Below are 57,671 nucleotides of genomic sequence, written 5' to 3' on the forward strand. Positions count from 1 at the left end.
TCGCTTTTTTCCCCGGAGCCGGGCAGTCCACCCCCCAGCAGGGAGCCCAAGCCGCTACAGCGATTTCATCTCTTTCCTCGCCACCCCAAAAGCCCCGATCAAGTCTGCCTTTAAAAAAGCACATACGACACCCAAGTGTTCACCTCATCCGGTCATGTCCGCTCATGCAAGCCACCCAGACACCCGGGAATATTTCGATAATTGCGTTTTTTTAATGCCAATCAATTGAACAATCTCCTAAACTCTGCTATTCTTATAAAACAAGTATTGATTAATGTAGGTGAACAAATGCAGCCAGTAACTAGCGATTTGCAAGTAGTCGTAGTTGGCGGTGGCTCCGTCGGTTTGCTGTATGCAGCAAGGCTTGCGCTCGCCGGACAGTCCGTGGCTGTCGTCACGCGCAGTTCAATTCAGGCGAATCAGCTCATGGAACAGGGACTCTGGCTGCAGAGCCTCGACGGCAAAAAAACGAAAGTGACAGTACCCGCCCAACCGATTGAAGCTGGTCTGCCGACAGGAAACTTGTACCTGCTGACCGTCAAGCAGCCCGATTTGCCCGCGCTGCTTCCGGCGTTGGCCGGATTGAACCGCTCCGCGCGCGTCATCGCGCTGCAAAACGGGATGGGGCACCAGGAACTGCTTGCAGAAGTGCTGGCGGACACACAATGCTTTTTCGCCATCCATACCGAAGGAGCAAGAAGGCATTCGGCTACAGAAGTGGAGCATACCGGAACTGGTACCTTGCGTGTCGGGCCATGGCAGGAAAGCAACAGCAAAGATCCCGTGATCGCTGCCTTTGTCGATTGGGCATCGGCTGCGGGTATTGCGGCGATCTACGAAAAAGCGATGGAACCGCATGCGTGGAAAAAGCTGCTCGCCAATGCCTTGATTAACCCGCTCACGGCATTGTTTGAAATCCCCAACGGGGCGTTACTCGACAACCCGTATACACAAGGGCTGATGCGAGACTTGTTTGAGGAAGCCGCGCAGGTCGCCGCTTTCGCCGGACAAAAAATCGGGGAAGCAGACTGGCAGGAAATTGTCGCCATTTGCCGAAGTACTTCCCGTAATCTTTCCTCCATGCTGCAGGATGTGAAGCGGCACAGACCGACGGAAGTACAATCCATTAACGGCTATCTCGTCAAACTGGGAAAACAGGCCGGGATTCCTACTCCGCTGCACGAAACCTTGCTTCGCGTCATTCTTCTCAAGTCTGGCATGGGAATAGGGAAGGAGGGGAGGCGACAGTAGATGGCCATGTGGACAACATTCTGGTCTTATTTTTGGGGTACACTGACCGTAGTGCCGTTCTTGGGTTTTCCGCTCGTCTATTGGATCGTATACATGGTGAAGCGGAACAAGAGAATGGCTGGTCGCTGGGCGTTGAATATCACGAATTTTTTGGTGATTCGCTCCGCTGTTTCCACCTACGAACTCATCTGGCCGGAAGCGGTGTCAGCCTGGTGGTGGGTAGGCTGTTTTTTCCTGCTGGCGATTGTGCTTTTGGGCTGGCTCCAGTTGAAGCTGAAAAGACAGCTCTCCCTGAAAAAGATCGGATTTTCCGCTTGGCGGTTGTCGTTTCTCTGGTTTGGACTTGTCTATATAGTGCTGTTTACGACCGGCATAATCAAGACGATGGATGTCGTGTAACGCACTGGTGATACATATCGTATTTATTCCGATAAGAAAGAAGGTTGGAACTATGCGGCTTCCCATCGAGAGCATCGGACACAAGATTCGGATGATTCGAAAAGAACGTGGATTTACTTTGGAGGTCATGGCAGGCAAAACCGGGCTGAGCAAAGGGCTGCTCAGTCAGGTAGAGCGAGGAATTTCCCAACCATCGCTGGATTCGCTGTGGAAAATTACGAAGGCGCTGGAGTCCCCGATCATTCATTTCTTTGAAGACATCGACCAAAAGCAAGTACACGTCACCCGTCTGCAAAAACGCAGACAACTGGTGTTTCCCGAATCGACAGGCACGTATTCGCTGCTCTCCATGGGAGGAAGTGCCAAGCTGGGCATGCTGGAGGTCCGTCTGATGCCGGGAGAAATGGTCACGGACAAATTCGTTCAGGCCGATGGCGAGGAGTGCTTCACGGTGATTGCCGGAAGCGTGACAGCGAGGTTCAACGATGAAGAGCACGTACTGGAAACAGGCGACAGCATCTCGTTTGACAGCAGCAAGTCGCACACGATTGAAAATAGCGGCGAGGTGGAGGCCGTTCTGATCTGGTCTGTCACACCGCCCCAATTTTAAAGTTAAAAGGAACGCAGTGCTACACTTTGACAACCCATTTCGGCGGGTTGTCTTGTTTTTTGTGGCTGGCTGGCGTGGTATAATTTGCAGAGACCATCGCCCTAAGAAAGGTGAGCTAGCATGAATGTTGAACGCGTTGCGCTTCCCTTGGCAAATCGGTTGGCACGAGAGTACCAGATGCAAACCGAATCTGCCTTGTCCCTGTTTGCGCATCATCCTTATGAAGAACAGTCCTACCGGGAACGGTTGAAGTGGCTCTCCACGCAAACCTACGACCGGAACAAACTGGCAGAAGGCTTACATAATTTTAACGAGGCAATCGGAACTCACCCCGAAGCGCTGAAAAACATCGAGCTACTGAAGCAGCCGGATACATACGTAGTCATCGGCGGACAGCAGGCAGGAGTCCTCACGGGTCCGCTGTATACGATCAACAAAGCGGTTCACTTGATTCAGGCGGCGCGGAAGCTGTCGGCCGAGCTGCAAACAAACATCGTCCCTGTATTTTGGATCGCGGGGGAAGACCATGACATCGACGAAATCGATCATGTGTACTGGACGACAGATGGCGATACGCGGCTGCGCAAGGAACGGCTGAGGCTGCAAAAAAAAGGGCGCGTGTCGGCAAGCAAGCTGGCTTTGGAGGAAGAACGGTGTATGCAGTTCCTGGATGCTTTTTTCCAGGAACAACCCGAGACAGCAGAAACGAAAAACGTGCGGGAATTGCTGACGCAAACAGCCAAAAGCTCGAAGACGGTGGCAGAGTGGTTTGCCCGTCTGATGGCCCGTTTGTTCGGAAAGCACGGGCTGATTCTCGTCGAGTCATCGCTGCCGTTTGTCCGTGAGCTGGAACGTCCCGTGTTTGCGCAGGTCATCGAGAAAAACGAGCAGATGGCCCAACTGCTGATGAAGGCAAAAGATCGCATCGCAGCAGCCGGGTATCCGTTGCAGCTTGAAGTAGACGAGCAGCAGGCCAACCTGTTCCTCTACGAAGGAGAAGATCGTCTGCTCCTGTCAAGACATCTGGACCGCTTTGTCAACAGACGGCAGTCTTACAGCCGCGAACAATTGCTGCGCCTGGTGGAGGAGCAGCCTGAACGCTTCAGCCCCAATGTCGTCACACGCGGTCTGATGCAAGAGCATCTTTTTCCGACGCTGGCCTTTATTGGGGGGCCGGGCGAGATCGCTTACTGGGCCTATTACCGCGAAGTGTTTGAACTGTTCGGGATGCAGATGCCGATCGTATTGCCGCGCATGTCGATCACGCTGGTGGAAGGGGCTCATCTGCGCTTGCTGGAGAGTCTGGAGCTTTCCGTTGAGCAGGTCTTGACCGACTTCGCGGGCTGGAAGGCGGAGTGGGAGAAAAAAGCAGGACCCCATCCGCTGCATGAGCAATTTGCCAGTGTGCGTGAATCGATCCAGGCTTTGTACCGCCCGCTCGTGGAAGAAGTGCTTCGTCTGGACCCGGGAATGCGCGGTCTGGCGGAAAAAAACAGTGCGCTCTTGCTTGAGCAGGTGTCCTTTTTGGAGGGGCGCTTGATTCGCTCTCTGCAGCAAAAAGAAGATGTCGCCTACAACCGGATCAAGCGGATCGAGACGATGCTCTTGCCCGAAGGCGGCCTGCAGGAACGCAAACACGGTTTTTTCCCTTTTGCGAACAAGTACGGGCTGGAATTGATCGATCGGCTGGTCGCAGCTCCGTTTGCACAAGACGGCACTCATCAACTCTTTTTCGTGTAAAGGTGTAAAGGAAAAGTCGGCTGATCGTCCCGGACGGACAGCCGGCTTTTTCGCGCATGTTTGGAAAATGGAAACATTTTCTGCCTGGAATGCCGAAACTTTTCCGACAAATTTTGCGTACTACCTATAACGGAATTCCTGTGAGAAAGGTGGTACTCGGGATGCAGAACAAGTCGCGACTATTCGGGAAAAAAGCCACTGTATGGACGCTTGTCCTGTCGATGGTTTGGGCAGGGACAGCACTTGGCGAATGGAATCAGGCCCAGGCCAGGGGGGAAGTGGCAGTCGTCTCTACCAGCTCCTTCCTCGACACAAAAGGTCATTGGGCGGCCAAGGAGATTGAGCAGGCAGCAAAAAGCGGGTTGATTCAAGGCTTCCCGGACGGAACCTTTCAACCGGAGCAAACAGTGACACAGGAGCAGTTTCTTTCGTTGATCGAGCGCGTGCTGCCGTCCTACCAGGGACATGAGCCGGACGCTTTTGTCAAAGAGAAGTATGTAGCGAAAGCTTTGGGCCGCTGGTCCGAGCAAACGTATCGCCGCTTGGCGGTAGCAGGCATCATGACGACAGGCAAGCCGACGGATGGGATGACGCGGCTGGAGGCAGCCCGCCTCTTGCTGGCAGCGCTCGGCCATCAGTCGGAGGGGGAAAAATACCGGGGAACGACGGCACGCTTCTTTTCCGATCTGTCGCCCCAAAACGAACAGGAGGTCATGACCGTCTATCCGGCGTACAAAATCGGGCTGCTCTCCGGCTATCCGGACGGCACGTTCCGCCCGCAGGAAACGATCAGCAGAGCGCAGGCAGTCGTGATGCTGACGCGCCTGGACAGCAAGATGGAAGAGCTGTTTCCGGGCGAAGTGACCGAGAGCGAGAAAAAAGGAATGACGGATGCGGTAGCGCTGTTTGTGCGCGATGTGATGGATCAGAAAAAGATCAGACGTTACGACGATCTCGTCGCGTATGTGCAGCAAAACAAGCTGAATGTCAGCGAGGCCTTTTTGCGCGAGCACTTTTCGTTTATGAAATACGAGATTTACGATTACGTGCGTTTTCCACAGTTCAATGAGCTTTTGTACTTCGCCAAAATCGGGACGAGCAAGTACAGGCTGACCGTCCAATACTACGCGGGCGAGCCGGGTGGCAGCGTCGACAAGACTTTTTACCTCTCGTCTACAGACGGCAAGACGTTCCGGCTGATTGGCAAAGACGAATAGAAGGCAGGAGGCAATGAAAAAAGCCGGGTGGTTGCATCCGGCTTTTTTCACTGAGGTGGCACGGTTTGATCGCGCCCGGTTCCGCGCTTCGCTGGTGATGGCAAGGGCGAAAGGGCTTGCCAATGAAAAAAAGACAGGCGCGTTTCCTGAAAAGCAGAAACGACCTGTCTTGGCAAGTTACGCATTCATCCTATTTTTCATGCGATTTTGCCAGAGCAGCAAAAGGACGGCAACCACGAGCGGATACAACGCGGACCAGCCCAGGAATGGATAGAGCCCGACGGTGAAGAGAAGCGACGTCCAGGAAGCCAGTCGACCGAGGGGATGCTGGCGCAGCAGGCGGATTCCGGCGAGACAACCGCCGATGTAGGTGGCAAAAAAGGTTGCGTTCGGCAGCTCAATCAGTTGAGCCAGGTCAATCAGTCCCGCATACAAAACCGTCAGCACCGCGACAAAGCAGAGCGAGAGGAACAGGAGCCCGCCAATCGGCGTCCGGTATTTGGCGTGCAGCAGCCCGAACCAGCGGGGCGCGATCTTTTCCTGCGCCAGCGAATAGGCGATCCGTGACGCCGCTCCGACGTAGGCGTTTGCGGTGGCGATACAGATAAACAGAGCCGTCACGGCTACGATCCAGCCGCCGACTGGCCCGAGCGAAAGCTGGACCATAACGGAGAGCGCTGCCGCCGAGATGCCTGCGCCATAGCTGTGAGTCGCGACCGTCATGAACGCGACGGAAAAGTACAGGAAGGCGACGATTCCAGCGCTCCACAACACACCGCGAACGGCGTTTTTCGCCGGATCGACGAATTCCTCCGACAAGTGCGTGACCGCTTCCCAGCCGATAAAACACCAGAATAACAGCCCTGCCGCCTGGACGACGCTGAGCCAGCCGTTCGGGACAAACGGCGTGAAGTGGGTGACGGAGGCGTGGGGCAATGCTGCGACAACAGCCAGAATCAAAATGGAAAGGATGAGCGTGACCACAATTGTTTGCACGCGCGCGGCTACATGCATCCCGAGCACGTTCATGATGACCACGGCGGTCAGCAGGAGGGCCGCTGCTGCGTATATTTGCGTGTCGCCCCAGTCGAGCAGGACGGCGAGGTAATTGGCCCCGGTGACGCTGAGGATCGGCGCACCGATTGGCACCGACAAGAGAAAAAACCAGCCCACGATGTTTCCTGCGCGGTCGCCGTACGCGGTGCGGACGAAGGTGGAGACGCCGCCTGCGCTGGGGTATCGTGCGGAGAGCAGCCCCATCGTAAGCGCCATCGGCAAGACGAGAATCGACATGACCAGCCAGGCGAGGATGGAGGCAGGTCCGGCCTTTTCTGCCGCCAATCCGGGGAGAAGCAGCACGCCGGACCCGATGACAGCCCCGATGTACAGGGCGACGATTTGCGGCAACCGCAGCGTTTTGGCAAGACCGGCTGTTTGCACAGTTGCTTTTTCCATGAAAAGTTCCCTCTCTTTGTTTTTCGGTTGTTTGCAGAAGTAGTGTAGCATAGACATAATCATCGGAGTTATCTATAATATTAGATAATGAAAATCGGTTTTTTCGATAGATAGGGAGGGAGACTTTTTGGATACACGGTACCTGCTGACCTTTCGCGAGGTAGCCAAATGCCAGAGCTTTACCCGCGCCGCAGAGGTGCTGGGCTACGCGCAATCCAGCGTGACGACACAGATTCAAAACCTGGAGGCGGATTTCGGGGTCACGCTGTTTGAGCGCTGGGGGCGAAAGATCAGGCTGACTCACGCCGGAGAAGCGCTCCTCGCCTACAGCGAACAACTGCTGGCCGTTCTGGACGAAGCAAGAGCCAACCTGTCCGAGCAGGCACAGCTTGCGGGTACTCTGCGCATCGGTACGGTCGAGTCGCTCGCGGCCTTTTTCCTCCCGCCTTTTTTGCAAAAATTTCGCAAGGAGCACCCGCGTATCCGGATTTTGTTAAAGCCGGGAATATGTCACGAGCTGCGCCAAGGCGTCAAGGAGGGGCACTACGACTTCGCCTTTGTGCTCGATTGGATGCAGGATCATCCTGAACTGGTGAACATCAACCTGGGGGAAGAAAAGCTGGTGGTGATCGCCGCTCCCAACCATCCGCTCAGCCGGTTGAAAAAAATCGAAGCGCGCGATTTTGCCGGGACAAACTGGATTTTTACGGAAGCAGGATGCAGCTACCGCTCGATCATGGAGTCCGTGCTGCGCGACGCCGGAACGACGATTGAATCGTCGTCCGAGTTCGGCAGTCTGGAAGCGATCAAGCAGTGTGTGGCATATGATTTAGGGATTGCGCTTGTTCCTTACATCGCTGTTGCCGAAGAAGCGAAAAACGGCACGCTCGCCATCCTGCCTTTTTCCCATCCGGAAGTACGCGTCTACCGCCAACTGGTCTATCACAAGAAAAAATGGATGCCACAGGCGCTGCTCCGTTTTCTTGAGCTGTTGACGACGAATGCCGGACAGCAGGAAATGTGCCGGTAAACTGGCGAGAACAGGAAAAACAGATGATGGTTGTACTTGCGTATGATATGATAGACAGGGTTGTGTTATGAGATAAAAGGAGGTCTAACATACATGAACACCGTTTCTGAAAGCATTGTAAGAGACATGTCGCTTGCCCACAGCGGCCATTTGAAGATTGACTGGGTAAAAGAACACATGCCGGTTCTCAACCGCATTCGCGAGCGCTTTGAAAAAGAGAAGCCGTTTGCAGGCCTGAAAGTGGCCATCTCCTTGCACCTGGAAGCAAAAACCGCTTATTTGGCAAAAGTTGTGCAAGCAGGTGGCGCAGAAGTAACGATCACGGGCTCCAACCCGCTCTCCACCCAGGACGATATTTGCGCGGCACTGGTGGAAGACGGCATCCGCGTTTTTGCCAAATACAATCCAGATCCAGCCGAGTACAAGGAGCATCTGATTAAAACGCTGGAAACGCGCCCTGACCTGATTATCGACGACGGTGGCGACCTGGTGACCATTCTGCACAGCGAGCGCCGCGATCTCTTGTCGCAAGTGCGCGGCGGCGCGGAAGAAACCACAACCGGTATTCTCCGCCTGAAAGCGCTGGAAAAAGAAGGCAAGCTGGAGTTCCCGATGGTAGCGGTGAACGACGCTTTCTGCAAATATTTGTTTGACAACCGTTACGGTACCGGCCAATCTGTCTGGGATGGCATCAACCGCACAACCAACCTGGTCGTGGCAGGCAAAACTGTCGTGGTAGCTGGCTATGGCTGGTGCGGAAAAGGTGTGGCCATGCGCGCGAAAGGACTTGGCGCGAAAGTCATCGTAACCGAGATCGACGCGATCAAAGCGGTAGAAGCGTACATGGACGGCTTCGAAGTTATGCCGATGAGCGAAGCGGCGAAGCACGGCGACTACTTCGTGACTGTGACCGGAAACCGCGACGTGATCCGCAAAGAGCATTTTGAAGTGATGAAGGATGGCGCGATCCTGTCCAACGCTGGCCACTTTGATGTCGAAGTAAACAAAGTGGAGCTTGAGGCCCTGTCGACATCCAAGCGGGTTGTGCGCAAAGATATTGAAGAATTTGTCATGGCAGATGGTCGAAAACTGTACCTTCTGGCAGAAGGCCGCCTCGTAAACTTGGCAGCAGGCGACGGCCACCCGGCTGAAATCATGGACATGACCTTCGCCCTGCAAGCTGTTTCTCTGGCGTACGTCAACGAGCAGTACAAAAACATCGGCAAAAAAGTGCTGAACGTACCATACGAGCTCGACGCAATGGTTGCCCAGTACAAACTGGAAGCATTGAACATCGGCATCGACAAATTGAGCGACGAGCAAAAAGCATATCTCGATAGCTGGGTCGAATAGGTTCGCGAAAACCGTCCTTTCCCGGCAAAAAAATCAACGAAAAAATCCTGCTTACAAATGCAGGATTTTTTTTTATAATAGCAAGTAGGCAACAAGGTGGGGAAAAGTGGGGGAAAGTGGAGCCAAAGGACAGGAAAGTGGGGGACCAGGGCGTGTTCATGGGTGAATATCAGCACAGCATCGATGAAAAAGGCCGCCTGACGATTCCTGCCAAATTCCGAGAAGGTCTGGGAGCTTCCTTCGTCATTACCCGCGGACTTGACCAATGCTTGTTCGCTTATCCGATGGAAGAGTGGAAGCAGCTGGAGGAAAAACTGAAGACTCTGCCCTTTACAAAAGCGGATGCACGCGCGTTTACACGTTTTTTCTTTTCCGGCGCGACCGAATGCGAATGGGACAAGCAGGGAAGGGTAAACATACCGCCCAACCTGCGCGAACATGCCGGTATCCAAAAGGAATGTGTCATCATTGGCGTATCCAACCGCGTAGAGGTGTGGAGCAAAGAACGTTGGGAAGATTATTTCGCCCAGTCGGAAGGCTCTTTTGGAGAAATTGCTGAAAAACTGGTTGATTTTAATTTGTAGCAGCGAGAAGAACAGGAGTGACGACATTGTCGTTTCATCATGTAACCGTACTGAGGGACGAGGCTGTAGATGGCCTGAACATTCGGCCTGGAGGCATTTATGTGGACTGCACGCTCGGCGGAGCGGGACATAGCAGTCTGATCGCGTCCCGTCTGACCGAGGGCGGCCGCCTGATTGCCATCGATCAGGATGACTGGGCGCACGACAATGCCAGGGAAAGACTGGCTCCCTACATGGACAAGGTAACACTGGTCAAAAGCAATTTTCGCCATCTGAAAGAGATTGTCAAAGATTTGGGGCTTACTGGTGTAGATGGAGTTTTGTTTGATTTGGGAGTTTCATCCCCGCAGCTTGACGAAGGAGAGCGCGGGTTCAGCTACAATGCGGACGCTCCGCTCGACATGAGAATGGACCAGCAAGCGACGCTTTCGGCCTACGACATCGTCAACGAATGGGACGAAGAGGAGCTTGCCAGGATCATCTGGCTGTACGGAGAAGAGAAATTTTCCCGGCGAATTGCCCGGCAAATCGTGCAGCAACGCAAAAAGCAGCCGATTCGGACAACAGGCGAGCTGGTCGAGCTGATTAAGGAAGGAATTCCGGCAGCGGCGCGCCGCACAGGGGGACACCCTGCGAAGCGGACGTTTCAGGCGATTCGCATTGCCGTCAACGATGAGCTGGATGCGTTCAAAGAGGCTGTCACCGATGCCATTGATATTTTGAATCCGGGTGGCCGCGTGAGCGTCATCACGTTCCATTCGCTGGAAGACCGGATTTGCAAGCAGGTATATCAGGATTATTCCAAGGGCTGCACATGCCCGCCGTCGTTTCCGATTTGTACATGCGGAAACGAAGCGATTGTCAAAGTCATCACGCGCAAGCCGATTTTGCCGTCAGAAGAAGAGCTTGCGGCCAATCCGCGCGCGCGTTCTGCGAAGCTGCGGGTAGCCGAGAAGTTGTAGCGGGAGAATAGCGACGAGGAAAGAGGGGGGAGAAAGCGTTGAGTTACTACTACCAAGGCAATCTGGCAATGGAGCTGGAAAAGCAGTCCCGCTCCGTCACCAAGACAACAAAACGAACGATCCGAATCAAACCAACCATTCCGACAGGCGAAAAATTGCTCTATCTCTTGTTTATCTCGTTGACAGTGATCGGCCTGGGGATGGTCGGAGTCAGGTACTCGCAAATCTCCCAGATGAATTACGAAATCCAGAGCACGAAAAAAGAAAACCGGCTGCTTGCCGAGAAAAACGCTACGCTGAAACTGCAAATCGAGCAGCTCAGCAACCGTGACCGCATCCAGAAAGAAGCAGAGCGACAAGGCATGGTGTACAATGCGGATGCCGTACATACAGTCGGTCAGGGGAAAGTAAAAGCAAGTTCGATTCAACAACAACAGCCAAAGCAGCCTTAAAATCAAATGTTACTGCGTCAATTGTGCGGTAACATTTTTTCTTACGCTTGACTGTCCGGGCCGATTCAGGCGGCGATCATAGACGTGATGGAGTGAGTGGAAATGGAAGGGAAACGACTCGTGAATTGGCGCATCCTCGTTTGTGCTTTATGCCTGATCTTGATTTTTTCAGGCTTGGGCATTCGGATCTACTGGATTCAAACGGTAGATGCAGCCCGAATCATGGGACAGGCGCAGGAGCAATGGGACCGGAATCGGACTCTGCAGCCGGCACGCGGTGCCATCAAAGACCGAAACGGCGAAATTCTCGCCTTCCAGGGCAAGGCATACACCGTGAACGCCAGGCTGAAGGGGCGGGATGAAAAAGATAAGGACGTCGTCAAGGACCCTTACTACACGGCAAACGTGCTGGCGCCCATTCTCAACGCTCCGGTTCCTGAACTGGTGAAGATGCTGACCAAGCCGAACAAGGTGGTAGAGTTGGGCCGCTACGGAAGGAAAATCAGCGAAGAGCAGAAAAAGCGGATTTTGGAAGCGCAATATCCGAAGCTGCCAAACGGTAAGCAGGTGGAAGAAAATCAGCTTCCGGGGATTTTTCTGGATGAGACGACAAGGCGCGTCTATCCGAACAACAGCTTTGCCTCGCATGTGATCGGATATCTCGATCTGTACGATGCGCCGAAGATGGGGATCGAACTGCATCTCGACAAGGAACTGGCCGGAGAAAAGGGCCAGATGCAGTATAAAAGAGACGGGGCCGGTTATCAGCTGCCGGATGGAGAAGGAGAATACATCCCGGCAAAAGACGGCTACGACGTCTATTTGACCATCGACAGGCAAATCCAGGATTACGTCGAAGAGGCGCTGGATGTGGTGGATCGGCAGTACAAGCCAAAAGGGATGACGGTCATCGTATCCGACCCGCAGACGGGCGAGATTTTGGCGATGGGCAATCGTTCGCAATTTAATCCCAATACATACTATAACGGGATTTCGAACTATACGAACCACGCGATCACGTCCATGTTCGAGCCTGGCTCCACGTTCAAGATCATTACACTGGCGGCCGCAATTGAGGAAGGGCTGTTCAACCAGAATGAAATGTATGATTCCGGGAAGTACACGATCAAGGGACAGGTTCCAATCCGCGACCATAACAACGGGGTAGGCTGGGGCAGAATCTCGTTTTTGGAAGGGGTTCAGCGCTCCAGTAACGTGATGTTTGCCAAACTCGGCTACGAGCGCCTGAAGCTGGAGAAGCTCAGAGCGTACATCAAAAAGTTCGGGATGGGCTCGCTGACCGGAATCGAGCTGCCCTACGAAAAAGAAGGAAACCTGATTAACCTGGAAAAACCGCAGTCTCCCCGCGACTGGGCAGCGACGACCTTCGGACAAGGGGTGACGGTGACGGCGATCCAGCAGGTGATGGCAGTAGGGGCCATCGCCAACGGCGGCGAGTTGTTGAAGCCGCATATCGTCAAGGAACTGCGTGACCAGCATACAGGAGCGGTCGTGAAGCGCAGCGAGCGCGAAGTCGTCAGACGCGTCGTCTCGGAGGCGACCGCGAAGAAAACCCGGGACATTTTGGAAACAGTCGTGACAGGCGAGCACGGGACAGGGAAGCAGTACGCCATCGACGGCTACCACGTCGCCGGGAAAACCGGTACCGCGCAAAAATACGACCCGAACACGGGCAAAATCATGGACGGGCACTATATCGCTTCGTTTATCGGATTTGCGCCAAAAGACAATCCGCGCCTGCTTGTTTACGTCGTGATCGACGATCCTGCGACAGATGCATGGTACGCGTACTGGGGCAAAATGATGATCGCGCCGACGTTCAAGTCGATCATGGAGCGCAGCCTGCAATACTTGCAGCAGCAGCCTGATTTGCCCCGTACCAGCAGCGACAGCAGCAAAGACAAAACGAAAAAGGCGGCGCAGCAGCAGGCGGCGGCAGTTCCGGCAGCAGTGAGCCAGACGTTGCCGAAGTTCGTGGGCATGTCCACGACAGCGGCGCAACTGCGCGCCAAGCAGGACAATTTGACCGTGACGGTAATCGGAACCGGGACCAAGATCGTGGAGCAGTACCCGGCAGCCTACGATCAGGTCGTCCCTGGGAAGCAAATCATTTTGGTATCGGACCGTCTGACGGGCGCCAAGATGCCAGATTTCAAAGGAAAGTCGCTGAGAGAAGTCATGGAATTTGCTTCGCTGCTCGACATGGATGTGAAGGCTACGGGTGCGGGCTTTGTCGTACAGCAGAGCATAGCGCCAGGCACAGCATTGAACGGCAAGGAGAAGCTGCAGATCACGCTGCAGTCCGAATCGAAGCCGGCAACAGCGGCAACTCCTACTCAGGAAGGAACAGCGCCGTCCGGGACTGCTCCGCCAGCAGACAGCACTGCTCCCGCCGGAACAGGGGGGCAAACGAATCCGAATGAACAGCCTGCAGGACAATCGGTAGGCGAGCAGGATGGCACGGAAGCGAATCAAACAAGCACAACCCCATAGTTCTATCCCGTCCCCCCGACGAATAAGGTAAGGAAGAGACAACCTTTTTCGAGGGGGGACTCGCTTTGCGGGTATCCAATGCTACTGTACGCCGCCGCATTTTCATATCACTGGTCGTCGGCATTGTCCTGTATACGGCGCTCATTACCCGGCTCGGGTATGTGCAGTTGATCGAAGGTCCGAAGCTTGCGCAGATGGCTGACCAACTGTTGAATCGGCAAATCGACTTCAAGCCGAATCGCGGCCGGATTCTGGATCGGAACGGCAACGAGCTGGTGTCCAACATGACCGTGCCAACGATCGTGGCAGTCCCCGCGCAGATCAAGGACCCGAAAGAGACGGCCCGACAGCTCGCGATCATTTTGGAGCAAAAGGAAGAAGATGTTTACAAGGCGATCACCAAAAAGCAGATGAGCAACGACAAGATTCCGGGCGGAAAAAAGCTGCCGCTCGAAAAGGCGCGGAAAATTCAGGAGCTGAACCTGCCGGGGATTTACCTGGCCGGAGATACGAAGCGCTTTTATCCGAACGGGAGCATGGCTGCGCATATTCTCGGCTTTACCGGGATCGACAATCAGGGATTGACGGGTTTGGAAAAAATTTATGATCCGTTTCTCAAGGGAACAGAGGGACATATTTCTTTTCCTTCCGATGCAAAAGGGCGCGTCATGCCCGGCGGCTCGGAAGATTACGTCCCTCCGGTGAGCGGGATGGACATGTATTTGACGATCGACAGCGCCATCCAGTCGTTTATCGAACGAGAGCTGGATCAGGCCGTCGTCGCCTATCAGCCGGATGATGTCCTGGCGATTGCGATGAATCCGAAGACCGGAGAAATTTTGGGCATGGGCAGCCGTCCGACCTTCCAGCCGGATGAATACCAGAACTACCCGGCAGAAGTATACAACCGCAACTTGCCGATCTGGAAAACGTATGAGCCTGGTTCGACCTTCAAAATCGTCACGCTGGCTGCGGCCTTGAATGAAGGTGTCGTCTCTTTGGAGGAAAGCTTCTTCGATCCCGGCTACATTAACGTGGCAGGCAAGCGGCTGCGCTGCTGGAAGCGGCAAGGGCACGGACAGGAGACGATGCTGCAAGTCGTGGAAAACTCGTGCAACCCCGGCTTTGTAACGATGGGGCAGCGCTTGCAAAAAGAACGGCTGTTTGAATACATCAAAAAATTTGGTTTCGGACAAAAAACGGGCATCGACCTGATCGGGGAAGAAAACGGACTGTTGTTCAATCTTGATCGCGTCGGACCTGTCGAGCTTGGGACGACTTCGTTTGGTCAAGGAGTATCCGTCACCCCCATCCAGCAAATGGTCGCTGTCTCGGCAGCAATCAACGGCGGGAAGCTGATGAAGCCGTTTGTCGCCAAGGAATGGCGGGATAGCGTCACCCACGATATTGTTGCGCGGACGCTCCCGACAGAGGTGCGCCAGGTGATCTCGGCAGAAACCTCTGCCAAGGTGCGGTATGCGCTGGAGAGCGTCGTGGCGCGAGGAACAGGAAATAAGGCCTATATTGAAGGCTATCGGGTCGGCGGAAAAACCGGAACCGCGCAAAAGGTCAGAAACGGCCGCTACGTCGACGGGGAGTACATCGTTTCCTTTATCGGCTTCGCTCCTGCGGATGATCCGCAAATCATCGTCTACTTTGCGGTCGATAATCCGAAGGCGCTGGCTTTTGGCGGACTGATTGCAGCGCCGAGCGTCAAAAACATTATCGAATCTTCCCTGCAATATATGAATGTGCCCAAGCGCAGCGACGGCATCGCCAAGGAGATCAACAAGGCATTGGGCGAGCGCGAGCCGATCGAGGTTCCGAACATGGTCGGACAGACGATGAAGGACGTCGTGCAGACGTATGACACGCTTCCGCTGGTCGTTTCGGGAAAAGGGGCCTACGTCATTCAGCAGTCGCCTGCGCCGGGCGTGAAAATAGAAGCGGGCGGAAAAATTCGCATACATCTTGGTGACAAATTAAACAATTAGCTATAAAATGAGATTTCGAAGGCGGAGGGAAGTAGGCTTGTCTACAGTCGCTCTGCCTTTGTTCATCACAGAAATGGATCGGATTCCTTTCGTAAAAAAGGGCAAATTTCTGTCTATACTAGTTGGAGAATGGGGTGCCTGTTTCATGTTTCTACGGGATCTGCTCATGCCTTTGTTGCCAGTGAAGGTTTCAGGGGATGACAGTATGGAGATTACGGGTTTGACAGCAGACTCGCGCCAGGTGAAGCCCGGCTACTTGTTTGTGTGTCTGACGGGGTTTACCGTGGACGGCCATGCGTTCGCGGCCCAGGCGGTGAAAAATGGCGCCGTCGCCGTGCTATCCGAACAAGATCTGGACGTGCCAGCGACTGTTGTCAGAGTACCGGACACCCGGCGGGCAATGGCTATGCTGGCTGATCGCATTTTCGGATCTCCCACAAAAGAGTTAAAGGTGATTGGGGTTACAGGTACGAACGGGAAGACAACCACCACTCATCTCATCGACAAGATCCTGCGCGACCAGCACAAGCAAACAGGCTTGATCGGCACGATTCACATGCGGATCGGAGATGTCACAGAAGAAGTGAAAAACACGACGCCCGATGCCGTGGATCTGCAAAGAAGCTTCCGCCGCATGTGCAACGTAAACACAGACTACGCGATCATCGAGGTGTCCTCTCACGCGCTGGAACAAGGACGTGTGCGTGGCTGCGACATACATACCGCCGTTTTCACGAATTTGACGCAGGACCATCTCGACTACCATAAAACGATGGAAAACTATCGCTACGCCAAGTCTCTGCTGTTTTCCCAACTGGGCAACCAGTATGATCCGAATCGCCTGAAGACGGCTGTGCTGAACGCAGACGACGAAGCATCGAAGCTGTATGCGACGGTGACGTCTGCGCGCGTCATCACATACGGAATCGACCAGTCGGCAGACGTACGCGCCAAAGACATCGAGATTACGAGCAAGGGAACCTCGTTTACCGCAGAAACCTATGCGGGTACCATCCGCCTGAACTTGAAGCTGATGGGCAAATTCAATGTGTACAACGCATTGGCCGCCATTGCAGTGACACTTGCGGAAGGCGTCAGCCTCGAAGACATCAAGGCCAGTCTGGAAGCAGTCGCTGGCGTGAACGGGCGATTCGAGTCGGTCGATGCCGGACAGCCGTTCGCGGTCCTGGTTGACTACTCCCATACGCCGGACAGCCTGGAAAACGCTTTGCTCACCGTAAAAGAGTTTGCCAAAGGCAACGTATACTGCATCGTCGGCTGCGGCGGAGACCGCGATCGTACGAAGCGCCCGATTATGGCGAAGATCGCAACGAAATATGCGGATATGACCGTCCTGACATCCGATAATCCTCGCTCCGAGGAGCCGCAGGCGATTATCGAAGACATGCTCGCAGGTGTGCGCGATGTGGACGCAAGTCGTTACACAGCGGTGACAGACCGCCGCGAAGCGATTCATCATGCCATCTCGCTGGCAAAGGCTGACGATGTCATTTTGATTGCCGGAAAAGGCCATGAGACTTATCAAATCATCAAAAACCAGGTACTGCCTTTCGATGACCGTGAAGTAGCACGGGAAGCGATTGCCCGGTACAACCACGAATAGAGACAGATGCGACACATTGGCATCGAAAGAAAGGAGGCTCGGGCATGTTCGCTGACAACGTCCTAATCGTCACGATCGTCGCCGCGTTTCTCATTGCTGTATTGATTGGCCCACTGTTTATTCCCTTCCTTCGCCGCCTGAAATTCGGGCAGGCCATTCGCGAGGAAGGACCACAATCGCACTACAAGAAGGCTGGGACTCCTACCATGGGGGGAACCATCATTCTTTTGGCACTTATCTTTACCGTGTTGAAGTTTGCCAATGCCAACATGGAGATTTACTTCCTGTTATTGGTGACACTCGGCTACGGTCTGATCGGGTTTTTGGATGACTTTATCAAAATCAGAAAAAAACGCAACCTTGGTTTGACCGCAAAAGAGAAGTTTGCCGGTCAGATTGTGCTGGCAATCGGCGCGTATATTTTGCTGCTGATGATGGGGCACGATACGTCGCTGCATTTGCCAGGAACGCCGTGGAAGCTGGAACTCGGTTATTTCTACTTCCCGTTCCTGCTGTTTTTGCTCGTCGGCACGACCAACGCGGTGAACATTACGGACGGCCTGGACGGACTTTTGGCAGGAACCGGAGCCATCGCCTTTGGCGCGTATGCGATTATCGCCTGGTTCGGGCAGGACTACGACACGGCGATTTTCAGTGCAGCCGTTGTCGGGGCTGTTCTTGGCTTCCTCGTCTTTAACGCCCATCCGGCGCGCGTGTTCATGGGGGACACCGGCTCGCTCGGCCTGGGCGGGGCGCTCGCCGGAATTGCCATCATGACGAAGACAGAGCTTCTGCTGGCGATTATCGGCGGTGTGTTCGTCGTGGAGACACTGTCGGTCATTTTGCAGGTCATCTCCTTCAAAACGCGCGGAAAACGGATTTTCCGCATGAGTCCGCTCCATCATCATTTTGAGTTGACGGGCTGGTCCGAGTGGCGGGTTGTCGTCACCTTCTGGCTGGTCGGCATGGTTTTTGCCGGATTGGGTGTATACCTTGAGGTGGTGACAATCAGATGATGCGTTATCAAAATCAGCATGTAGTCGTTTTAGGAATGGCCAAAAGCGGTGTAGCAGTGGCAAAACTGCTGCACCGCTTTGGCGCTCATGTCGTGGTCAACGATAAGAAGCCGCGCGAAGAAGCAACAGGCATCAAGGAGCTGGAGGCGCTCGGGATCACCGTCATTTGCGGCCACCATCCGGAAGAGTTGCTTCATCCGGGTGTGTCGCTCGTCGTCAAAAATCCGGGGATTCCGTATGAAGCGCCGCCTGTGCAGCAAGCGCTCCAACTGGGGATTCCCGTCGTGACCGAGGTGGAGCTAGCCTCCCAGATTGCCAAGGCACCGATCATCGGCATAACCGGCTCCAACGGAAAGACAACCACGACAACGCTCGTCGGGCAAATTCTCAAGGAAGCGGGTCTGGATGTGCTTGTCGGCGGCAATATCGGCACGGTTTTGTGCGGCCTGGCGGAAGAGGCGGGCCCGGACCAGTTGCTCGTAGCCGAATTGAGCAGCTTCCAGCTCATGGGGACGAGGGAGTTTCGACCGCACATCGGTGTTTTGCTCAATCTGTATCCTGCTCATCTCGACTACCACCATACGATGGAGGCGTATCTGGACGCGAAGCTGAAAATGTTCGCCAATCAAACCGCAGACGATATGGCGATCCTGCCGTTTGACCAGCCGGAGGTTCTCGCCAAGTGCGGCGATCTGCCTGCCCAGGTGTACTATTTCAGCAAGACGCAGCAGGTTCCGAGAGGGGCTTTTGTTCAGGATGGCATCATCAAGTTCACAGATGGACAGGGCCAGCCGGAGACGATCATCTCTGTGGCGGATATGACGGTTCCCCATCTGGACAACGCTCTGGCAGCGATTCTCGTCGCGAAGCTTTCCGGGGCTGATGTCGGTTCGATGGTACAAGTGCTGTCTACTTTTCCCGGCGTGGAGCATCGCATGGAATACGTTGATACCATTGCCGGGGTGAAATATTTCAACGACTCCAAGGCGACCAATCCGGAAGCGGCTTCCCGCGCCCTGCAGGCGTGCCAGGAGCCTGTGGTCTGGATTTGCGGCGGCCTTGACCGGGGCGTCGATTTTCGCGAGCTTTTGCCTGTCATGAAAGGGCGGGTCAAAGCGGTCATCGCGCTCGGGCAGACCGCGCCGATTTTGCTTGCGCGTGCGGAGGAAGCAGGGATTAACGAGCGAATCCATGTCGATACTGTGGAAGAAGCCGTTCTTGCCGCTTCCCGCCTGGCGCAGGCAGGAGACGTGGTATTGCTCAGCCCGGCGTGTGCGAGCTGGGATATGTTCCCTTCCTTTGAGGTCAGGGGGAGCATGTTTAAGGACGGCGTGCATAGACTTAAAACAAGCCTAGCATAACGTCCCTTTTGACCCGCATGAATACAGCTTGATACGGGACGGCATGAGAAAGGATGACCTGGCACGATGAGCAAGGTACGCTCTGCCCCCGACTTCGTAATTATTTTTGCAACACTTTTTTTATTGGGAATTGGCATCGTGATGGTGTACAGCGCCAGTGCGATTGTCGCCCAGAAGCCGCCTTTTTCCGACCCGTACTTTTTTGCCAAGCGGCAGCTCATTTTTGCTTTGCTCGGCATTACCTCGATGTACATCACGATGAACATCGACTACTGGGTGTGGAAGCAATGGGCCAAGCCGGGCTATTACGTGAGCATTTGCCTGTTGATACTGGTACTCGTCATCGGGATCGAAGTGAACGGCTCCAAAAGCTGGCTTGGCTTCGGGGCTTTCGGGATTCAGCCCGGCGAATTTGCCAAGCTCGGCGTCGTCGCGTTTTTGGCGCGCTGGCTATCGGACAACCAGAAGCAGATTGTCCTGTTCCGCAAAGGGCTGATGCCCGCACTGGCGATTCCGTTGGTCTGCTTCGGGCTCATCATGCTCCAGCCTGACCTGGGAACAGGCACTGTACTCGTGGGCACGGCCATTGTCATGATTTTTGCCTCGGGAGCGCGAATCAGCCACTTCGTCGGACTGGGGATGCTTGGCATCGCCGGTTTTGTCGGGCTGGTGCTGTCGGCGCCTTACCGCATCAAACGGATTACGTCGTTTCTCGATCCGTGGTCGGATCCGCTCAATACCGGGTACCAGATCATTCAGTCGCTGTATGCGATTGGCCCTGGCGGCCTGCTCGGCCTTGGATTGGGACAAAGCAGGCAAAAGCATTTATACTTGCCAGAGCCGTACAACGACTTCATTTTTTCCATCGTAGCGGAGGAACTTGGATTTATCGGCGGCACGCTGATCCTGCTGTTGTTCCTGCTGCTTTTGTGGAGAGGGATGCGCACCGCGATAACCGCACCGGATCTGTTCGGAAGTCTTCTCGCGCTCGGAATCATCGGCATGATCGCGATACAGGTCGTCATCAACATCGGCGTCGTTACAGGTATGTTCCCGGTTACCGGGATTACGCTGCCGTTTTTAAGCTATGGAGGTTCGTCCCTGACACTGATGCTCACAGGTGTCGGCGTCCTCTTGAATATTTCCCGCTTTTCCCGATCTTGAATTTTCAGGCAGGAAGCCAGTTTTTTCTCTGCATAAAAATAAGGGTGTGATTGTATGCGCGTCGTCCTTACAGGCGGTGGCACAGGTGGACATATTTATCCGGCGCTTGCGGTGGCGAGGGAAGTTTCTCGCCAGACACCGCAGGCTGCCTTTTTGTATATCGGCAGTAAAAAGGGGCTGGAGGCACAGCTCGTGCCGCGCACAGACATTCCGTTCCAGTCTGTGGAAATCAGCGGCTTGAAACGAAAGCTGTCACTCGACAACATCAAGACTTTGTGGAAATTCATTCGGGCGGTTTCCGATGCGAAAAAAATGTTGCGCGACTTCCGGCCGGATGTCGTCGTCGGCACAGGCGGCTACGTGTGCGGCCCGGTCGTGTACGCCGCGGCCCGTTTGGGCATTCCGACGTTGATTCACGAGCAAAACGTCGTTCCGGGCTTGACCAACAAGTTTTTGTCGCGGCAGGCTACGCGGGTGGCCGTGTCGTTTGAAGAGTCGCTCGCACATTTTCCCAAGGGAAAAACGGTCTTTACCGGCAACCCGCGCGCGACGGAAGTGATGCATGGCGATGCAGAGGCAGGAAGAAGCTTTCTCGGGGTAGACGCTGGCAAAAAGATCGTCCTGATCTTTGGCGGCAGTCGCGGTGCAAGAGCGATCAATGAAGCGGTGCTGTCCATCGTCACACAACTGGGCAAACATGCCGATACTCATTTTGTATATGTAACCGGTGACGTTCATTTTGAAAACATCTCCCAACAACTCGCGGCGAAAGGAAAGCTGCCCGCGAACCTTTCCGTACTTCCCTTCGTCCATAATATGCCGGACGTTTTGGCGGCGACACATATTCTGGTTGGACGTGCCGGTGCATCCACGCTTGCCGAAGTGACGGCGCTCGGGGTGCCGTCGATTTTGATCCCTTCTCCGTATGTGACCAACAACCATCAGGAGAAAAATGCGCGCGGACTGGAACGCGCAGGGGCAGCGCGGGTGATTGTAGAAAAGGAACTGACCGGAGAGCGTCTGCTGTCCGAGGTAGAAGGTCTTTTGCAAAGCCGTGAGCTGTGGGCACAGATGAAAGAGAACGCCCTGTCGCTCGGCATGCCGCAGGCTGCCACCGAAATTGTTCGCACCTTGCAAGAGGTTTCCGGAAAAAAATGATCGAATGGGCGAGTGTCACGCCGCTCTGGGCGATGGCATAGTATGGAGCAAACACGTGAGAAGACGCAAAGGTCCGACCTAGCAAACGTATCAGGAGGTTCACAAATGAAAAAAATCGCAGATGAGCTGAAGCAAGCAGGGATCAAAAAAGTGTGGACCAATGAACCTCTCGCCAATCATACAACATGGCGGATCGGGGGTCCTGCTGATTTGTTGATCCAGCCCAAGGACAAAGAATCCTTGCTTACAGCCTTGCAAATCATCCATCGTCATGAAATTCCTTGGAGTGTAATCGGGCGCGGCTCCAACCTTCTGGTGAGGGACGGAGGGATTCGCGGAGCCGTGCTCAAAGTGGCTGAGGGCTTGAGCCACTGCGAGTTCAGGGGTGAAGAGGTGTGTGTGGGTGCCGGATATTCCATGATCCGCCTGGCGGTGGAGGCAGGCAAGAAGGGATTGACCGGGCTGGAGTTCGCAGGAGGGATTCCTGGTACGGTAGGCGGGGCTGTCTATATGAATGCAGGGGCCCACGGATCTGATCTTTCACGTATTCTTATTGAAGCCGAAATCCTTTTTGCAAACGGCGAATGTAAGGTGTTGAGTAACGAGGAACTGAGCTTTAGTTACCGGACTTCTCTCTTGCAGAGAGAAAAAGGAATCGTGCTGGAGGCCCGTTTCCAGCTGCGTCATGGCGATCGCAAACAAATTGCCGCTACGCTTTCTGCCAACAAGGAGCGTCGTCGCCATACACAGCCGTTGCAGATGCCTTGCGCCGGCAGTGTGTTCCGCAACCCGCCGAACGACCACGCTGGACGTTTGATCGAGGCAGCAGGGCTGAAAGGCTATCGAGTCGGTGGAGCTCAGGTTTCGGAAAAACACTCCAATTTCATCGTGAATTGCGGAGGAGCCACGGCTACCGACGTCCTCACCTTAATCGAGCATGTACGGAGCACAATTCTTGCGACATACGGAATTGATCTGCATCCGGAAGTTCTGGTGGTGGGCGAGGGGTAACACGGAGGTGAAAGTTTGGAGACTTTTGCGATCGAAGGCGGAAGACCTCTGTCCGGTTCGCTTCGGATCCAAGGAGCCAAGAACGCTGCTCTTCCCATCCTTGCAGCTTCTGTGCTTGCGGAAGGGCAATTCTATATCTACGATGTCCCCCATCTGAAAGATATCAAGGTCATGCTGGAAATACTGACGGCACTGGGGGCCAAGGCGAAGCATGTGGACGGTTGCGTCGATCTGGATACAACGTCTGTCTCCGTCCCGCATGTACCAGATGATTTAATGAGCCAGATGCGCTCTTCGATTTTTCTGGCCGGGCCGCTTCTGGCTCGATTGGGCGAAGTCACGATCTCGCGTCCGGGCGGATGTGACATCGGTGAACGCAGAATCGACCTGCACTTGTCGGGGCTTACAGCGCTCGGGGCCAAAATCGAAGAATCGGAAGGCTACATTACATTTCGGGCGAAGCAATTGCGCGGGACCAATGTCTTTCTTTCTTTCCCCAGCGTGGGTGCGACGGAAAATATCATGATGGCGGCGGTTTTGGCAAAAGGGACGACGCGCATCTGCAACGCGGCCAGGGAGCCGGAGATCATCGACCTGCAAAACTTTCTGAACGCCATGGGCGCGCGGATCAGGGGCGCAGGCACCGATACGATCGAGATCACCGGCGTGCAGCGGCTTCGTTCCGTCAGCTACCGGATCATCCCCGACAGAATTGTCACGGGTACGTTCGTGCTGGCGGTCGGAATTGCCCAGGGCCACATCGAGCTGACCAACACGCTGCCTGAGCAACTCACCGCATTGATTGAGGTTGTCCGTAGCTGCGGTGTTGAAATCAAAACCCGCCATGATATAATGGAAATCAAAAGTAATTCCCGTCCGCGTGCCTACGACCGGATCATCACCTCGCCATACCCAGGGTTTCCGACAGACCTGCAGGCGCAGTTGATGGTGTTTCTGTCACAGGCGAGGGGGACCAGCGTTATCAAGGAAACGATCTTCGAAGGAAGATTCAAACATGTGAATGAATTGGCGCGAATGGGCGCATCCATATACGTAGATCTCGGCTCTGCCATCATTCGCGGCGTCGGAAAGCTGACTGCCACGAGTGTAGAAGCGACGGATCTGCGAGCAGGAGCTGCTTTGGTCTTGGCAGGGCTTGCTGCAGAAGGCATTACCACGGTGAACCAGATCCATCATATCGATCGTGGGTACGATCGGCTGGAAGAGCAATTGCGCAGGCTGGGAGCCGATATCACGAGGGTGTCGATATGATCGAGGGAAGACAAGCGGCATAGTGCTATGCCGCTTTCCCTGTTTCATAAAGTTGCAATTATTTGGTATAAATCCATTAATTTTCTTTTTTCGATTGAATTATCTTGCGGGCGACGAGCCTAGAATGCATGAGGAAGGATTCGGCCATGGCGGTATATGAAGAACGCATTCCGCAAGTAAAAGAGCAACGTCCCAGAAGAAAAGGAAACCGCAAGCTGGTTTTTCTTTTGGTACTGTTTTTTCTTACCGTACTTATTATCGTTTTTATTCGATCACCGTACAGCAAAGTACAGGAAATTCAGGTTATCGGCAATGACATTTACACCGCAGAGCAAATTGTCCAGCAGTCGGGCCTTGTGCGTGACATGCAATTTCTCAACGTCTGGGAGAGCAGTGTGCAGAACAATCTGCAGCCGCTTGAGGGGATCAAAAGCGTGACGGTCAGCCGCTCCTTTCCGGGTGTCATCCGGCTGCACGTGACGGAGTTGAAGCGGGTCGCTTTCTGGAACGCCCAGGACGGCAACCGCTATCCGCTGCTCGAAAACGGGAAAATATTGAAGCAGGTAAATTTTGCCGATCGCGTGGTGGACAGGCCTCTCATCAGCTCCTGGTCAGCGCCTGAACTGCTCCCGAACCTCGCCAAAGCGTTGTCCAAACTGACGCCGAACGTGCTCGCCGAGATTTCGGACATAACTCTGACGCCGACGGTGTACGATAAGCAACGGGTAACTTTGTACATGCGAGACGGCAACGAGGTGCGCAGCGTGGTCTACAAGCTCGACAAAATGTTGAACTGGTACCCGGCTATCGTGGCTGAACTGCCTGCCGGTACCAAAGGGGTGCTCTCCATGTTTGAACAGCCGTGGTTTGTTCCGTACGGTGCGGCAAATGATGCCGACAAGCCTGCCGACAACCAACAGCAAACAGATAAGCCGCAGTAAAGAAAAAAAGGGGAAGCAGACAAATGAGTCGTCGCCGCAAGTTTCATTTATATTTAACCGTTGTTACCTTCTGTACAGGCTTTCTGGTAGCGACCTCGTTCGAGACAACCAAGCTCATGCGCAAAGAGCGGCTGAACGACCAGTTGTTCCAGCAGGAAACGCAATTGAACGATCGGATTTTGTCCGAAAAAGAGCAAAACAGGCATCTGGAAAACCAACTGATCGATCTGCAGCGCCAAGTGGGCAAAGTCGAGGAAGCGATGGCGCAGCGAAAATCGGAAGCAGCAGAAACGCTCAGCCAACTGGAAGCCGCGCGCATGCTTTCCGGCGTAGTAGCCGTGGAAGGGCCGGGCATCGTCATCACGATGCAAGACAGCCAGCAAGCCGCCAACAGCGCGGACATCGCCAACTACATCGTGCATGAGCAGGATGTCCGCCTGGTCGTCAACGAGCTGCGGGCTGCCGGGGCGGAGGCAATCAGCATCAACGGCCAGCGGCTGGTGAGCAACTCTTCCATCCGCTGTGTCGGACCGACGATCATCGTCAACGGGATCAAGTCGGCCGCTCCTTTTGTGATTTCGGCGATCGGCGATCCGGAGACGATGGAGAGCGCTCTGAATTTGCCGGGAGGGGTGCTGCACTCCCTGCGAGATTTTGTGCAAATTGATCTGGCGAAAAAGGACAAGCTGCAATTGCCGGCGTTCGTCGGCGACGCCAAAACGAAACACTCCTAAAAGGGAAAAGGATGCGTTTGCCCCATGTTACAAAAAAGCCGTAAAATCACGTTTATTCTTGCCATTATTAGTGCTATCATAGGTGTGATGTTGGCTGTACAATTGCGCAGCAGTTTACATCCCGTACACAAGGAGTCTCGCAGCATCGCGGAACTTCGGACCACGCTTCAAAAAGAACTGGAGAAACACAAAAACCTGCTCGCGGATATTTCCAAGTATAATCAGCTGTATTACCAGTACGAAACCTCATTAAGTGAAGACGAAAGCATATCTGTCATGAAGGAAGAGCTGGAACGAAACCGTCGATTGGCCGGAATGGTGGAAGTGGAGGGAGAGGGCATTGTGCTGCAAGTCGTCGATGCCCCTGTACCCCAGGAGCCGATTCTGGACGAACACATGCAGGTGCCGGTCGTACGGGAGTACACGATTGACGATGAAGATTTGCGATGGCTGGTCAATATCCTGTTTGCGAACGGAGCGCAGGCGATCTCCATCAATGAGCAGAGGCTGGTTGCCACTTCTGCGATTCGCAATGTGGGGGATGTCATTCAGATCGATACGAGGACAATCAAGCCCCCCTATGAGATAAAAGCATTGGGGGAGCCTGAAGTGCTGCTGTCCGCCTTGAAGCTGGAAGGAGTCGAAGAGAACTTCCGGCTCGCGAATAAAAAGGTGCTGGCAGAAAAACGGGACAAGCTGTTGATTGCTGCAAACAAAGAACCACGCGTCATTCAATTTATGAAACCTGTAAAAGAAAAAGGAGATTCGTAACCATGTGGCTCCCGCTTATCGGACTGATTGTCGGTCTCGCTGTCGGCTTCCTTCTGGATTGGCGTGTGCCCCAGGAGTATAGCAGCTATCTCTCCATCGCCCTTTTGGCTGGTTTGGATACGATCTTTGGGGGGATTCGCTCGTTTTTGGAGCGCACCTTCAACGTTCGGATCTTCATGTCCGGATTCTTTTTCAATACGCTGTTCGCAGCCGGGCTTGCCTTTATCGGCGGGTTTCTGGGGATTGATCTGTACCTGGCAGCGATTGTGGCATTCGGGGTGCGACTGTTCAACAACCTCGCTGTCATTAGGAGAATTGTTCTATCCCGTTGGATCAATCAGCAGGAGTAAGCCCGATAAAATGGGAAGAAGGTCATATTTTTACAAAAATTCTAGATGAAAAAAAGGGAATGGTTGTCCTGTGTGGAATAAATTATGCAGGTGTTCTCATTTTAGCAAGACAAAAGACGTAGCAGGGGAGGTGTCACAGGTTTGGTAAGTAATGAACTCATCGTCAGCCTAGACATTGGAACATCAAAAGTACGCGTCATGATCGGCGAAATCAACAACGGTTCCATCAACATCATCGGCGTCGGACAATCACATTCTGAAGGCATCAAGAAGGGCGTGATTGTTGACATCGACCAAACCGTGCATGCCATCCGGGAAGCAGTCGACCATGCCGAGCGTATGGTTGGTGTTTCAATCGAAGAAGTGTATGTGGGGATCACTGGAAACCATATCGAGTTGCATGAAACCCAAGGGGTTGTCGCTGTATCTAGCGAAGACCGTGAGATACGAGAAGAAGATATCCAACGCGTCATTCAGGCAGCGAAAGTCGTAGCGATTCCACCGGACCGTGAAATCATTGAGGTAGTTCCGAAGGAGTACATCGTAGATGGGCAAGGTAGTATAAAAGACCCGAGGGGCATGATTGGCGTCCGACTGGAAATGGAAGGTACCATCGTGACCGGATTGAAGACGGTTGTACATAACATTGTCCGCTGCGCGCAACGGACGAATCTGCGGGTGGCTGGCATTTTCCTGCAACCACTTGCAGCTAGTACGATCGCCCTTTCCAAAGATGACAAAAACATGGGTGTCGTTCTAGTCGACATCGGTGCGGGTTCTACCACGATCGGTGTATTCGAGCAAGGAAAGCTGGCAGCGACCACCGTGATCGGCATCGGTGGCGACCACATTACGAGTGACATCGCATTGGGATTACGCACGCATACAGATGTGGCTGACCGCGTTAAGATAAAAAACGGGTGTGCATTGATCGACGAAGCTTCTGAAGATGTGAAGTTCAAGGTGAGCCGGATTGGCAGTGAAGTGGAAAAGCAGTTTACGCAAGTGGATTTGGCCAATATCATTGAGCCGCGCGCTGCAGAAATATTCCAATTGGTCGAGGAAGCCGTCTACAAGCTGGGCTTCCGCGACGAGATTGCAGGTGGCTACGTTCTCACAGGCGGTACGGTAGCGATGCCTGGCATGCTGGAATTGGCAAAAGAAGAATTGGACGCACCTGTTCGCATCGCAATTCCTGATTACATCGGAGTGCGGGATCCTGCCTACACCACAGGGGTAGGTTTGATTCAATATGCCTTGCAGTTGATGGAGCGCCGCAGCGTAAGCGTCACCCCCTCATTCAAGGGCACTCAGAAGCAAACCGTTGTGAAGCAGCCGAAAGAAGGCGGCGGTTTGATGGAAAAAGTGAAAAACTGGTTTAGCGAGTTTATTTAGCCGCTAGCTGTCGTTGGAACAATGGCGAAAATTGGAACGTTTCGTTTCTCAAAAAACATGGTAAAAAACGTGTTAGAGAATAACGGAATGTCCCATTCGGTTGTCAATCGGCTTCTTGGGCCAAAAGTTTTTATGTTGAATTGGGGAGGACTAGCAACATGCTGGAATTTGATATGGACATGGAATCGTTTGCACGAATTAAAGTAATTGGATGCGGCGGTGGCGGCAGCAATGCTGTCAACCGCATGATCGCAGGCGGTGTAAAAGGGGTAGAGTTCATCACGCTGAACACCGATGCCCAGGCGCTCCAATTGTCCAGTGCAGAAATCAAGCTGCAAATTGGCGAAAAATTGACACGCGGCCTCGGAGCAGGCGCGAATCCTGAAATCGGAAAAAAAGCAGCGGAAGAAAGCCGCGATATGATTGAAAATGCTCTGCGCGGTGCGGACATGGTATTCGTAACAGCCGGGATGGGCGGTGGAACCGGTACGGGTGCCGCTCCTGTCGTTGCAGAAATCGCCAAAGAACTGGGGGCGCTCACGGTCGGCGTTGTTACCCGTCCATTTTCCTTCGAAGGCCGCAAGCGTTCCCAGCACGGTGAAGCCGGTATTGCTGCGCTCAAGGAAAAAGTAGACACACTGATCGTCATTCCAAACGATCGTTTGCTGGAAATCGTCGATAAAAACACGCCGATGCTGGAAGCGTTCCGGGAAGCGGACAACATCCTGCGCCAAGGTGTGCAAGGGATTTCCGACCTGATTGCAGTACCGGGACTTATCAACCTCGACTTTGCCGACGTGAAGACGATCATGACCGAACGCGGTTCCGCCCTGATGGGGATTGGCGTGGGCAGCGGGGAAAACCGTGCGGCCGAAGCAGCGCGCCGCGCTATTTCCAGCCCGCTCCTGGAGACATCCATCGACGGCGCACGCGGCGTCCTGATGAACATCACAGGCGGCACAAACCTGAGTCTGTACGAAGTAAACGAAGCGGCAGACATCGTTTCTTCTGCGGCAGACCCGGATGTCAACATGATTTTCGGTGCCGTCATCAACGAAGATTTGAAAAACGAACTGGTGGTTACGGTTATTGCGACCGGATTTGAGCAATCGCAGCGGGCGGCGGCAGAAGCACCTCGTCGCCAGCAGCAGCCGATCAGCGCCTCCGGCAGCCGTCCGACGCCGATTTCCAGCGTGAATACGAGCCGTGCGAAGGAAGAAGAGGATGACAAGTCTTTCTTCTCCATGAGCAATCTCGACAACCTGGATATTCCGGCCTTCCTGCGCAACCGTCGCCGCAACAAAAAATAGTGTGGTCAACCAAAAGCCTTGTTCCCTTTTTCGCGGGAACAAGGCTTTTTTGCCTGCCTAGACCCAAAAATGTTAGACAAAAAATCCAAAAAAACACGGTCAAGAATTGACAGACTTTACATACACATTGCTATATACTGCTTTTACTGACTGATAGAAGCCGGTGTACGCACAAAAGCGCAGCACTGGCTGTCAGTACACTCGGCAACTCTTGCAGCTCTCGGATTTTCGCGAAGGCGAGAACAGATCGGAGGTGGGAGCCAGTGGTGGTGTATCTCGATATCATTCTACTCCTCAACCTCGCCATTGATACCTTGTTGCTCTGGTTTACGGCGCATTTTCGCAAAGAGCGCGTGGTGTGGTGGAGAATGATCGCGGCCTCTTTGTTCGGGTGTTCGTATTTGGCCTTTTTCTTTTTCCCGGCGTTTTCATCCATGTATCAATGGTCAGTCAAGCTGCTCTTTTCCATTCTCATGCTCTGGATCGCCTTTGGTAACAGGAGGTTGTTGTCGTTTGTTCAAAACGTAATCATTTTCTACTTCGTCGCTTTTGTCTTTGGAGGCGGGGTGTTCGCTCTGCAATACTTTTTGGCCCCGCAAAACGAAATCGTCAACGGATTGGTTGTGACGCACAATGACGGGTTTGGCGTCGGTTTCAAGCCTACTCTCGCCATTCTTCTCATCGGCTTCACACTGGTCTTTTTCCTCGGGAAAAAAAGCTACAAGGCGATCCAGGAGCCGCGCAGAATCGAAACATTTCTAGTTGATGTCGTGGTGACAGTGGCCAAGGAAAAAGTCATTTGCCGCGGCCTGGTGGACACAGGCAATCAACTGCACGAACCGATCACGCGACTGCCGGTCATGATTATGGAAAGCCGCATGCTGGCTCATCTGCTGCCGCCGTCGCTTCTCCGACAAACCGAAGAGAACGGTGGAGTGTGGGAGAAGCTGGACGGGTCCTGGGATGAACTGCCGAGCGAATGGCAGTCTCGTGTGCGACTGATTCCGTATCGGAGCGTGTCGCGGGGAATGGATTTTTTGCTTGCGATCAAGCCGGATCATGTGTTGGTTGTACAGGAAGGGCTGCGCTATGAAACCGAAAAGGTGCTGATCGGGCTGAATCCGATTCCGCTCTCGGCTGACGGCAAGTATCAGGCTATCGTGCATCCTGCCATGATGGAAGCATATACACAAGAACCTACCTTTATTCTCAAACAGGAGGGCTAATCATGTACGTAAAACTTCGCCTACAACTCCAGTTGATCTGGTACCGATTCCTGCTGTGGATTGGTGCACGCGCTGAAGAAGTCTATTATATTGGCGGGAGTGAAGCATTGCCTCCACCGTTGACGAGAGAAGAAGAGGAAGTGCTCCTGGGACGCCTGCCTTCGGGCGATCCTGCCGTGCGCAGCATGCTGATCGAGCGCAACCTGCGGCTGGTCGTCTACATTGCCCGCAAGTTCGAAAATACGGGGATCAACATCGAGGATTTGGTCAGCATCGGAACGATTGGCTTGATTAAAGCGGTCAACACGTTTGACCCGGAGAAAAACATCAAGCTGGCGACATACGCCTCCCGCTGTATCGAAAACGAGATTTTGATGTACTTGCGCCGCAACAACAAAATCCGCTCCGAGGTTTCTTTTGACGAGCCGCTCAACATCGACTGGGATGGCAACGAGCTGTTGCTGTCGGATGTGCTCGGCACGGAGAATGACACGATCTACAAAAACATCGAGGACCAGGTGGACCGCAAGCTGTTGAAAAAAGCGCTGGATAAACTGTCCGAGCGGGAGCGGATCATCATGGAGCTGCGCTTCGGGCTGGCCGGCGAAGAGGAGAAGACGCAAAAAGACGTGGCCGACCTGCTCGGCATCTCGCAGTCGTATATTTCCCGTCTGGAAAAGCGAATTATAAAACGGTTGCGAAAAGAATTCAACAAAATGGTCTAACGCATATTTTCCCAGCCTCAGGGGATACTGTTCCTAAACCGTAACAGATGGTGGTTTTTGCCACCTTCTTGGCGGCTACGCGTCAGTACGCGGCCTTTCAAGACAACCGGGTTAGGGACTTTTTTCTTGCTTCGAGGAGGGAAAGACGTGACGCGCAATAAGGTAGAGATATGCGGGGTGGATACCTCCAAGCTTCCGGTGCTGACAAACAAGGAAATGCGTGACTTGTTTGAGCGCCTGCAAAGCGGTGAGCTGGCTGCCCGCGAGAAACTGGTCAACGGCAACCTGCGTCTGGTGCTGAGTGTGATTCAAAGGTTCAACAATCGCGGGGAATTCGTCGACGACCTGTTTCAGGTAGGCTGCATCGGATTGATGAAGGCGATCGACAACTTTGATCTGGGACAAAACGTGAAGTTCTCTACGTACGCCGTCCCGATGATTATTGGGGAGATCAGGCGCTATTTGCGCGACAACAACCCGATTCGCGTTTCCCGCTCGCTGCGGGACATCGCCTACAAAGCCCTTCAGGTGCGAGACAACCTGACCAACAAGCATTCGCGAGAGCCCACCATTACCGAGATTTCCCAGGAATTGAACGTCGCCAAGGAGGATGTCGTGTTCGCGCTCGATGCGATTCAGGACCCTGTATCGCTCTTTGAGCCGATCTATCAGGATGGGGGCGATCCCATCTACGTCATGGATCAAATCAGCGATGAAAAGAACAAGGACGTCACATGGGTCGAGGAAATCGCCCTCCGCGAAGGCATGCAACGTCTGGGGGAACGGGAAAAAATGATTTTATCCATGCGCTTTTACGAGGGAAAAACCCAGATGGAAGTAGCGGAAGAAATCGGAATTTCGCAGGCGCAAGTTTCCCGGCTGGAAAAGGCGGCCATCGCCCACATGCAAAAGCACGTACAATCGCAATGAGAAGCTGCATCGTTCCCGACGGTTTTGTGCCGTTGGGTTTTTTTATGGCAGGAAGCGTCGCCTTTGTTTTTTCAGGGGAGAAGGACATATTCTTCCTACGGTTCATATACTGAGAGTAACGGAGAAAAGTGGGTGAGGAGAATGGTAAAAATCTCTGACTTCCAGACCAAAGAAGTGGTGAACATCCTGGATGGGAAGCGGCTGGGGACGATTTCCGATTTGGAGATCGATCTGCGCCACGGACGCGTGGAAGCGATAGTCGTGCCGGGGCCAGGCAAATTCCTTGGGTTCTTTTCCTCCGGGAATGATTATGTCATTCCGTGGCGCAATATTGTGAAGATCGGAAAAGATGTGGTGCTGGTCCGAATGGAGGAAGCACTCAAGGTAGAAGCCAGAACCTCTGGCGGAGATGAATACTGAGCGTAGAGGGAGAAAGGCGCGGGGTTAGCCTTTCTTTTCTTTTCGGCTATGGTATGATAAGCCATATGAGGAAGGTGACAGGATGAGAGAACCGTTTGTTTTGGAAGAGGGCAAATCCATTTTGAGGCTGACGGACTGGGAAGCGGATTTTCCGGGCATCGTGGCGGGGTTTACGGTTCGCCTTGGCGGGGAAAGTGAAGAACCGTACGGCTCGTTTAATATGGGCTTGCACGTGGGAGACGATCCCGCGCATGTAGTCGCAAACCGCAAAAAGCTGGCCGAGCAGGTCGGGATGCCTTTTGAAGCGTGGACATGCGCCGACCAGGTTCACGGCAACCGCGTCTGTCAGGTGACGGCGGGAGGTGCGGGCAAAGAGAGCCTCGCGGACGTCATTTCTGCCACAGACGGACTGTTTACACAGGAAAAGGGAGTCTTGCTGACGTCGTTTTACGCGGACTGCGTGCCGCTTTATTTTCTCGACCCGGCTTCAGGAGCGATTGGACTTGCCCATGCCGGCTGGAAAGGGACGGTCGGGCGTATTGCCGAAGAAATGGTGAAGTCGCTGCAAGCGCATTGTCAGGCGAATCCGGGGGACATCCGCGTCGCCATCGGGCCATCGATCGGGGGCTGCTGCTACGAGGTGGATGAGCGGATCATGACACAGGTGCGGACGAGTGCACGCAACTGGGAGCCAGCCGTCCTGGCTTCCACGGAAGGGAAATACATGCTCGACCTGCGGCGATTGAATACGGAAATTTTGCTGGAAGCAGGGATTTCCCGGGCAAATATGCTGGTGACTGACTGGTGTACGAGTTGCCGGACAGACTTGTTTTTCTCGCATCGCAAAGAAGCAGGACCAGCCAAAATGACAGGACGCATGGCTTCGTATATCGGCTGGAAGGAATAACGCAGAAGGGAGATTACGCATTGTGGGTATCAAGGAGCAGGAATTGTTGAAACAAAGATTGGCGGCGATTGAGGAGCGCATCCAGGCGGCTTGCGCAAGAGCGAACCGCCGCCGCGAGGACGTGAAAATCATCGCTGTTACCAAATACGTCGATGAGCAGGCAATCGGTGATTTGCTGGATGTCGGGATCGAGCATATCGGGGAAAACCGGGTGCAGGACGCCTTGCCGAAATACGAGCTGCACAAAGATAGAGGCACCTGGCACTTCATCGGCCATCTGCAAACCAACAAGGCAAAAGAGGTCGTCGGACGTTTCCCGTACGTTCATTCGCTCGACCGCCTCTCGCTCGCCCAGGAGCTGAATCGCCGGGCCGAGGCGCTCGACCAGGTCGTCAACTGCTTTTTGCAGATCAATATTTCCGGGGAAGAGACAAAATTTGGGCTTAGTCCCAACGATGTATTGGCTTTTTTGCGTGAAACCAGTAATATGAAACATATAAAGATCGTCGGATTAATGACGATGGCGCCTGTTGTCGAAGATCAGGAGGAGGCGCGCCCGGTATTTCGCGGCCTCTGCGAGTGGAAGGCGCGGATCAATGAATGCGCGTTCCCGCATGCTCGCATAGAAGAATTGTCGATGGGCATGTCGAGTGATTTTGAAGTGGCGATTGAAGAGGGAGCTACATATATTCGTTTGGGTTCTGTCTTGGTCAAGCCCGAATAGGGCAAAAAAACGACAGATGCGACAACGAGCAGGAGAGGAGGCAGCAGCGTATGGGTGTGATGAACAAATTGATGGGGTTTCTGGGGTTGGATAACGAGGAATACGTCGAGGAAACTACGGTAGAAGAGGAACGGGAAGAATACGATTCCGGCAATAAAAAGCAACAGCCTTTCAGCCGGGCGAATAACGTGGTGCCGTTCCAGGCGCGGGAAAAGGAGGGAATCCGCTTGATTCTCTGTGAACCCCGTCATTACAGCGATGCTCAGGACATCGCCGATAACCTTCGCCATCGCAGACCGGTAGTCGTCAATCTGCATCGGGTGGAAAAGGATCAGGCGAAGCGGATTATCGACTTTTTGAGCGGAACCGTCTACGCATTGAATGGCGACATTCAAAAAGTGGGCGATACGATTTTTGTGTGCACGCCTGACCATGTAGATATTCAGGGGACGATCTCCAGTGTCATGGAAGAGTAACGGACTTAACACGATAAAAAGGGTGAGCTGATGGCATACTTGTTTACCATTTTGAATTTTGCTTTTACCGTATATCAATACATGATTATCGCTTACATCCTGATGTCATGGGTGCCGCAGATGCGGGCGACGGGCATCGGACAACTGCTGGAGAGACTGGTAGAGCCTTATCTGGCTCCGTTTCGCCGCTTTATTCCGACACTCGGATTCATTGATGTTTCGCCCATTGTCGCGTTGATCGCCCTTCGTTTTGCCCAGTACGGTCTGTTTAGCATTCTGGAAAGACTGATGTAGGACGAGTGTTATGAGCGTATTCGATCATTTTGCAAAAGAAGAACGTCCCTTTGTGGAGCGGGCGCTGGAAATGCTGACGCTGGCAGAGCGTAAGCAGGCCATGCGCCTTACTGATTTTGTGGACCCCCGGCAGTGGCACATTATGAAAAGTCTTACGTCGCAAGTGCGCGATGTGAAAATTTCCGCGAGCGGAGGCTATGAAGGAGCCGAGCGGATGCGCGTACTCATTCATCCGGAGTACATGGAAGCGGAGCCGGAGGACTTCCGGCTCGCCCTTTTGGCGATCAAGGCAGACCAGCGCTTTCACACCCTGGAGCATCGCGACGTAATGGGTGCGCTCCTGCACGCAGGCTTGAAGCGGGAAAAGTTCGGCGACATGCTGACAGACGTCGGGACATGCTATGCGATTGTGGCCGAGGAAGTTGCCGATTTTGTCTGCACGCAGGTGACGCACATTCACCGAACCCCGGTGCAGATTGAACGCGTGGCCTGGGAGTCGTTTACCCCGCCTGCTCCCCGTTTTGCCGAAAAAACGATTACCGTGCCTTCGCCGCGAATCGATGCGGTAATCGGGGAAGTGCACAATATGTCACGGGCCAAGGCGCTGGTGCCGATTCGTGCGGGCAAAGTCAAGGTCAACTGTAGGGTCACGGAAGACCCTTCAACGCAGTTGCAGCAAGGCGACATGGTGTCGCTCGCCGGATACGGGCGGTTTAAAATTTTGCAGATAGCCGGCCCGACGCGCAGCGGGAGACTGCGCATGATTGTCGGACTGGTTACATAAAATGAACCAGGACGCAAAAAAATGTAAGAAAAGGCAGGAAACCATACCGAATCTGTCGAAAGCATAAGTACGAATTATCGGGAAAAGTGGGGGGTTCATGTGCCATTAACGCCATTGGATATACACAATAAAGAATTCAGCACAGGCTTTCGCGGCTACAACATTGACGAAGTGAACGAATTTCTCGATCAGGTTATCAAAGACTTTGAGCTTCTGATTAAAGAGAAAAAAGAAATGGAAGAACGGATTGCCATCCTCAATGAGCGTGTGGACCACTATAAGAGCCTGGAAGAAAACTTGAGCAAATCGATTCTGGTAGCCCAGGAGACGGCGGAGGACGTCAAGTCCAATGCCCGCAAGGAAGCACAACTGATCCTGAAGGAAGCCGAGAAAAACGCCGACCGGATTGTCAACGAAGCCTTGGCGAAGTCCCGCAAGATCGCGATTGAAATTGAAGAGTTGAAAAAGCGCGCGTCCGTGTACCGCATGCGCTTCCGCACACTTTTGGAGGCCCAACTGGAAATGCTGGAGCACGGAGCATGGGACGACATCGAGCAGGCGGATTCTGCGGTAGCTGTTGAATAAAATATTGACGTTGTGCCGATGATGGTACTATAATGGAAAACAACTTTGTCGAAAAAATCAATCCATATGATGACTAGACGATGAACGGGAAGAGTACGTGGAACCGCACTGTCAAAGAGAGTCGGGAACAGGTGAAAACCCGACCAGTTGCCTCCGCCGAAAATCACCCGGGAGTTCAACATCCGAAAGCTTCGCCGCACTGTTGTTGTGGCAGGCAAGTAAGTGAGCGCGTCATTCCCGTTACGAATGAACGAGTGGAACAAATCCCGCGACACGCTTGACGACGGGTTTGTTCAATCAGGGTGGTACCACGGGAGCCTTTTCTCGTCCCTTTTTGGGGATGAGAGAAGGCTTTTATTTATTTTTTAGGAGTGAAAAAAGGCTATGGACTACAGCAAAACGTTATCGCTACCCAAAACCGACTTCCCGATGCGCGGAAACTTGCCGACCCGCGAGCCGCAAATCCAGGAGAAATGGGAAGAGCAAAACATTTATCAACAAGTGCTTGCCCGCACCGAAGGACGTCCTCCATTCGTGCTGCATGATGGCCCTCCTTACGCCAACGGAGACATCCATATCGGGCACGCGCTGAACAAAATTCTCAAGGACTTCATCGTTCGTTACAAGTCCATGGCAGGCTTCCACGCACCGTACATCCCAGGCTGGGATACGCACGGCTTGCCGATCGAGCAGGCGATTATCAATGCGCAAGGGCTGGATCGCCGCAGCATCGAGGTGAATGACTTCCGCAAGCGCTGCGAAGAGTACGCCTGGTCCTACATTGATAAGCAGCGCGATCAGTTCAAGCGTCTGGGTGTTCGCGGCGACTGGGAAAATCCGTATGTCACGCTTTTGCCTGAGTACGAAGCCCACCAAGTTCGCGTTTTCGGCGAGATGGCGAAAAAAGGCTACATTTACAAAGGACTCCGCTGTGTCTACTGGTCCCCGTCTTCCGAGACCGCACTGGCTGATGCGGAAATCGAATACAAGGACAAGCGCTCTCCTTCCATCTACGTCAGCTTCCAGGTCGTAGACGGCAAAGGCAAGCTCGATACCGAAACAGGCGTTGTCATCTGGACGACCACCCCTTGGACGATCCCGGCGAACCTGGCAATCTCTTTGCATCCTGAGCTGGAGTACAGCGTCATCAAAGCAGACGGCCGCAAATTCCTCGTGGCAAACGGCCTCATCGAAGCAGCGAGCAAGGAAATCGGCTGGGAGAGCGTGGAAATTCTCGCCAACTTCAAAGGTCTGGAGCTGGAGGGTGTAGTGACCAAGCATCCATTCTACGACCGTACATCGCCGCTGATTTTGGGCGAGCACGTCACACTGGATGCCGGTACAGGCTGCGTGCATACCGCTCCTGGTCACGGGGAAGACGACTTCGTGATCGGACAAAAATACAATCTCGGCGTGCTTTGCCCGGTTGACCACGAAGGAAAAATGACCAGTGAAGCGCCTGGCTTTGAAGGTCTTTTCTACGAGGATGCCAACAAGGTTGTCACCGAGAAGCTGAATGAAAACGGAGCGCTTCTGAAGCTGAGCTTCTTCACGCACTCCTACCCGCACGACTGGCGGACGAAAAAGCCGGTCATCTACCGTGCGACAGAGCAATGGTTTGCTTCCATCGACGGCTTCCGCGAGCAAATGCTCGAAGCGATCAAGAACGTGAAGTGGATTCCGCATTGGGGCGAAACCCGTCTGGCGAACATGATCGCAGACCGCGGCGACTGGTGCATTTCCCGTCAGCGCGTCTGGGGCGTGCCGATTCCGATTTTCTATTGCAAGTCGTGCAATGAGCCGATCATCAACGACACGACGATCAACCACATTGCCGAGCTGTTCCGCCAAGAAGGCTCCGCTGTCTGGTTTGCCCGTGAAGCAAACGAATTGATTCCGGAAGGTCTTGCTTGCAGCAAGTGCGGCTGCACAGAATTCCGCAAAGAAACAGACATCATGGACGTATGGTTCGACTCCGGTTCTTCGCATCAGGCTGTTCTGCGCGAGCGCGGCCTCCCTTGGCCGGCTGACATGTACCTGGAAGGTTCCGACCAGTATCGCGGCTGGTTCAACTCTTCCCTGTCCACAGGTGTTGCCGTCTACGGCACAGCGCCGTACAAGGCGGTACTGAGCCACGGCTTTGCTCTCGACGGAGAAGGCCGCAAAATGTCCAAGTCGCTTGGCAACGTAGTTGTGCCGCAGCAAGTGATCGACAAGCTGGGTGCCGACATCTTGCGTCTGTGGGTAGCATCGGTTGACTACCAGGCAGACGTGCGCATTTCCGATGCGATTCTGAACCAGATCGCCGAAGTGTATCGCAAAATCCGCAACACGTTCCGCTTCCTGCTGGGCAACCTCGATGGATTCGACCCGGCGAAAGACCGCGTAGCGTATGAGCAACTGGGCGAGCTGGATCGTTATGTGCTGGCAAAAGCAGCGAAGGTCGTGCAGCGTTCCCGCAAGGCGTATGATGAATACCAGTTCCATACCGTTTTCCATGCGGTGCATAACTTCTGCGTAATCGACCTGTCTGCTTTCTATCTGGACATCTGCAAAGACCGTCTGTACGTCGAAGCGCCTGACAGCGTAAAACGCCGCGCGGCCCAAACCGTCATGTACGATTGCCTGCTCAGCCTGGTGAAGCTGGTAGCGCCGCTTCTGCCGCATACCGCCGACGAAGTATGGTCCTTCATCCCGGGCGTGAGCGAGCCAAGTGTGCAGCTGACCGACATGCCAGAAGGCGACGAGCAGCACTTGAGCTTCGCTGCGGAAGCGGAAAGCAAATGGGACGCGTTCCTTGCTGTCCGCGACGAAGTGCTCAAAGCGATGGAAGAGGCACGCCGCAACAAAGTGTTCGGCAACTCTGTAGACGCGAAGCTGGCGCTCTATCCGCAAACAGAGGAAGCAGCAAAAGTGCTGGCAGCCATGGACGATTTGGCCGACCTGTTCATCGTCGCCCACGTCGATCTGCACGCTCACGGCGAAGCAGTTCCGGCTGAAGCAGCACAGCTCGAAGGCATCGCAGTCGTCGTTTCTGCGGCTGACGGCCAAAAGTGCGAACGCTGCCGTGTCGTAAAGCAGGACGTAGGCGCCCGCGAAGCGCATCCAACGATTTGCGTACGTTGCGCAGACATCGTGGAGCAGCATTACGCGCATGTAGCTGAATCGTAATTTCAGATGTTGTTATCAAAACCTGTCATTCCCGATGAATGGCAGGTTTTTTGTGTAAAAAGTGGAATTTAATGGGTGACACGTCTCCTTGATCGTGGGACGATTGTCGGCGCTGGGGACCGGAAAAGTTTTTGCTGCGGGCAGTAGGCTATGTCCGTTTTTACGTATGATTGGAGGGGTATCCGAATGAAAAAATACTTGGTGTTTCTGTTGGTAATCCTTCTTTTGTCAACGGCTTGTCAGACAGTGAATGAATTCCCTTTGAAAAAAGAAACACCGCATTTGGCTGTTATCAAACATACGGGTAAAGCAAACATTGTCATCTTGAATAAAGAATACAAGGTAGTGGGTGAAAAGAAAATCGGCGAATTTCTGATCGATGGGCAGATGGATGGGCAGACGTTGTACGCGATTGACTGTGGAGTTGAGCCGGCGTTGAAAAACTTGTATGCCATAAACGTCCATGATCTCTCGTATCAAACGCTAACCTTGCCCTACATTCCCCAGAAAATATTTATTCATGATCGGGTGGCCTATATCGCTTCCTCTTCGGTCCAACAAGCTGGCTTTCCGCTTATGCTTGTCGATTTGCAATCTTTATCGCTCATTGACACGTTAACCGTTCCTGGCGCTGCCGGTCCCTTCATCCCCGAAGCGAATGGAGTCACGATGTATGTCAATGCGGGAGGACCGAACAAATTTGGCCCGTTTGCCAAAAAAGTTCGCGTGGGGAAAGGGACAGCCGGAAAATACGAAATACTGGAAACGACAGACATGCCGCAAGAGCTTCCGCCCACCAATGTCATTTCGTATCCGGAAAAAAATATCGCGGTCTATGCGGGGTTCGCCAAAGGGCCAAAGCCGAGATGGGTAAAGCAGCCGGAAGCCTATACAAGTAAAATAAAAGTGCTGGACAAAAAGAATGATTCCGTTTTGCAGGAAATCGATCTGGACGAGTCGTTCCCGCAGCAGATTGTGCAAAAGGGCGACCTCGCTTTTATCAATCATTACACGGAATTGGACATGAGCGGGGAGATGATTACCGTCTTCGACCTGAAAACAATGAAGCAGGTAGACAAAATTCGCTCGGAAACCCCGTCTTTTATTGCCTTGGATGGTTCCCATCTTGTTGTTGCGAATTATGTGCCGGGAACGGTGAGTGTGATTGATACGCAGAAGCGAAAGCAAATACAGCATGTTACGGTCGGTGAGCGGCCGTCAAAAGTGCTGGTGATTCCCGAATGAAACAGCCCTTCGCTGACAGGGCTGTTTTTTTGTGCGCGGGTTCGGTTATTTCCCGCCTGCGAAGCCATACTACCAGTTGAGGAAACAAAACCAAAGGTGGTGGCCGACGTGGACCCAAAAATGCTGGCCAGCTTCAGGGAAAAGCTGCTTGCCGAGAAAAAAGAACTCGAAGAGCGCGTCCAGGATCATTACGGCATGCGCGAGCCGATGACAACCTCTTTGCAGGAACTCTCCATGTACGATAACCATCCGGCCGACATCGGCAGCGAGATGTTTGAACGGGAAAAAGACCTCGCCCTCGACAGCCTCGACCGTGAGACTTTAAAAGAAATCGAACAGGCGCTGGCCCGCATGGAAGAAGGCACATACGGGCTGTGTACCGTCTGTGGCCAGCCGATACCTGTCGAGCGACTCGAAGCTTTGCCCCAGGCGCAAACGTGCAAGGAGCACGCTCCTGCGCCTAATGTGAACGAATCCCGTCCGATTGAGGAAGAATTTTTGCAGCCGCCGTTTGGCCGCACGTCGCTGGACGAAAAAGACGGGCAAAACGGCTTTGACGGGGAAGACGCCTGGCAAATCGTCGAGTCGTGGGGCACATCCAGCACGCCTTTTTCCTTCCAGGACAACGATAAAGCCGACTATGGTGAAATGTACATCGAAAGCGATGAGCCGGAAGGGTACGTCGAAGCCGTCGAAGAAATCGGCTACACGGATATTGACGGGTACCACGGTGCAGACAGCGTTCATTTCATGCGCAGTGAAACATACGAAGACTACATGGACAATGGCGAAGGAAAAGGCAACTTTCTCTCCTACGACGAGTATGCGTCGCAAATCGACCCGCGTGAGGGACGAGATGGCGTGGAATGACCGCAGTCTGCTGATTGAACGCGTCGAGACTTATCCGCTGCTGCACCGCTTGAAAGAAGCCTACGGCGATGCGAACGGCTACAAGCGTTACCGCAGTACGTACCTCATCCGCATTATTACGCAAGCCGGGATTGATGGCTGGGGGGAAATTGTCGATTGGCTGCCCACCTTGGACCGCGGGTTTCGCGAGCGAATCGTCCCTTTTTTGCTCGGCAAGAATGCGGCCAGCCGGACACAGATCGCAGCGGTCCTCCGCAAATGGCACCAGCGATCGGCAGCAGGAGTCAGCATGGCGCTGACAGAGATTGTCGCCAAGGCAGCGGGAATGTCTGTCTGCGAGCTATGGGGCGGGGCGCTCCACCGGACCATTCCCGTGTACGCGTCCTTTCAATCGTATTCGGAACGCGAGGACTGGGTGACGCACTCGCTCAACCAGGTGGCAGCCGCTCTCGCAGTGGGATTTACCCGGTTCAAGGTAAAAATCGGCGGCCGCTCCGTTCGCGAAGATCAGGCGCACATCGTTCAGTTGATGGACATGCTCTCGCCGGAGGTGCAGGTGGCACTGGATGCCAACCAGAGCTACGATCTGGCGACCACCAGACAGTGGACGCGCATCATCGAGCGCTATCCAAACTGGCTGTGGCTGGAAGAGCCGATGCCCATGGAGCGCACGGAAGAATACGCCAAGCTGCGTGCCGCTTTGCCCATTCCGCTTGCAGGCGGGGAAAATCTCGTCCGCTGTGCGCAGTTTTTGCCGCTATACAAAGCGGGGGCGCTCGATATTGCCCAGCCGGATTTGCTGCACACAGAAGGGATCGAGTGCTATCGGACCCATCTGCAAATGGCGCGGGAATTCGGCTATCGCGTGTCGCCGCATTCGTTTGACGGCAGCCTGGCCCGCCTGTACGCGTTGTTTGCGCATGCGTGCTTGCCTGCCTGGAGCAAAATGGACAGCGAACAGGTCGAGCCGATTGAGTGGGATGTCATGGAAAATCCGTTCACACACCTCTTTCCGCTATACCCGGTCAACGGTGAAGTAACCATTCCGAGCGGAGTGGGAATCGGGATGGAGCCGAACTGGGAGATTATGAACGCCACGCGCTGGGATGGCAGCGCATATGCGTGAGACGAGGGGTATCGTATGGCGCAAAATGCGAAAAACCTGATTGGGCTGACAGGGATTCCGTTAGTCATGGTGCTTGGCAACTCGATGCTCATCCCCGTTCTGCCCACGATGAAAAACAAGATGGAGCTGACTTCGCTCCAGACGAGTCTCTTGATTACGTCTTTTTCCATTGCTGCGGGAATCGTCATTCCGCTGGCTGGCTACTTGTCCGACCGTTTTGGCCGCAAAATCGTCATTTTGATTTCGCTTGCCCTGTACGGAGCAGGCGGGCTGCTGGCCGGACTTGCGGCCCTCTGGCTCGATCAGCCGTACATGCTCATCATGGGCGGGCGCGTCCTGCAGGGAATCGGCGCAGCCGGGACAGCGCCGATTGCCATGGCGCTGGTCGGCGATCTGTTTGAGGGCGCGTCCGAGAGCAAAGCGCTCGGTCTGATGGAGACGTCGAACGGGATGGGCAAGGTGCTCAGCCCGATTTTCGGGGCGCTGCTCGCGCTCATTTCCTGGTACATGGTTTTTCTCGCCTTTCCGATTATTTGCGGCGTCGTCCTTGTGCTGTTTTTGTTTTGTACCAAGGAAAAAAAGCAGGAGCGGCAGCCGCTTCCGGTCAAGCAGTATTTGCACAGAATCGCACAGGTGTTCCGACAGCACGGCAAATGGCTCGTGCCCGCGTTTTTTATCGGCAGTATCTGCCTGTTCACGCTGTTTGGCGTGCTGTTCTACCTGTCTGACCTGCTCGAGGAAAAATACAAGATCGACGGCGTCATCAAAGGCGGATTTTTGGCGATCCCGCTGCTCGTGATGAGCATTGCCGCCTATGTGGCAGGGCTGATTATCAAAAAGAAGCTGAGCCTGATGCGCCTGTTTGTGATTGTCGGGATGTTTTTGCTCGCGGCGTCGTACATTCTCGCCAGCTTTGTAAAAGGGGCCTACGCGCTGATTGGCATCCTTATCATCGGAAGCATCGGCACGGGCATGATTTTGCCTTGCCTGAACTCGATGATTGTAGGAGCGGTGCAAAAAGCGGAGCGGGGAATGATTACGTCACTGTACAGCGGCGTCCGGTTTATCGGGGTGGCTGTCGGGCCGCCGATTTTCACCTGGCTGCTCGACATTTCCCGGACGGTCATGTTTTTCACGATTGCGGGCTTGTCGCTCGTCTTCGGGATTTTGGCGATTTTCTTCTTAAAGCCGAAGCAGGCCGAACAGAGCGGGCAGAGCCAGGGGCAGGATGCTGCCAAGGAGCGCGAAGCGGAGGCGTGGCGGCAAATATCAGAAGTGCTCGGGATCGAGCCGGAGACGGAACAGGAAAAGCGCCGGGCACAGACAATCGAGAAGTACGGCTTCGATGTGAACGACCTGGTTGCGCGCATCCTGTCCGGGAAAAAAGAAAAGGAAAAAAGCTGAAAAACAGGCACCCCTGTTGCAGCTCCGCCCATCGGAATGGGGGTCGGAGCAGCAGGGACGTGCCTGTTTGTTTGTGTCGGAAAGCTTAGCGACTAAAGCGAGCGAGCCGGTGGGGCGGCAAAAGGGTGAAGCAGCGCTCTTTCCAGCGTCAGAGGGTAGACGTCGTCGCGCAAAATGCGGCTGAACCGTCCATCGTCCTTGATATTGCGCGGAATGGTGTCGAAGAGCACCGTTTCCGTCACATCGGCGCCAGAAGGAGTCGCAGCGTACGCAAGCACTTTGGCTATGTAGATGTCTTTTCGCTGATCGTCGGCAAGCAGGTACTGACCGATTCGCTCAATGCCTTCCAGCACGGCTCCGGTCTCTTCGTACACTTCCCGGACAGCCGCTGCCAGACTGCTTTCGCCCGGCTCGATTTTGCCCCCGGGCAACTCCACGCCCCGGCTGCGATGACGGGTAAACAACAGCTTTCCTTCATAAAAGGGAAGGATGAGCACGTGGTCAGCCGGATGAAGGCGATATTCATCGGGGTCAAAGGTTAGCTGCACAGGCAAACCGAAGTCATCTGAAAACGCGTACAAAAAACAACCCTCCTTTCTAACGGTCAGAACCGGTTCGCTGAGCGGCACTGCATGGACATATGCTTGACCGCTTTCATCGCCTGCCCGACAGCCAGGGACAGGCTGGCATATTCAGCGCCATTGGTGGCGTCACCTGAGCCGTAGATCCAGGAATCGTCCGCTCGCTGAAACTCATCCGTTTTCAAATACCCTTCGCCAAACGTGGGGAGGCCATCGAGCCCGGCGCAGTTGCCGTGAACGCCGATGCGCGGCAAAATCCAGTCGACGAACAGCTCTGTCGGATTTTCCGGACGTCGTGAGGCAAGTTTCAACAGCAGCCGCTCGCCTGTATGCTGGTAGCCCTTTACTTCTGTCTCCCACAGGACAGACAAATTGGGCAGCGCCGCGATTTTGCGCAGCCAGTCGGAACGGCCGCGCAGCTGGTTGCTGCGGATCAATAAATAGACATGACGCGCATGCGTGGTGAGATTGACTGCGCTTTCCAGGGCACGATCTCCCCCGCCGATGACCGCCAGTTCAAGCCCTGCTACCGAAGCGGCTTCCGCCGTCGTGGAAAAAGCGGGTGGCAGGACGCGCTTGCAGCCGTTGAGGGCGGGAATCTCATTGGGGGTAACACCGGTAGCGATGAGCAGATAGTCAACGCGATAGGCAGTTCTGGAGGTCGTCACGATGTGTGCATCCCGGTCAATGGCTAAAAGCTCTTCTCGCAGCCGGACGTTCAGTTTTTGGATGGCAGGATGCTGGCATAACTCTTCGAGAAGCGAGGCTCCACGAGGATAGATTCGCGGAGGAAAATCCCAGATTTCGTTGTGAATCTGGTGCAATTGCCCTCCGAGCCGATCTGATTTTTCCACCAGCAAGCAAGACAACCCCAATCGTTGGCACCAAATAGCGGCAGACAAACCCGCGATGCCGCCGCCTGCGATCAGCACCTGTACGTGTTCCACTCTCCAGTCCCCCGATCTTTTCTATTTTCCGATTTCCCAATAGTTTTAGACTACCTGTTTCGTTTCCAGAGTGCAAGGACTCGCCGCCAAAACGACAAAACAGGTGCGTGGTCTTGGCCGTCACCTACATTTTGACAGCAAAATGTGGTAAAATGGGACATGGTTTTCCAGAATAATAGAAAAATTGAACGGAAATAGTGGCACCACGGGAAAAGGAGTGAACCTGCGTGCAGGCCAAGACCGAAAAACAAGTGGCTCCTGCGAAGACGCCGCGGAAACGAAAAAAACGCGGACAGCGATCCAGGTGGATGTATTTGCTGCTGGCTGCGTGCCTGTTTCTCTGTTTGCTTGCCGTCGGGGCAGGGTATGCCTTGAACCAGGTGGACAAAACTTTGGGGGAAGTGACACAGGACCCGTACAAGCTTCCCGATCAGCCTGTCGTCGAGCAGCCGTATGAGGAACAGAAACCCATTTCCTTTGTCATTGTCGGATTGGACACCCGAAAGAACATCGGGACGCTGAACACAGATGTCCTGGTCGTCGCCGTCGCCAACCCAGTCACGAAAAAGGTAACGATGGTGTCGCTGCCCCGTGACACGCGGGTCCAGATACCCGGTTATCCAGGCTATCACAAGGTCAACGAAGTTTTTGCGCTTGGAGAAGGACAGAAGAAATTGGCGGAGAGCAAAGGACAGCCTGTGACCGAAAACGGGATGACCATGCTGAAAAAGACGCTGGAGCACATGCTCGGTGTCTCGGTCGATCACTACGTCCAGCTCGATTTTGAAGGCTTTACCGCTGTGATCGACAAGCTCGGCGGCGTCAAGGTAGACGTGGACCGCGACCTGGTGTACGAGTTGCCCAAGCCAGGGGTTTACCGCAGCTTGAAAAAAGGCACGCAAGTATTGAACGGTGAGCAGGCGCTCGGCTTCGTCCGACACCGGATCGACAGACGCGGCCAAGCCTACAATTCCAGCGACTATGACCGCAACCGCCGCCAGCAGCAGGTCATTCGCGCGGTCGCGGACAAAATGGTTTCGATGGACGGAATTACCCGCTTGACTGAGGTGTTGGATACCGTCGGCAAGCATATTAAAACCGATCTGTCCAAAGATCAGATCAAAGGTCTGGCCATGGACTTTGGCACCATTTCTTCCGATCATATCGTGACGCTTGAGAATGGCGCGATCTGGAGCTCGCCTTATTCCTTGTGGCCGAGGGAGAACATGCAGGCGGTCCGCAGCACGCTGCAAAAGGAGCTGGGCGTAGCTGAAACAAGCGACAAGCTCAGCGACGCGGCGGTAGCAGAGATCGCCAAAGTCGAGATGAAAAAAGAGACCAGATCGCAGGCTGCGAAGCCGTCGACCTCTCCGCAGGCCGGAGCAGCCAAGCAAAAGACCGAGAAGCCGTCGGCTCCGGCCGCGAAGCCAAAGTCAGAGACGCCAGCAGATTCAGCACCCGCACCCACACCTGTACCGGATGAAGGCACGGGACAAGACGGCGAGACGTATCCGAGCGACATGCCGCCGCCAGATATTCTCGCGCCGCCGGCTCCTGCGCCAGATGGTGCGGACAGTGGGCAAACGTAACGAGTTTTGTGCACCCTTTCCAAAGCCGGGCACATATACTGCCAGAGAGTGAAAGTGTTGCCTGCTTTCGGGAAGGGGGCGGTGTTTTTGAAAAATTGGCAGGAGACGATGAAGCAACTGCAAAAGGCATCGCAAAGCCTGGCAAAGCTGAATCTGGACAAAGACCATCCGTGGGGAGCCTTGCGTCAGATGAGCCAGATCATGGATGCGGATTTTTGGGAAAACATAGCGGCGCTCAGCAAGAAAGCTCCCCATCAGGCAACCACTTCTGTCGCAAAGGTCGTGCCGACGATCCAAAAGAACCGGAAAAAGGCACAGGACAGGCCGCTGCGGGTGGTGCAGGTCGAAGAAACAGAGGAATATCCGCTGACGGATGTGTTTTTGTCGGACCATTCTGTGATCGTATGCTGCGAGCTGCCGGGTTTTGCCCGCGACAGCCTGGAGCTTTCGCTTGTCGAGCAAAAAGTGCTCGAAATCAAAGGGCTGGTCAGGAAGCCGGACTACAAAGGCTCATGCGTGCAGGCGGAGAGAAGCTGCGGTGCGTTTCACCGCAAGATCGAGCTGCCTGCACCCGTGATTCCCAAAGGGATGAAAGCCCAGTACCAGGACGGCTTGCTGGAAATTTATTTGCAGCGCGATGCCGATTACCGCGAACGAAAAACGACATTCAAGGCGAAGCTGTAGAGGAGGGATGATGCGGACCTCCTCTTTTCCTTTTCCCGCAGCTTGCAGGACGCGGAGAGGGCGGAGCAGGCCAGCGCCCCAAACAAAAACAGTGCTAATGCAGGCCATTAACACTGTTCGTTCATATATTGCCCACCAGCGGCTGATCGACGATGTTCGGATCGAGCGTATTCGTTGCATTGGCGCCGTTGATCGTGTTCACGACGTTGCCCGTATTCCCGCCGCCCGAACCGGAAAAGGATTTGGATGCGTTTTTGGGCGAGATGTTCAATGTGTCCCCGAAGTTTACAGTCCCTGAGTTGCTGTTGATATTGACAGCTCCCACTACGGAAGGCACGGCTAGTTCCTCCTTTCGCGCTTGGGCTCGTCGCGAAGCAGATGCCGGATATTTTTGACCCGCGTCTCCAAGGTCAGGCGGTCGGTAGAGCCGATATGGACAACCGAGGATGCCGCAGCAAACGGTACGTTGACCTTTTTGACGTGAATATGGGGACAGTCGTGAAACGTATCGACGCAAATCGGCTCGGTGGGACCGGGAACGGCTAACGGTGCCATGAACATATCGTAATCGGCAAATTCAAATTCGTGCTGGTAAAAAATCGCTTTTTCCCGTTGCACCGCCAAAATGTTGGATTGGGCGTTGACTTCCTGCGAGTCCCCGATCTGCAGGACGGAAGAGGCATCAATGGAGAGGCTGTTCAGCTTCTTGACATGGCTCGTTCTTCGCTGCATCAGTTGGAACCCCCTCAACCTGGAGTAAGTGCCGTAGCAACCGGAATTGCTCCGAGAATCAACGACTCGGGTGGTGTTTCGTAGAAGGAGAGCAGCGTGACCGTTTTCGTGTCGCCGATGAACAGAGAGGCCGAGGCCGACAAGTCTTCAATGGAAACGCTGCGCACACAAATGTCACCGTTTATCACCTGGTAAATCATGTCAGGGTTCGTTCACCTCGCGCGGGAGATTTTTGATAAAGCTTTCACACGTTTTTTCAATATCGCGCTTGACCGTCTGGACGATTTTCTCCGCCCAGACGTCGAGCTGCTCAGGCTCCCATTCATCGGTCTGCAGCTGATTGACATAATGACGGATGCGTTGGTCGATCTGCTTTTTAATATCCTCCAAAATAAAATCCCGGTAGTCGTCATTGAGCGGAAAACCGCACTCTTCCTCGATTCTTTCCAACACGTGGTAGGCGTCTGTTTTCAGGTAACGGTAAATTTCTTTTTGTACGCGCTCAAACAAAGGCGTGTTCTTTTGTCCGTTCGGCACATCCATGCTCTGGTTAATGGAAAATTCGCCGATTCCGGAATCGTTGCTCTTCGGATTGAGACCGATGTTGAGCGTTCCTTCCAGCCGTTCGACTTTCAGCAGGTCAAATTTGTATTCGTTTTTGATGACGGAAGGAACCTGCTTTTCCTTTAAGTCTTTGACATCCTGTTGCAGTTCCTCGATCATTTGCTTCATTTTTTCCATTTTTTTGTTTTGCGTCTGTATATAGTCATGCAACTGTTGCAAATACTGCATCATTTCGGGACCCATGTACATGACGACCATCCTTCTTCATCAAACATAAAGCCGACTAGCGCGAAGGCGCTACCAAAGGCACAAGCGGAATGAATTCCTCTGACGAAGTCTCGGGCAGCGGGCCGGCGGGGGGAGCCGGCTCGGTGAATCCGCCTGTGTTGTACATCTGCGATAACGGTTTAATCACACCTGCACTGCCAATTTGGCAGACGGACGAGTTGGTGATGCCGTCAATTCTCAAATGGTGGATCACGATGTTTTGATGAACGAAAAAATTCATGAAAAATCCCGTCCCTTTGCCGCCGGATCGCTTGTTTCCTCTACAAAGATCGGCAGCTCGTTGCTCGCTGTCTCATTGATATAGACAACGCTGCGGGGAATCTTGAACGAGAGATTCGTGCCTGAGTTGAACGATCCGCCGCCAGCAAATGTTTTGGAGTAGCTGACAGGCGAAATTTTGCGGACGTCTCCGACATTGAAGACGCCGCTTATGCTGTTTACGTTGATAACTCCAACAATGGCAGGCAGCTTCGACACATCCCCTCGGAAGAGTCCTTTTTGTATTGTATGTGTGACGGCACTGGGTGTTCATACCTGTTTTTCGCGCTTGATTCGGTGCGCACCGGGCGGAGTAGGCATACGATACATCAGCGACAGGCGGAAGAGTGTTGCGGGATGGAAAAAGGAGGGGAAGTGCGATGAACATGAAGGTCAACAACAAAAAAATCGCCGTGGGAGAAATCAAGATGGGGGGCGTGCAGCAGTCATCGCTCGTGCTGATCGGCGACGCGGAGGTCATCCGTTGTTCGTCGGTCTATGACACGGCAGACGATTCGCTCATTTTCAGCAAAGACGTTCCGATCCGCCCGACCACGCCAAGGAGACGAGGCGATTGATCGCCCCGTCTAGCTTGCGGACACGTATTTGCGCTGGTAGTGGCTAAGAGCGATGAGCGGCCAAATCCAGCGATAGCTGTGATAGGCAAAATAAGTGCCTCCGGGACGGCCGCCGCCTGTCGGATAGGAGGTGGTCCAGCCTGTCGCCTGGCTTTGCCTGGACAAATAAGCGACGCCGCGTTCGATAGCCGGGGTCGGCCGGGAATGTACGGCGATCAGGGCATCGAGCGCCCAGGCTGTTTGCGATGGCGTACTGGCGCCGAGCGGGACGTACGTTTTTTTCTCGTCGCTGTGACACGATTCGCCCCAGCCGCCGTCGGCATTTTGCTGTCGCGTTAGCCAGTCGACCGCTTTTTGGACCGCGGGGTGATCGGGTGAGACACCGACAGCCATCATTCCGGTGAGCGCCGCCCACGTCCCGTACAGATAGGCGATGCCCCACCTTCCGTACCAGGAGCCGTCTTTTTCCTGTTGGGCGAGCAGCCAGCGAATCGCCTTTTGCACAGGCGCGTCGCTTTCTTTGTACCCGGCGTAGCGGCCGAGAAACTCCAATGTTCTTCCGGTCAAATCGACGGAGGACGGATCGGTGCTGACGGTGTCTGCGCCTTCAATGGGCAGGCTGGAAATGAGCGGGGAGTCCGTATTTTTTTCAAAGGCAGGCCAGCCGCCGTCGTCGTTTTGCATGGACAACAGCCAATCCAGCCCGCGCTTCCAGGCTGCTGCCGCTGTTTTGTCCAGGCGAGACTGGCTGCGCAGAGCGCGCAGGGCCGCTGTCGTGTCGTCGATGTCCGGATTCATCGTATTGTAGTGGGAAAAGCCCCAGCCGCCGGGAGTTCCCGCCGGATTGCGAATTTTCCAGTCCCCGAATGTAAGCTGCTGTTTTTGGAGCAAGTAGCGATTAGCCCGCTGGATGGCGGGGTGACTTGCGGGCAGGCCGCTTTGCTGCAAGGCATGCGACAACAGCGCCGTGTCCCAGACGGCTGAGGTCGCCAGTTGCAGATGCGGCCCTTGTGCCGTTTCGTAGAGGGATTCGCGCAAGCCTGACATGGCTTTGACGATCAGCGGATCACGTGGAGAGTAGCCGCGGGCAAGCAAAGCAAAGATCATGAAAAAAGTCGAGGTCGAGTAGTTGTACAAAGTCCCGTCTGCCTCCACTCGCGCCAGCATAAACTGCTCCAGTCTGCGCAGGGACAGCTCGTGCAGCAGTCCGGGCAAAAACGGCAAGCGCACAACGTGCTCGTGGATGGCAGCCAAAAAGTTTTGCCCGTCCCGCATGAAGCGCTCCAGCATCCGATGGGGATAGACCCCCGGAGCAACGGAAGGATTCACATGCAAATCGGACAGATCGGGAGTATCCGCCGTCGCTTTGACGTATTTGCGGTCGGCGACAATCATCATCGGAGCGAGATGCACGCGGGCGTACCCGACAAAATCGTAAAAGCTGATCGGAGAACGGGGAGGCAAGAGCGCGATTTCTACTGGCACGAGAAAATGAGCGGGCCACTTGTACTGCCCTGCCAGCGCGGTAGCGAACTTCGTCAGCAGGTTGGCCTCGCCCAAGCCGCCCTTGCTGCGAATAAACGCGCGAGCGCGGGCCATTCGCGGCACGTTTTTTTCGTAGCGTCGCGAGAGCAGCAGCGCATAATAGCAGTCCACAGTCGTCGAAAGATTGCCCTCGGCCTCGTCCGGGTACAGCTTCCATGCGCCATTTTCCTGCTGAAGGTCGGTGATCCGCGCAGTCAGTCCGTCCATGAGCTGCTCATCATCAATCCCGAGCGTCCGCAATAGGATAATCATGTGGGCGTCTGTCGTCGGAGAGCTTTCCAGACAGAAGCGCCAGGAGCCGTCCGGCTGTTGGCTGCGCAGGACAACCGACTGAATCCGGCTGATTTCTTCGCCTACTTCGCGCAACGAATACCACCTCCATCTGGGAAAACTTGGCTGCGTCAAGCGGTTGGTGCAGCCTTGTCTGTACAAAAATGCGTTCGGCAGGCAGGAGGAATCTGTATGCGATGGTCATGGCATGTGAATCCGGCTTTATGGCCGCTCGCACGCGAGCTTGCGAAAGCAAAAGAGACGAGACAGGCGGCCAACTCCCTTACCAAAACAGAACAGGACATGATCGCCGAAATCAGGCACAAGACCTTGGCGAGCAACGCCGACAACCTGGACAGGACGAGCGCCTATCTGACTTTTTTTCGCAAGCATCCGGAAGTTCACTGGGCGTTTTTGGCGCACCTCGTCTCGCGCAACGCCGGCTGGAGCATGACCGATCTTCGCGGCGAGCTATTGCCGCGGCTGCTTCCCGTAAAAGTGCAGCATGACTACTTTTCATTTCTGGAGCGGGGCAACTGGCTGATTTTTCACGATGCGTACCCTCAATTGTTACTGTATGAGGAAAGTGTGAAGCGACAGACCAACCTTTTTCACCTGCTTGCTCGGCTGGATGTCTCCCTGTTCATGCAGGCGGTGTGGAACCATTTCTGGAAAACAGGCGACAGCAAGCTGCTTTCCATCAGCCTGATTGTGAACGAACAGCATTATTTGGAGACGCACATGATGAGCGACGAAGCCTATCGGAATACGGTGGTCGAGACGCTGCCGTTTGCTTTGCAGGAGGTACTGCGGCTCAACCTGATCCTGCTTCCGTACAGAGGGAAGGAGGACGGTGCTTTGCGGCTGGCAGGCGAACCCGTCTTTCATTTTGCTTCCCTGACCGAGCGCATCGAGCTGGGCAAAAGACTGTACAGTCTGTTGTTCGGCGACACCCCGATCAAGGAAGGAGCCATGCGGTGGGCCGGCGACAAGCCCCACACCGGCTCGCGAAAAGATTTTTGGCCCCATTTGTTTCACGACTTGCGCGAGACGACACCAGGCGAGCCGTACCGGAAAAGACTGGGGAACTGCCAGCTGCTGCCTGGCGGAAAGCGGCTGTATTCCCCGGCGCTGCGCCAAGTCTGGAAGCAAGTGCGGCACGAACTGCCAAAAGCGGTGGATTGGTACCCGGCGAAAAAAGGCGTCGTCATGCGCCAACTCGTTTTGGCTCGGAACCAGCCCGCTTTTTCCCGCGCGGAAGAAGCGTACTGCCAGGCGCTTGAAAAAATCGAGCTGGCCGTGCTGGCAAAAGGGAGGCTGCTCGGCACGTAACGAAGGGCATGATGCGCTTCTGCCCATTTTTTCAGCTTCGCTTGCCGGATGTAGTAGAATAGAAAGAGAGATTACAGATGACATGTAGGAGAAGAGCAGGCATGAAAGTCGTCATAGCAGAAAAACCGGACCAGGCGATGAAGCTGGCCAGTCCGTTTCCCCATAGAAAACAACAAGGCTTTGTCGAAGTGCACCCCAACCGGCTTTTTCCCAAGGGGGCCTTTTTTACCTGGGCGGTTGGGCACATTTGTGAGCTGGTGCCGCCAGAGGCGTATAACCCCGCGTGGAAAAAGTGGTCGCTCTCCACGCTGCCGCTCATTCCCGAGTCGTTTCAGCATCAGGTGATGAAGTCAAAAGCAAAGCAGTTTGGCATTATCAAGCAGCTCTTGAAACGCACCGACGTTACCGAAATCATCCACGCGGGCGACGCGGGGCGGGAAGGTGAACTGATCGTGCGCACCATCGTCGAGATGTGCAAAGTCCGCAAGCCGATGAAGCGGCTGTGGATTTCTTCGCTGACGGAGCGAGCCGTTACCGCAGGGTTTGCCGCTTTGCTCGACGAGACGCAGACGCGCAACCTGTACCACGAGGCGTACAGCCGCTCTTGTGCAGACTGGCTGGTCGGGATGAACGCTTCCCGTGTCTATACGCTGCTGCTGAAGCAAAAAGGGATCAACGATGTGTTTTCCGCAGGCCGGGTGCAGACGCCGACGCTCGCGCTGGTCGTCAAGCGGGAAAAGGAGATCGCTGCATTCAAACCCGAGCCGTTCTGGGAGGTCAAGGCGACGTTTGCAATCGGCAAGAAGCGCTACGAAGGCGTCTGGCACAAGGACGACGGGGAATCGCGCCTTTTCGATCCGCAGCTCGCGGAGCGAATTGCCGCTTTTTGCCGGGACAAGCCGGCAGAGGTGAGCGAGGTGGAGACGGAGCGCAAAGAATTTTTGCCGCCGTACTTGTTCAACCTTTCCTCGCTGCAGGCCACCGCGAACAAAATGTTCAAGTTCTCGCCGCAAAAGACGCTGGAAATCGCACAAAAGCTGTATGTAAAAGGGTTATTGTCGTACCCGCGCTCCGATTCGTCGTTTGTCACGCAAGAAGAGGCGAAGACGTTTCCCGACATTTTGGCGAAGCTGTCCAGGCAGCCTGAGTACCAGGCGCACTTTCCGCTGGCCAAATCGTCGATTGCCCAGGACAGGCGGTACGTGAACCAGAAAAAAGTGACCGATCACTATGCGATCATTCCCACCGAGCAGGTGCCGACCGTCTCCAGGCTGAGCGACGAGGAGCGGAAAATTTACGACCTGGTCGCGAGACGGCTGATCGCCGCGCATCAGGAGAGCGCCCTGTTCGATTACACGACCGTGACGACGCTCGTCGATGGCCGCGCCATGTTCATCAGCAAAGGCAAGGTGCAAATCCGCGCAGGCTGGCGCGAAGTATTGTTCGATGAGGAAAAAGACGACAAGGAAACGGTGCTGCCGCCGCTGACCAAAGGTGAGACGGGCAAGGTGCACAAGGTAGAAGCCAAGGAGAGCAAGACCCAGCCGCCCAAGCGCTACACGGAAGGCCAGCTGATTACGCTGATGAAAACAGCGGGCAAGCACCTCGACAACCAGGAGCTGGAAAAGGTGCTGATGAAAACGGAAGGGCTGGGCACGGAAGCGACGCGCGCCGGGATCATCAACATGCTCAAAGAGCGCAAGTACATCGAGGTGCGCAAAAACCAGGTGTTTGCGACACAAAAGGGGATGCTGCTCATAGACGTGATCGGCGACAAAATTCTCGCCTCCCCGGAAATGACGGCAAGATGGGAGCAGCGCCTCCAGGAGATCGGGCAGGGGGAGGCTTCCGCGCAAGTTTTCATGGAACAAGTGCGCAAGCTGTCGCATAAAATCGTCGCAGATGCCATCGAGCAGTCGCGCGAGTGGAAGCTGGATGGCTACGACGTCGAGGCGCTGCCGAAGTCGAAGCAGGCGACGAAGTTTTCGCTCGGCTCCAAAGTGGCGACCTGTCGGGCTTGCGGCGGGGAGCTCGTAGACAAGGGCGATTTTTACGGGTGCGCGAACTATAAAAAATTACAGTGCACCGTGACCGTATCGAAGACGATCATGGGCAAAAAGATCACGCCCGCTGCCGTGAAAAAGCTGATGGAGAAGGGCAAGACAAACCTCATCAAAGGCTTTGTCAAAGGAAAAGAGCGCTTCGACGCCTATTTGCAATGGGATGAAGCAGACAAAAAGGCGAAAATCAGCGTGCCGTCGTTGGTAGAAAAAAGTTCCTGAAATAAATCGGCAGCAAATTGAAACTTGCTAGCGCAAGTAACGTAGATACATGTAGAAAGGTGCGGCGAAACTGGGCCGTACTACCCATTGAAGGAGGAAAAACCATGTCCATTTTTAAACGCCTTCGTGACTTGACCATGTCCAACCTGTATGCCTTGATTGAAAAAGCAGAAGATCCGATCAAAATGACCGATCAATATTTGCGCGATATGCAAGACGACCTGAATGAAGCAGAAAAAGCGGTCGCTGCGCAAATCGCCCTGGAGAAAAAGTTCAAGGTGCTGTATGAAGAGCAGGAAGCGCTGGTGAAAAAGCGTGATGAGCAGGCACACGTAGCCGCGCAAGCGAAAAATATCGATCTGGCCCGCCGCGCCCTGGAAGAGAAAAAAGCGGCTGAACAAAAAATGGCCGAGTACAAGGAAGCATACGAGAAAAACAAACTGGCAGCAGACGCGCTGCGCGACAAGCTGGCGGAAATGAAGAAACAGATTACCGAGCTGAAAAACAAGCGCGAGACACTCGTTGCCCGCGTCAATGCGGCCAAAGCCCAGAAGACGATCAATCAGACAATGGCTGGCTTCGACAGCAACTCGGCGATGGCTGGCTTGAAGCGCATGGAAGAAAAAGCGCTGCAAATGGAAGCGGAGGCAGAAGCAAGCGGGGAGCTGTACAAAAAGCAAAGCTCGCTCGACGAGGAAATCGCGAAGCTTACCAAAGACCAGCAAGTGGAAGACGAACTGGCCGCGCTGATGAAAAAATACGAGGGGTAAACCGCTTAGTCGGTGCCCCTTTTTCCTTGGTCGAAAGGAATTTGTAAAATTTTACCCTATCGACATAAGTGAAACGACGGCTCTGCTGTCGCCAAAGGCTCGGCAATCGCCGAGTTTTCTAAACGAATGGAAGTGACAAACGAAAAAGCTTCGTCCCGGACGGGTGACGAGGCCGAACTTTCTCAACTTTTTTTGCTACGGGGGGATTGACGTGGAATTGCAGCAAATACTGGCGATGCTCGTCTGGACAGTTGCCGGCGGCATTCTGCTGTTTTTGTTGATGTGGATTGATACGCTTTTTACAAAATACAAGGATATTGCTGAAATCAAAAAAGGCAACGTAGCGGTCACGACGCGATTTGTGATGAAGCTGTTTGCCCAAGGGTACATTTTGTCCCAGTCCATTTCGAATGCAAACGATCTGTGGATCGCGCTTCTCGTATCGGTGCTATCATTTATTATTTTGCTCTTGTTGGAGAAGATCGCCGAGCTGTTGTTGAAAACCTTTACCGGACTTGACCTGGAGCGCGGAACCCAGCAAGGCATGGTAGGACATGCCATGGTGGCGGGCTCGCTGCACGTGGTCGGTGCCCTCATCCTGGGCGCATTGGTCTAGGAAAGGCGTAGGAAGGAGTAGGACCTGATGAGTTTGTTCAAACGCATTAAAAACTTGTTTGCCAAGCATGAGCCGCCTGC

At 54.2% G+C, this 57,671-nt stretch carries 58 protein-coding genes and 1 other annotated feature (1 of these 59 running past the window's edge); of the genes, 48 read left to right on the plus strand and 10 right to left on the minus strand.

Annotated elements, in window-relative coordinates; all coding sequences use genetic code 11:
* The first annotated feature begins 288 nt into the window (after positions 1-288).
* The 5 genes from EDM57_RS18095 to EDM57_RS18115 all read left to right on the plus strand — a co-directional run bounded on the left by EDM57_RS18095 (position 289) and on the right by EDM57_RS18115 (position 5,217).
* On the plus strand, positions 289-1,251 hold the full coding sequence (locus tag EDM57_RS18095) for a ketopantoate reductase family protein (RefSeq protein ID WP_122906093.1): 963 nt from the start codon (positions 289-291) through the stop codon (positions 1,249-1,251).
* A complete protein-coding gene (locus EDM57_RS18100) occupies positions 1,252-1,650 on the plus strand; it encodes a DUF3397 domain-containing protein (protein ID WP_122906094.1) in 399 nt (132 codons plus the stop codon).
* Between the two features lie 52 nt (positions 1,651-1,702).
* The gene (locus EDM57_RS18105) at positions 1,703-2,260 is read left to right on the plus strand and encodes a helix-turn-helix domain-containing protein (RefSeq protein ID WP_122906095.1); all 558 of its coding nucleotides are present in this window, start codon (positions 1,703-1,705) and stop codon (positions 2,258-2,260) included.
* Positions 2,261-2,380: 120 nt separating this feature from the next.
* Positions 2,381-4,000 (plus strand): bacillithiol biosynthesis cysteine-adding enzyme BshC, encoded by a 1,620-nt coding sequence (gene bshC / locus EDM57_RS18110; RefSeq protein WP_122906096.1) that lies wholly within the window; start codon positions 2,381-2,383, stop codon positions 3,998-4,000.
* 161 nt (positions 4,001-4,161) lie between these two features.
* Entirely contained in the window at positions 4,162-5,217 is a 1,056-nt protein-coding gene (locus EDM57_RS18115) for an S-layer homology domain-containing protein (RefSeq protein ID WP_122906097.1), read from the plus strand.
* A 177-nt stretch (positions 5,218-5,394) separates the two neighbouring features.
* Here EDM57_RS18115 and EDM57_RS18120 read toward each other — a convergent pair whose 3' ends face one another.
* On the minus strand, positions 5,395-6,672 hold the full coding sequence (locus EDM57_RS18120) for an APC family permease (protein ID WP_122906098.1): 1,278 nt from the start codon (positions 6,670-6,672) through the stop codon (positions 5,395-5,397).
* Between the two features lie 127 nt (positions 6,673-6,799).
* On the opposite strand from EDM57_RS18120, the gene EDM57_RS18125 reads away from it, so the two are divergent.
* From EDM57_RS18125 to EDM57_RS18295, 35 genes are all read left to right on the plus strand, one after another.
* Positions 6,800-7,702 (plus strand): LysR family transcriptional regulator, encoded by a 903-nt coding sequence (locus tag EDM57_RS18125; protein WP_122906099.1) that lies wholly within the window; start codon positions 6,800-6,802, stop codon positions 7,700-7,702.
* 93 nt (positions 7,703-7,795) lie between these two features.
* The gene (locus tag EDM57_RS18130; RefSeq protein WP_122906100.1) at positions 7,796-9,055 is read left to right on the plus strand and encodes an adenosylhomocysteinase; all 1,260 of its coding nucleotides are present in this window, start codon (positions 7,796-7,798) and stop codon (positions 9,053-9,055) included.
* A gap of 152 nt (positions 9,056-9,207) precedes the next feature.
* A complete protein-coding gene (mraZ, locus tag EDM57_RS18135) occupies positions 9,208-9,639 on the plus strand; it encodes a division/cell wall cluster transcriptional repressor MraZ (protein ID WP_122906150.1) in 432 nt (143 codons plus the stop codon).
* A gap of 17 nt (positions 9,640-9,656) precedes the next feature.
* Entirely contained in the window at positions 9,657-10,601 is a 945-nt protein-coding gene (gene rsmH, locus EDM57_RS18140) for a 16S rRNA (cytosine(1402)-N(4))-methyltransferase RsmH (protein WP_122906101.1), read from the plus strand.
* 38 nt (positions 10,602-10,639) lie between these two features.
* Positions 10,640-11,053, plus strand: a complete 414-nt coding sequence (gene ftsL / locus EDM57_RS18145; protein WP_122906102.1) for a cell division protein FtsL — start codon at positions 10,640-10,642, stop codon at positions 11,051-11,053.
* A 102-nt stretch (positions 11,054-11,155) separates the two neighbouring features.
* On the plus strand, positions 11,156-13,567 hold the full coding sequence (locus tag EDM57_RS18150; protein WP_122906103.1) for a penicillin-binding protein: 2,412 nt from the start codon (positions 11,156-11,158) through the stop codon (positions 13,565-13,567).
* A gap of 65 nt (positions 13,568-13,632) precedes the next feature.
* On the plus strand, positions 13,633-15,561 hold the full coding sequence (locus EDM57_RS18155) for a stage V sporulation protein D (protein ID WP_122906104.1): 1,929 nt from the start codon (positions 13,633-13,635) through the stop codon (positions 15,559-15,561).
* A gap of 145 nt (positions 15,562-15,706) precedes the next feature.
* Positions 15,707-17,185 carry a UDP-N-acetylmuramoyl-L-alanyl-D-glutamate--2,6-diaminopimelate ligase gene (locus EDM57_RS18160; protein ID WP_122906151.1) on the plus strand — a complete coding sequence of 493 codons (1,479 nt, stop codon included), beginning with the start codon at positions 15,707-15,709 and terminating at the stop codon, positions 17,183-17,185.
* A gap of 44 nt (positions 17,186-17,229) precedes the next feature.
* On the plus strand, positions 17,230-18,201 hold the full coding sequence (gene mraY / locus EDM57_RS18165) for a phospho-N-acetylmuramoyl-pentapeptide-transferase (protein ID WP_122906105.1): 972 nt from the start codon (positions 17,230-17,232) through the stop codon (positions 18,199-18,201).
* The gene (gene murD, locus EDM57_RS18170) at positions 18,198-19,562 is read left to right on the plus strand and encodes a UDP-N-acetylmuramoyl-L-alanine--D-glutamate ligase (RefSeq protein WP_122906106.1); all 1,365 of its coding nucleotides are present in this window, start codon (positions 18,198-18,200) and stop codon (positions 19,560-19,562) included. Before mraY ends, murD begins: the two co-directional genes overlap by 4 nt.
* A gap of 66 nt (positions 19,563-19,628) precedes the next feature.
* Positions 19,629-20,726, plus strand: a complete 1,098-nt coding sequence (spoVE, locus tag EDM57_RS18175) for a stage V sporulation protein E (protein WP_122906107.1) — start codon at positions 19,629-19,631, stop codon at positions 20,724-20,726.
* A 54-nt stretch (positions 20,727-20,780) separates the two neighbouring features.
* Positions 20,781-21,884, plus strand: a complete 1,104-nt coding sequence (gene murG, locus EDM57_RS18180) for an undecaprenyldiphospho-muramoylpentapeptide beta-N-acetylglucosaminyltransferase (RefSeq protein WP_122906108.1) — start codon at positions 20,781-20,783, stop codon at positions 21,882-21,884.
* Positions 21,885-21,989: 105 nt separating this feature from the next.
* On the plus strand, positions 21,990-22,895 hold the full coding sequence (gene murB, locus EDM57_RS18185) for a UDP-N-acetylmuramate dehydrogenase (RefSeq protein WP_122906109.1): 906 nt from the start codon (positions 21,990-21,992) through the stop codon (positions 22,893-22,895).
* Between the two features lie 15 nt (positions 22,896-22,910).
* A complete protein-coding gene (gene murA / locus EDM57_RS18190) occupies positions 22,911-24,167 on the plus strand; it encodes a UDP-N-acetylglucosamine 1-carboxyvinyltransferase (RefSeq protein ID WP_122906110.1) in 1,257 nt (418 codons plus the stop codon).
* Between the two features lie 146 nt (positions 24,168-24,313).
* Positions 24,314-25,108, plus strand: a complete 795-nt coding sequence (locus tag EDM57_RS18195) for a cell division protein FtsQ/DivIB (protein WP_122906111.1) — start codon at positions 24,314-24,316, stop codon at positions 25,106-25,108.
* 23 nt (positions 25,109-25,131) lie between these two features.
* Complete coding sequence (locus EDM57_RS18200; RefSeq protein ID WP_122906112.1) at positions 25,132-25,842, plus strand: DUF881 domain-containing protein; 711 nt, start codon at positions 25,132-25,134, stop codon at positions 25,840-25,842.
* A 24-nt stretch (positions 25,843-25,866) separates the two neighbouring features.
* Positions 25,867-26,613 carry a DUF881 domain-containing protein gene (locus EDM57_RS18205; RefSeq protein WP_122906113.1) on the plus strand — a complete coding sequence of 249 codons (747 nt, stop codon included), beginning with the start codon at positions 25,867-25,869 and terminating at the stop codon, positions 26,611-26,613.
* A 2-nt stretch (positions 26,614-26,615) separates the two neighbouring features.
* Positions 26,616-26,963 (plus strand): small basic family protein, encoded by a 348-nt coding sequence (locus EDM57_RS18210; protein ID WP_005832967.1) that lies wholly within the window; start codon positions 26,616-26,618, stop codon positions 26,961-26,963.
* A gap of 141 nt (positions 26,964-27,104) precedes the next feature.
* Positions 27,105-28,358 (plus strand): cell division protein FtsA, encoded by a 1,254-nt coding sequence (ftsA, locus tag EDM57_RS18215; RefSeq protein ID WP_122906114.1) that lies wholly within the window; start codon positions 27,105-27,107, stop codon positions 28,356-28,358.
* A gap of 158 nt (positions 28,359-28,516) precedes the next feature.
* Positions 28,517-29,668, plus strand: a complete 1,152-nt coding sequence (ftsZ, locus tag EDM57_RS18220) for a cell division protein FtsZ (protein WP_122906115.1) — start codon at positions 28,517-28,519, stop codon at positions 29,666-29,668.
* Positions 29,669-29,931: 263 nt separating this feature from the next.
* Positions 29,932-30,894, plus strand: a complete 963-nt coding sequence (gene spoIIGA, locus EDM57_RS18225; RefSeq protein ID WP_122906116.1) for a sigma-E processing peptidase SpoIIGA — start codon at positions 29,932-29,934, stop codon at positions 30,892-30,894.
* 2 nt (positions 30,895-30,896) lie between these two features.
* The gene (gene sigE, locus EDM57_RS18230) at positions 30,897-31,619 is read left to right on the plus strand and encodes an RNA polymerase sporulation sigma factor SigE (RefSeq protein ID WP_122906117.1); all 723 of its coding nucleotides are present in this window, start codon (positions 30,897-30,899) and stop codon (positions 31,617-31,619) included.
* Between the two features lie 147 nt (positions 31,620-31,766).
* Positions 31,767-32,549, plus strand: coding sequence for an RNA polymerase sporulation sigma factor SigG (gene sigG, locus EDM57_RS18235; protein WP_122906118.1), 783 nt, complete (start codon positions 31,767-31,769; stop codon positions 32,547-32,549).
* A gap of 141 nt (positions 32,550-32,690) precedes the next feature.
* Positions 32,691-32,969, plus strand: a complete 279-nt coding sequence (locus tag EDM57_RS18240) for a YlmC/YmxH family sporulation protein (protein ID WP_122906119.1) — start codon at positions 32,691-32,693, stop codon at positions 32,967-32,969.
* 82 nt (positions 32,970-33,051) lie between these two features.
* A complete protein-coding gene (gene pgeF / locus EDM57_RS18245) occupies positions 33,052-33,876 on the plus strand; it encodes a peptidoglycan editing factor PgeF (RefSeq protein WP_122906120.1) in 825 nt (274 codons plus the stop codon).
* Positions 33,877-33,898: 22 nt separating this feature from the next.
* On the plus strand, positions 33,899-34,600 hold the full coding sequence (locus EDM57_RS18250) for a YggS family pyridoxal phosphate-dependent enzyme (protein ID WP_122906121.1): 702 nt from the start codon (positions 33,899-33,901) through the stop codon (positions 34,598-34,600).
* 50 nt (positions 34,601-34,650) lie between these two features.
* A complete protein-coding gene (locus tag EDM57_RS18255) occupies positions 34,651-35,076 on the plus strand; it encodes a cell division protein SepF (RefSeq protein ID WP_122906122.1) in 426 nt (141 codons plus the stop codon).
* Between the two features lie 30 nt (positions 35,077-35,106).
* Positions 35,107-35,370 (plus strand): YggT family protein, encoded by a 264-nt coding sequence (locus tag EDM57_RS18260; protein ID WP_122906123.1) that lies wholly within the window; start codon positions 35,107-35,109, stop codon positions 35,368-35,370.
* Positions 35,371-35,380: 10 nt separating this feature from the next.
* Positions 35,381-36,154 carry a YlmH family RNA-binding protein gene (locus tag EDM57_RS18265; RefSeq protein ID WP_122906124.1) on the plus strand — a complete coding sequence of 258 codons (774 nt, stop codon included), beginning with the start codon at positions 35,381-35,383 and terminating at the stop codon, positions 36,152-36,154.
* 99 nt (positions 36,155-36,253) lie between these two features.
* A complete protein-coding gene (locus EDM57_RS18270) occupies positions 36,254-36,739 on the plus strand; it encodes a DivIVA domain-containing protein (protein ID WP_122906125.1) in 486 nt (161 codons plus the stop codon).
* A 71-nt stretch (positions 36,740-36,810) separates the two neighbouring features.
* Positions 36,811-37,074 (plus strand) — a binding site (T-box leader).
* 49 nt (positions 37,075-37,123) lie between these two features.
* The gene (gene ileS, locus EDM57_RS18275) at positions 37,124-39,910 is read left to right on the plus strand and encodes an isoleucine--tRNA ligase (RefSeq protein WP_122906126.1); all 2,787 of its coding nucleotides are present in this window, start codon (positions 37,124-37,126) and stop codon (positions 39,908-39,910) included.
* A gap of 186 nt (positions 39,911-40,096) precedes the next feature.
* The gene (locus EDM57_RS18280) at positions 40,097-41,155 is read left to right on the plus strand and encodes a YncE family protein (RefSeq protein ID WP_122906127.1); all 1,059 of its coding nucleotides are present in this window, start codon (positions 40,097-40,099) and stop codon (positions 41,153-41,155) included.
* Positions 41,156-41,263: 108 nt separating this feature from the next.
* Complete coding sequence (locus EDM57_RS18285; protein ID WP_211338270.1) at positions 41,264-42,025, plus strand: TraR/DksA C4-type zinc finger protein; 762 nt, start codon at positions 41,264-41,266, stop codon at positions 42,023-42,025.
* A 7-nt stretch (positions 42,026-42,032) separates the two neighbouring features.
* Positions 42,033-43,151 carry a mandelate racemase/muconate lactonizing enzyme family protein gene (locus EDM57_RS18290; protein WP_246005845.1) on the plus strand — a complete coding sequence of 373 codons (1,119 nt, stop codon included), beginning with the start codon at positions 42,033-42,035 and terminating at the stop codon, positions 43,149-43,151.
* A gap of 15 nt (positions 43,152-43,166) precedes the next feature.
* On the plus strand, positions 43,167-44,555 hold the full coding sequence (locus EDM57_RS18295) for an MFS transporter (protein ID WP_122906130.1): 1,389 nt from the start codon (positions 43,167-43,169) through the stop codon (positions 44,553-44,555).
* A gap of 92 nt (positions 44,556-44,647) precedes the next feature.
* On the opposite strand, the gene EDM57_RS18300 is transcribed toward EDM57_RS18295, so the two are convergent.
* Together EDM57_RS18300 and EDM57_RS18305 are read right to left on the minus strand one after the other, a co-directional pair.
* Entirely contained in the window at positions 44,648-45,136 is a 489-nt protein-coding gene (locus EDM57_RS18300; protein WP_122906131.1) for an NUDIX domain-containing protein, read from the minus strand.
* Between the two features lie 23 nt (positions 45,137-45,159).
* On the minus strand, positions 45,160-46,083 hold the full coding sequence (locus EDM57_RS18305; protein ID WP_122906132.1) for an NAD(P)/FAD-dependent oxidoreductase: 924 nt from the start codon (positions 46,081-46,083) through the stop codon (positions 45,160-45,162).
* 227 nt (positions 46,084-46,310) lie between these two features.
* On the opposite strand from EDM57_RS18305, the gene EDM57_RS18310 reads away from it, so the two are divergent.
* Positions 46,311-47,672, plus strand: coding sequence for an LCP family protein (locus tag EDM57_RS18310; protein ID WP_122906133.1), 1,362 nt, complete (start codon positions 46,311-46,313; stop codon positions 47,670-47,672).
* Between the two features lie 81 nt (positions 47,673-47,753).
* The gene (locus EDM57_RS18315; RefSeq protein ID WP_246005844.1) at positions 47,754-48,356 is read left to right on the plus strand and encodes an Hsp20/alpha crystallin family protein; all 603 of its coding nucleotides are present in this window, start codon (positions 47,754-47,756) and stop codon (positions 48,354-48,356) included.
* A gap of 121 nt (positions 48,357-48,477) precedes the next feature.
* On the opposite strand, the gene EDM57_RS18320 is transcribed toward EDM57_RS18315, so the two are convergent.
* From EDM57_RS18320 to EDM57_RS18345, 6 genes are read right to left on the minus strand one after another with little or no spacing between them, the layout of a single operon-like run.
* A complete protein-coding gene (locus EDM57_RS18320; RefSeq protein ID WP_122906135.1) occupies positions 48,478-48,693 on the minus strand; it encodes a spore germination protein in 216 nt (71 codons plus the stop codon).
* Between the two features lie 2 nt (positions 48,694-48,695).
* Positions 48,696-49,088: a spore germination protein GerPE gene (locus EDM57_RS18325; protein WP_122906136.1), complete on the minus strand. Its 393-nt coding sequence runs from the start codon at positions 49,086-49,088 to the stop codon at positions 48,696-48,698.
* Between the two features lie 14 nt (positions 49,089-49,102).
* Complete coding sequence (locus EDM57_RS18330) at positions 49,103-49,288, minus strand: spore gernimation protein (protein ID WP_122906137.1); 186 nt, start codon at positions 49,286-49,288, stop codon at positions 49,103-49,105.
* Position 49,289: 1 nt separating this feature from the next.
* Complete coding sequence (gene gerPC / locus EDM57_RS18335) at positions 49,290-49,901, minus strand: spore germination protein GerPC (protein WP_122906138.1); 612 nt, start codon at positions 49,899-49,901, stop codon at positions 49,290-49,292.
* A 34-nt stretch (positions 49,902-49,935) separates the two neighbouring features.
* The gene (locus EDM57_RS18340) at positions 49,936-50,160 is read right to left on the minus strand and encodes a spore germination protein GerPB (protein WP_122906139.1); all 225 of its coding nucleotides are present in this window, start codon (positions 50,158-50,160) and stop codon (positions 49,936-49,938) included.
* Positions 50,157-50,417 (minus strand): spore germination protein, encoded by a 261-nt coding sequence (locus tag EDM57_RS18345; RefSeq protein WP_122906140.1) that lies wholly within the window; start codon positions 50,415-50,417, stop codon positions 50,157-50,159. The genes EDM57_RS18340 and EDM57_RS18345 overlap by 4 nt, the downstream gene beginning before the upstream one ends.
* Before the next feature lie 161 nt (positions 50,418-50,578).
* Here EDM57_RS18345 and EDM57_RS18350 point away from each other — a divergent pair, with 161 nt between their 5' ends.
* Positions 50,579-50,776 (plus strand): hypothetical protein, encoded by a 198-nt coding sequence (locus EDM57_RS18350; protein WP_122906141.1) that lies wholly within the window; start codon positions 50,579-50,581, stop codon positions 50,774-50,776.
* A gap of 9 nt (positions 50,777-50,785) precedes the next feature.
* On the opposite strand, the gene shc is transcribed toward EDM57_RS18350, so the two are convergent.
* Positions 50,786-52,687 (minus strand): squalene--hopene cyclase, encoded by a 1,902-nt coding sequence (gene shc, locus EDM57_RS18355; RefSeq protein ID WP_122906142.1) that lies wholly within the window; start codon positions 52,685-52,687, stop codon positions 50,786-50,788.
* Between the two features lie 96 nt (positions 52,688-52,783).
* On the opposite strand from shc, the gene EDM57_RS18360 reads away from it, so the two are divergent.
* From EDM57_RS18360 to EDM57_RS18380, 5 genes are all read left to right on the plus strand, one after another.
* Complete coding sequence (locus tag EDM57_RS18360; protein ID WP_122906143.1) at positions 52,784-53,923, plus strand: DUF2515 family protein; 1,140 nt, start codon at positions 52,784-52,786, stop codon at positions 53,921-53,923.
* A 101-nt stretch (positions 53,924-54,024) separates the two neighbouring features.
* On the plus strand, positions 54,025-56,205 hold the full coding sequence (locus EDM57_RS18365) for a DNA topoisomerase III (protein ID WP_122906144.1): 2,181 nt from the start codon (positions 54,025-54,027) through the stop codon (positions 56,203-56,205).
* Positions 56,206-56,309: 104 nt separating this feature from the next.
* Complete coding sequence (locus EDM57_RS18370; protein ID WP_122906145.1) at positions 56,310-56,975, plus strand: PspA/IM30 family protein; 666 nt, start codon at positions 56,310-56,312, stop codon at positions 56,973-56,975.
* A 211-nt stretch (positions 56,976-57,186) separates the two neighbouring features.
* Positions 57,187-57,591: a DUF350 domain-containing protein gene (locus tag EDM57_RS18375; RefSeq protein ID WP_122906146.1), complete on the plus strand. Its 405-nt coding sequence runs from the start codon at positions 57,187-57,189 to the stop codon at positions 57,589-57,591.
* A 27-nt stretch (positions 57,592-57,618) separates the two neighbouring features.
* A protein-coding gene (locus EDM57_RS18380; protein ID WP_122906147.1) for a DUF4178 domain-containing protein crosses the window boundary here: on the plus strand, positions 57,619-57,671 show its 5' end (the start). It continues 454 nt past the right edge of the window; 53 of the gene's 507 nt are visible here — the first part of the coding sequence; the start codon lies at positions 57,619-57,621; its stop codon lies beyond the right edge, outside the window.

Origin of the sequence: Brevibacillus gelatini, from assembly GCF_003710935.1 — a bacterium.
GTDB lineage: Bacteria > Bacillota > Bacilli > Brevibacillales > Brevibacillaceae > Brevibacillus > Brevibacillus gelatini.

Coding starts and splice junctions, on each gene's coding strand:
- EDM57_RS18095 (WP_122906093.1), top strand. CDS start 289: ATGCAGCCAGTAACTAGCGATTTGCAAGTAGTCGTAGTTGGCGGTGGC.
- EDM57_RS18100 (WP_122906094.1), top strand. CDS start 1,252: ATGGCCATGTGGACAACATTCTGGTCTTATTTTTGGGGTACACTGACC.
- EDM57_RS18105 (WP_122906095.1), top strand. CDS start 1,703: ATGCGGCTTCCCATCGAGAGCATCGGACACAAGATTCGGATGATTCGA.
- bshC (WP_122906096.1), top strand. CDS start 2,381: ATGAATGTTGAACGCGTTGCGCTTCCCTTGGCAAATCGGTTGGCACGA.
- EDM57_RS18115 (WP_122906097.1), top strand. CDS start 4,162: ATGCAGAACAAGTCGCGACTATTCGGGAAAAAAGCCACTGTATGGACG.
- EDM57_RS18120 (WP_122906098.1), bottom strand. CDS start 6,672: ATGGAAAAAGCAACTGTGCAAACAGCCGGTCTTGCCAAAACGCTGCGG.
- EDM57_RS18130 (WP_122906100.1), top strand. CDS start 7,796: ATGAACACCGTTTCTGAAAGCATTGTAAGAGACATGTCGCTTGCCCAC.
- EDM57_RS18150 (WP_122906103.1), top strand. CDS start 11,156: ATGGAAGGGAAACGACTCGTGAATTGGCGCATCCTCGTTTGTGCTTTA.
- EDM57_RS18160 (WP_122906151.1), top strand. CDS start 15,707: ATGTTTCTACGGGATCTGCTCATGCCTTTGTTGCCAGTGAAGGTTTCA.
- mraY (WP_122906105.1), top strand. CDS start 17,230: ATGTTCGCTGACAACGTCCTAATCGTCACGATCGTCGCCGCGTTTCTC.
- murD (WP_122906106.1), top strand. CDS start 18,198: ATGATGCGTTATCAAAATCAGCATGTAGTCGTTTTAGGAATGGCCAAA.
- spoVE (WP_122906107.1), top strand. CDS start 19,629: ATGAGCAAGGTACGCTCTGCCCCCGACTTCGTAATTATTTTTGCAACA.
- murG (WP_122906108.1), top strand. CDS start 20,781: ATGCGCGTCGTCCTTACAGGCGGTGGCACAGGTGGACATATTTATCCG.
- murB (WP_122906109.1), top strand. CDS start 21,990: ATGAAAAAAATCGCAGATGAGCTGAAGCAAGCAGGGATCAAAAAAGTG.
- EDM57_RS18195 (WP_122906111.1), top strand. CDS start 24,314: ATGGCGGTATATGAAGAACGCATTCCGCAAGTAAAAGAGCAACGTCCC.
- EDM57_RS18200 (WP_122906112.1), top strand. CDS start 25,132: ATGAGTCGTCGCCGCAAGTTTCATTTATATTTAACCGTTGTTACCTTC.
- EDM57_RS18205 (WP_122906113.1), top strand. CDS start 25,867: ATGTTACAAAAAAGCCGTAAAATCACGTTTATTCTTGCCATTATTAGT.
- EDM57_RS18210 (WP_005832967.1), top strand. CDS start 26,616: ATGTGGCTCCCGCTTATCGGACTGATTGTCGGTCTCGCTGTCGGCTTC.
- ftsZ (WP_122906115.1), top strand. CDS start 28,517: ATGCTGGAATTTGATATGGACATGGAATCGTTTGCACGAATTAAAGTA.
- sigE (WP_122906117.1), top strand. CDS start 30,897: ATGTACGTAAAACTTCGCCTACAACTCCAGTTGATCTGGTACCGATTC.
- EDM57_RS18240 (WP_122906119.1), top strand. CDS start 32,691: ATGGTAAAAATCTCTGACTTCCAGACCAAAGAAGTGGTGAACATCCTG.
- pgeF (WP_122906120.1), top strand. CDS start 33,052: ATGAGAGAACCGTTTGTTTTGGAAGAGGGCAAATCCATTTTGAGGCTG.
- EDM57_RS18255 (WP_122906122.1), top strand. CDS start 34,651: ATGGGTGTGATGAACAAATTGATGGGGTTTCTGGGGTTGGATAACGAG.
- EDM57_RS18260 (WP_122906123.1), top strand. CDS start 35,107: ATGGCATACTTGTTTACCATTTTGAATTTTGCTTTTACCGTATATCAA.
- EDM57_RS18265 (WP_122906124.1), top strand. CDS start 35,381: ATGAGCGTATTCGATCATTTTGCAAAAGAAGAACGTCCCTTTGTGGAG.
- ileS (WP_122906126.1), top strand. CDS start 37,124: ATGGACTACAGCAAAACGTTATCGCTACCCAAAACCGACTTCCCGATG.
- EDM57_RS18280 (WP_122906127.1), top strand. CDS start 40,097: ATGAAAAAATACTTGGTGTTTCTGTTGGTAATCCTTCTTTTGTCAACG.
- EDM57_RS18295 (WP_122906130.1), top strand. CDS start 43,167: ATGGCGCAAAATGCGAAAAACCTGATTGGGCTGACAGGGATTCCGTTA.
- EDM57_RS18325 (WP_122906136.1), bottom strand. CDS start 49,088: ATGCAGCGAAGAACGAGCCATGTCAAGAAGCTGAACAGCCTCTCCATT.
- EDM57_RS18330 (WP_122906137.1), bottom strand. CDS start 49,288: ATGATTTACCAGGTGATAAACGGTGACATTTGTGTGCGCAGCGTTTCC.
- gerPC (WP_122906138.1), bottom strand. CDS start 49,901: ATGTACATGGGTCCCGAAATGATGCAGTATTTGCAACAGTTGCATGAC.
- EDM57_RS18340 (WP_122906139.1), bottom strand. CDS start 50,160: ATGAATTTTTTCGTTCATCAAAACATCGTGATCCACCATTTGAGAATT.
- EDM57_RS18350 (WP_122906141.1), top strand. CDS start 50,579: ATGAACATGAAGGTCAACAACAAAAAAATCGCCGTGGGAGAAATCAAG.
- EDM57_RS18360 (WP_122906143.1), top strand. CDS start 52,784: ATGCGATGGTCATGGCATGTGAATCCGGCTTTATGGCCGCTCGCACGC.
- EDM57_RS18365 (WP_122906144.1), top strand. CDS start 54,025: ATGAAAGTCGTCATAGCAGAAAAACCGGACCAGGCGATGAAGCTGGCC.
- EDM57_RS18370 (WP_122906145.1), top strand. CDS start 56,310: ATGTCCATTTTTAAACGCCTTCGTGACTTGACCATGTCCAACCTGTAT.